The organism is Terrabacter sp. P2_E3 (assembly GCF_056403915.1).
In genome coordinates this window covers 1-57,671 of record NZ_JBFUEN010000012.1, presented here as the reverse complement: position 1 = coordinate 57,671, position 57,671 = coordinate 1, and the positions used below count along the sequence as shown (strand labels likewise).

General features: G+C 68.9%; 49 protein-coding genes. 25 read left to right on the top strand and 24 right to left on the bottom strand.

Features of this window, described 5'->3' with window-relative positions; genetic code table 11:
• Positions 1-668: 668 nt before the first annotated feature.
• Positions 669-1,625 (bottom strand): Fic family protein, encoded by a 957-nt coding sequence (locus AC1DW8_RS16715; protein WP_478095240.1) that lies wholly within the window; start codon positions 1,623-1,625, stop codon positions 669-671.
• A gap of 53 nt (positions 1,626-1,678) precedes the next feature.
• On the opposite strand from AC1DW8_RS16715, the gene AC1DW8_RS16710 reads away from it, so the two are divergent.
• The 3 genes from AC1DW8_RS16710 to AC1DW8_RS16700 all read left to right on the top strand — a co-directional run bounded on the left by AC1DW8_RS16710 (position 1,679) and on the right by AC1DW8_RS16700 (position 4,513).
• Positions 1,679-2,608: a hypothetical protein gene (locus tag AC1DW8_RS16710; RefSeq protein WP_478095239.1), complete on the top strand. Its 930-nt coding sequence runs from the start codon at positions 1,679-1,681 to the stop codon at positions 2,606-2,608.
• Positions 2,609-2,770: 162 nt separating this feature from the next.
• Positions 2,771-3,919 (top strand): tryptophan--tRNA ligase, encoded by a 1,149-nt coding sequence (gene trpS, locus AC1DW8_RS16705; RefSeq protein WP_478095238.1) that lies wholly within the window; start codon positions 2,771-2,773, stop codon positions 3,917-3,919.
• A gap of 51 nt (positions 3,920-3,970) precedes the next feature.
• The gene (locus AC1DW8_RS16700; RefSeq protein ID WP_056826527.1) at positions 3,971-4,513 is read left to right on the top strand and encodes a nucleotidyltransferase domain-containing protein; all 543 of its coding nucleotides are present in this window, start codon (positions 3,971-3,973) and stop codon (positions 4,511-4,513) included.
• Here AC1DW8_RS16700 and AC1DW8_RS16695 read toward each other — a convergent pair.
• A complete protein-coding gene (locus AC1DW8_RS16695) occupies positions 4,477-5,340 on the bottom strand; it encodes a lysophospholipid acyltransferase family protein (RefSeq protein WP_478095237.1) in 864 nt (287 codons plus the stop codon). The genes AC1DW8_RS16700 and AC1DW8_RS16695 overlap by 37 nt on opposite strands.
• A gap of 189 nt (positions 5,341-5,529) precedes the next feature.
• Here AC1DW8_RS16695 and AC1DW8_RS16690 point away from each other — a divergent pair, with 189 nt between their 5' ends.
• Positions 5,530-6,573 (top strand): hypothetical protein, encoded by a 1,044-nt coding sequence (locus AC1DW8_RS16690; RefSeq protein WP_478095236.1) that lies wholly within the window; start codon positions 5,530-5,532, stop codon positions 6,571-6,573.
• A gap of 88 nt (positions 6,574-6,661) precedes the next feature.
• On the opposite strand, the gene AC1DW8_RS16685 is transcribed toward AC1DW8_RS16690, so the two are convergent.
• Positions 6,662-8,326, bottom strand: a complete 1,665-nt coding sequence (locus AC1DW8_RS16685) for an alkaline phosphatase D family protein (RefSeq protein WP_478095235.1) — start codon at positions 8,324-8,326, stop codon at positions 6,662-6,664.
• Between the two features lie 299 nt (positions 8,327-8,625).
• On the opposite strand from AC1DW8_RS16685, the gene acs reads away from it, so the two are divergent.
• Positions 8,626-10,611 (top strand): acetate--CoA ligase, encoded by a 1,986-nt coding sequence (gene acs, locus AC1DW8_RS16680; protein WP_056773887.1) that lies wholly within the window; start codon positions 8,626-8,628, stop codon positions 10,609-10,611.
• A 293-nt stretch (positions 10,612-10,904) separates the two neighbouring features.
• Complete coding sequence (locus AC1DW8_RS16675) at positions 10,905-12,113, top strand: acyltransferase (protein WP_478095234.1); 1,209 nt, start codon at positions 10,905-10,907, stop codon at positions 12,111-12,113.
• A 70-nt stretch (positions 12,114-12,183) separates the two neighbouring features.
• Here the strand turns inward: AC1DW8_RS16675 and AC1DW8_RS16670 are convergent, their stop codons facing one another.
• The gene (locus AC1DW8_RS16670; RefSeq protein ID WP_478095233.1) at positions 12,184-13,989 is read right to left on the bottom strand and encodes a CotH kinase family protein; all 1,806 of its coding nucleotides are present in this window, start codon (positions 13,987-13,989) and stop codon (positions 12,184-12,186) included.
• Positions 13,990-14,240: 251 nt separating this feature from the next.
• Here AC1DW8_RS16670 and AC1DW8_RS16665 point away from each other — a divergent pair, with 251 nt between their 5' ends.
• The 10 genes from AC1DW8_RS16665 (at position 14,241) to AC1DW8_RS16620 (ending at position 26,097) form a co-directional block, all read left to right on the top strand.
• Entirely contained in the window at positions 14,241-14,786 is a 546-nt protein-coding gene (locus AC1DW8_RS16665) for an NADPH-dependent FMN reductase (RefSeq protein WP_478095232.1), read from the top strand.
• 272 nt (positions 14,787-15,058) lie between these two features.
• Complete coding sequence (locus AC1DW8_RS16660; protein WP_478095231.1) at positions 15,059-16,114, top strand: trypsin-like peptidase domain-containing protein; 1,056 nt, start codon at positions 15,059-15,061, stop codon at positions 16,112-16,114.
• A 2-nt stretch (positions 16,115-16,116) separates the two neighbouring features.
• Positions 16,117-17,265 carry a hypothetical protein gene (locus AC1DW8_RS16655; protein ID WP_478095230.1) on the top strand — a complete coding sequence of 383 codons (1,149 nt, stop codon included), beginning with the start codon at positions 16,117-16,119 and terminating at the stop codon, positions 17,263-17,265.
• Positions 17,262-20,186 carry an AAA family ATPase gene (locus AC1DW8_RS16650; RefSeq protein ID WP_478095229.1) on the top strand — a complete coding sequence of 975 codons (2,925 nt, stop codon included), beginning with the start codon at positions 17,262-17,264 and terminating at the stop codon, positions 20,184-20,186. Before AC1DW8_RS16655 ends, AC1DW8_RS16650 begins: the two co-directional genes overlap by 4 nt.
• 38 nt (positions 20,187-20,224) lie before the next feature.
• The gene (locus AC1DW8_RS16645; protein WP_478095228.1) at positions 20,225-20,887 is read left to right on the top strand and encodes a hypothetical protein; all 663 of its coding nucleotides are present in this window, start codon (positions 20,225-20,227) and stop codon (positions 20,885-20,887) included.
• Between the two features lie 185 nt (positions 20,888-21,072).
• Positions 21,073-21,663, top strand: coding sequence for a hypothetical protein (locus tag AC1DW8_RS16640; protein WP_056773909.1), 591 nt, complete (start codon positions 21,073-21,075; stop codon positions 21,661-21,663).
• Between the two features lie 39 nt (positions 21,664-21,702).
• Positions 21,703-22,251, top strand: coding sequence for a hypothetical protein (locus AC1DW8_RS16635; RefSeq protein WP_478095227.1), 549 nt, complete (start codon positions 21,703-21,705; stop codon positions 22,249-22,251).
• Positions 22,252-22,393: 142 nt separating this feature from the next.
• Positions 22,394-24,163, top strand: coding sequence for a DEAD/DEAH box helicase (locus AC1DW8_RS16630; RefSeq protein ID WP_478095288.1), 1,770 nt, complete (start codon positions 22,394-22,396; stop codon positions 24,161-24,163).
• Positions 24,164-24,492: 329 nt separating this feature from the next.
• Complete coding sequence (locus tag AC1DW8_RS16625; RefSeq protein WP_478095226.1) at positions 24,493-25,299, top strand: helix-turn-helix transcriptional regulator; 807 nt, start codon at positions 24,493-24,495, stop codon at positions 25,297-25,299.
• A 60-nt stretch (positions 25,300-25,359) separates the two neighbouring features.
• The gene (locus tag AC1DW8_RS16620; RefSeq protein WP_478095225.1) at positions 25,360-26,097 is read left to right on the top strand and encodes an AAA family ATPase; all 738 of its coding nucleotides are present in this window, start codon (positions 25,360-25,362) and stop codon (positions 26,095-26,097) included.
• Here AC1DW8_RS16620 and AC1DW8_RS16615 read toward each other — a convergent pair.
• From AC1DW8_RS16615 to AC1DW8_RS16565, 11 genes are all read right to left on the bottom strand, one after another.
• Entirely contained in the window at positions 26,091-27,176 is a 1,086-nt protein-coding gene (locus tag AC1DW8_RS16615; RefSeq protein ID WP_478095224.1) for an acyltransferase family protein, read from the bottom strand. The genes AC1DW8_RS16620 and AC1DW8_RS16615 overlap by 7 nt on opposite strands.
• A gap of 135 nt (positions 27,177-27,311) precedes the next feature.
• Positions 27,312-28,577, bottom strand: coding sequence for a hypothetical protein (locus AC1DW8_RS16610; protein WP_478095223.1), 1,266 nt, complete (start codon positions 28,575-28,577; stop codon positions 27,312-27,314).
• 167 nt (positions 28,578-28,744) lie between these two features.
• Positions 28,745-29,665: a type II secretion system F family protein gene (locus tag AC1DW8_RS16605; RefSeq protein WP_056826541.1), complete on the bottom strand. Its 921-nt coding sequence runs from the start codon at positions 29,663-29,665 to the stop codon at positions 28,745-28,747.
• Position 29,666: 1 nt separating this feature from the next.
• On the bottom strand, positions 29,667-31,655 hold the full coding sequence (locus AC1DW8_RS16600; RefSeq protein WP_478095222.1) for a type II secretion system F family protein: 1,989 nt from the start codon (positions 31,653-31,655) through the stop codon (positions 29,667-29,669).
• A complete protein-coding gene (locus AC1DW8_RS16595; protein WP_478095221.1) occupies positions 31,652-33,049 on the bottom strand; it encodes a CpaF family protein in 1,398 nt (465 codons plus the stop codon). Before AC1DW8_RS16595 ends, AC1DW8_RS16600 begins: the two co-directional genes overlap by 4 nt.
• A complete protein-coding gene (locus AC1DW8_RS16590) occupies positions 33,046-34,218 on the bottom strand; it encodes a CpaE/TadZ family protein (RefSeq protein ID WP_056773926.1) in 1,173 nt (390 codons plus the stop codon). The genes AC1DW8_RS16595 and AC1DW8_RS16590 overlap by 4 nt, the downstream gene beginning before the upstream one ends.
• On the bottom strand, positions 34,215-35,012 hold the full coding sequence (gene cpaB, locus AC1DW8_RS16585) for a Flp pilus assembly protein CpaB (RefSeq protein WP_056773929.1): 798 nt from the start codon (positions 35,010-35,012) through the stop codon (positions 34,215-34,217). The genes AC1DW8_RS16590 and cpaB overlap by 4 nt, the downstream gene beginning before the upstream one ends.
• A 45-nt stretch (positions 35,013-35,057) precedes the next feature.
• A complete protein-coding gene (locus AC1DW8_RS16580) occupies positions 35,058-36,332 on the bottom strand; it encodes a Tad domain-containing protein (RefSeq protein ID WP_156415494.1) in 1,275 nt (424 codons plus the stop codon).
• Positions 36,320-36,712, bottom strand: coding sequence for a TadE/TadG family type IV pilus assembly protein (locus tag AC1DW8_RS16575; RefSeq protein WP_056773938.1), 393 nt, complete (start codon positions 36,710-36,712; stop codon positions 36,320-36,322). The genes AC1DW8_RS16580 and AC1DW8_RS16575 overlap by 13 nt, the downstream gene beginning before the upstream one ends.
• Positions 36,713-36,781: 69 nt before the next feature.
• Positions 36,782-36,952, bottom strand: a complete 171-nt coding sequence (locus AC1DW8_RS16570; protein WP_056773941.1) for a Flp family type IVb pilin — start codon at positions 36,950-36,952, stop codon at positions 36,782-36,784.
• Between the two features lie 124 nt (positions 36,953-37,076).
• Positions 37,077-37,247: a Flp family type IVb pilin gene (locus AC1DW8_RS16565; RefSeq protein ID WP_020145236.1), complete on the bottom strand. Its 171-nt coding sequence runs from the start codon at positions 37,245-37,247 to the stop codon at positions 37,077-37,079.
• Positions 37,248-37,493: 246 nt separating this feature from the next.
• Here AC1DW8_RS16565 and AC1DW8_RS16560 point away from each other — a divergent pair, with 246 nt between their 5' ends.
• Positions 37,494-38,663 (top strand): glycosyltransferase 87 family protein, encoded by a 1,170-nt coding sequence (locus AC1DW8_RS16560; protein WP_478095220.1) that lies wholly within the window; start codon positions 37,494-37,496, stop codon positions 38,661-38,663.
• Between the two features lie 92 nt (positions 38,664-38,755).
• Positions 38,756-40,054: a hypothetical protein gene (locus AC1DW8_RS16555; protein ID WP_478095219.1), complete on the top strand. Its 1,299-nt coding sequence runs from the start codon at positions 38,756-38,758 to the stop codon at positions 40,052-40,054.
• On the opposite strand, the gene AC1DW8_RS16550 is transcribed toward AC1DW8_RS16555, so the two are convergent.
• Complete coding sequence (locus AC1DW8_RS16550) at positions 40,051-41,178, bottom strand: acyltransferase family protein (RefSeq protein WP_478095218.1); 1,128 nt, start codon at positions 41,176-41,178, stop codon at positions 40,051-40,053. The two genes, AC1DW8_RS16555 and AC1DW8_RS16550, sit on opposite strands and share 4 nt — an antisense overlap.
• Positions 41,179-41,461: 283 nt before the next feature.
• On the opposite strand from AC1DW8_RS16550, the gene AC1DW8_RS16545 reads away from it, so the two are divergent.
• Positions 41,462-42,751: a hypothetical protein gene (locus AC1DW8_RS16545; RefSeq protein WP_478095217.1), complete on the top strand. Its 1,290-nt coding sequence runs from the start codon at positions 41,462-41,464 to the stop codon at positions 42,749-42,751.
• A gap of 12 nt (positions 42,752-42,763) precedes the next feature.
• Here the strand turns inward: AC1DW8_RS16545 and AC1DW8_RS16540 are convergent, their stop codons facing one another.
• From AC1DW8_RS16540 to AC1DW8_RS16525, 4 genes are all read right to left on the bottom strand, one after another.
• Positions 42,764-43,357, bottom strand: a complete 594-nt coding sequence (locus AC1DW8_RS16540; protein ID WP_478095216.1) for a class I SAM-dependent methyltransferase — start codon at positions 43,355-43,357, stop codon at positions 42,764-42,766.
• Entirely contained in the window at positions 43,354-44,274 is a 921-nt protein-coding gene (locus AC1DW8_RS16535; RefSeq protein WP_478095215.1) for a glycosyltransferase, read from the bottom strand. Before AC1DW8_RS16535 ends, AC1DW8_RS16540 begins: the two co-directional genes overlap by 4 nt.
• Complete coding sequence (locus AC1DW8_RS16530; RefSeq protein WP_200959133.1) at positions 44,271-44,759, bottom strand: GtrA family protein; 489 nt, start codon at positions 44,757-44,759, stop codon at positions 44,271-44,273. The genes AC1DW8_RS16535 and AC1DW8_RS16530 overlap by 4 nt, the downstream gene beginning before the upstream one ends.
• A gap of 343 nt (positions 44,760-45,102) precedes the next feature.
• Positions 45,103-46,185: an acyltransferase family protein gene (locus AC1DW8_RS16525; RefSeq protein ID WP_478095214.1), complete on the bottom strand. Its 1,083-nt coding sequence runs from the start codon at positions 46,183-46,185 to the stop codon at positions 45,103-45,105.
• Between the two features lie 409 nt (positions 46,186-46,594).
• On the opposite strand from AC1DW8_RS16525, the gene AC1DW8_RS16520 reads away from it, so the two are divergent.
• On the top strand, positions 46,595-48,082 hold the full coding sequence (locus AC1DW8_RS16520; protein ID WP_478095213.1) for a hypothetical protein: 1,488 nt from the start codon (positions 46,595-46,597) through the stop codon (positions 48,080-48,082).
• A 194-nt stretch (positions 48,083-48,276) separates the two neighbouring features.
• Here the strand turns inward: AC1DW8_RS16520 and AC1DW8_RS16515 are convergent, their stop codons facing one another.
• The 4 genes from AC1DW8_RS16515 to AC1DW8_RS16500 all read right to left on the bottom strand — a co-directional run bounded on the left by AC1DW8_RS16515 (position 48,277) and on the right by AC1DW8_RS16500 (position 51,604).
• Entirely contained in the window at positions 48,277-49,299 is a 1,023-nt protein-coding gene (locus AC1DW8_RS16515; RefSeq protein WP_478095212.1) for an NAD-dependent epimerase/dehydratase family protein, read from the bottom strand.
• Positions 49,296-50,051, bottom strand: a complete 756-nt coding sequence (locus tag AC1DW8_RS16510) for a glycosyltransferase family 2 protein (protein WP_478095211.1) — start codon at positions 50,049-50,051, stop codon at positions 49,296-49,298. The genes AC1DW8_RS16515 and AC1DW8_RS16510 overlap by 4 nt, the downstream gene beginning before the upstream one ends.
• Positions 50,048-51,229 carry a nucleotide sugar dehydrogenase gene (locus AC1DW8_RS16505; RefSeq protein ID WP_056773976.1) on the bottom strand — a complete coding sequence of 394 codons (1,182 nt, stop codon included), beginning with the start codon at positions 51,227-51,229 and terminating at the stop codon, positions 50,048-50,050. Before AC1DW8_RS16505 ends, AC1DW8_RS16510 begins: the two co-directional genes overlap by 4 nt.
• Before the next feature lie 132 nt (positions 51,230-51,361).
• Positions 51,362-51,604 (bottom strand): hypothetical protein, encoded by a 243-nt coding sequence (locus tag AC1DW8_RS16500; protein WP_056773980.1) that lies wholly within the window; start codon positions 51,602-51,604, stop codon positions 51,362-51,364.
• A gap of 332 nt (positions 51,605-51,936) precedes the next feature.
• Between AC1DW8_RS16500 and nhaA the strand changes: the two genes are divergently transcribed.
• From nhaA to AC1DW8_RS16475, 5 genes are all read left to right on the top strand, one after another.
• Positions 51,937-53,310, top strand: coding sequence for a Na+/H+ antiporter NhaA (gene nhaA / locus AC1DW8_RS16495; RefSeq protein WP_478095210.1), 1,374 nt, complete (start codon positions 51,937-51,939; stop codon positions 53,308-53,310).
• Positions 53,311-53,409: 99 nt separating this feature from the next.
• Positions 53,410-53,961, top strand: a complete 552-nt coding sequence (locus AC1DW8_RS16490) for a phage holin family protein (RefSeq protein WP_056773985.1) — start codon at positions 53,410-53,412, stop codon at positions 53,959-53,961.
• A 22-nt stretch (positions 53,962-53,983) separates the two neighbouring features.
• A complete protein-coding gene (locus AC1DW8_RS16485; protein WP_478095209.1) occupies positions 53,984-54,895 on the top strand; it encodes an alpha/beta fold hydrolase in 912 nt (303 codons plus the stop codon).
• Between the two features lies 1 nt (position 54,896).
• Positions 54,897-55,724: a serine hydrolase gene (locus AC1DW8_RS16480; protein ID WP_478095208.1), complete on the top strand. Its 828-nt coding sequence runs from the start codon at positions 54,897-54,899 to the stop codon at positions 55,722-55,724.
• Positions 55,725-56,040: 316 nt separating this feature from the next.
• Positions 56,041-57,671: hypothetical protein (locus tag AC1DW8_RS16475; RefSeq protein WP_478095207.1), on the top strand; the 1,631-nt coding region annotated here is incomplete at its 3' end.

Here is a 57,671-nt window from a genome sequence, read left to right as displayed (position 1 = left end):
AGCGGCATGCGCAAGCCGGTGGATACCCGGCCCCGCGCCCGAGGGGATGTGGACAAGCCGACCCAGCCGCACGCACCCGAACGCAACCGGCCCGGAAAATAGTGGTGGCCTCCGTCCGGGGGAAGACGAAGGCCACCTCACGAGACTGGCACCGGGGGGGAGGGGCCAGATCGCGTCGGTGCTCGACCCATGAGGGGAGCACCACCAACAATGCTGGACGCTAGTCCTTCGGATTGCAAACCGAGAAGTCACGACACGCGGTGATTTCTCGCGATTTGTCACGACACGACAGAAACGTTCAACTCCGAGGGCGCCGACAGATCTTCCCACACAAGGCGGAGGCCCCCCGACCAACGGTCGGAGGGCCTCCAGAGAAGCTCCGGGCTACCAGGCGTGCATTCTCGATAGTGTCGCCCCGGTTGTGCGCCCGGGGGTGGACTGTTCCAAGGGAACTGCTCTCGCGTGGGTACTCGGCCTCTTCTCGAGACATCTGTTCTGCGTGGATCCGGATCTACGCCTCTCGGCGATGTGGTTCCTGACTCCGTTCTACTCCACGCCGTCGGCGTGGCGACACCCCCCTCGTCGCCGCGGCGGCAAGAAACTGTCCACCCCGGTGGACATCCCGCACGAATCGCCGCTCCCGGCCTGTCAGCCAGGGCTCAGATGACTCAGGTGAGTCGTCCCGCCCGCACCGCGTCGCTGATCCGCTCCCCCTCCGCGGCCCCGCGGACCATCGCTTCCCCTGCCTGGGCGAGCCAGAGGCCGACGCCTGCGGCGCCACCCTGGGCGTAGGCCGTGAGCGCACCGAGGTAGGCCGGCCCACCGTTCGCCACGTGGCCGGCTTCGGGGACGGCGACTCCGGTCGGGTCGAGCCCCAGGGCCTGGACGAGCGCGCGCTCCATGGCCCGGGCCACGAGCCCGTTGCCGTGGACGAAGGGGCGGATCGCGGCGATCTCGGCGTGCACGAGGGCCGCCACGACGGACGCCGGGACGCGGTTGCTGCCGGCCGCGGCGACGACGACGTCGGAGAGCGAGGCGAGGCGTGCGGCGACGACGGTCGGTGGCGGGGCCGGCCCGAGGTCGACGAGCTCGGTGCATCCCTCGTCACCGATGCGCGGACGGCCGAGGGCGTCACCGCTCACGACCGGCGACGCGGCGGCGACGTGGAGCCGAGCCAGCGCCTGGAGGGGCGCGGTACGCACGAGCGCGACGACGCGCTCGCTCTCTGCCGTGGCCGAGACGGCGCCCTTGAGGGTGCGCAGACCGGGGTCGAGGTCGTCGGGCCAGTCACGCGCGCCGCTCATCAGCTCGCGCACGACCTCGACGGGGAACTCGGCACCGTCGAGGGCCGCACTCGCCTGGGCACCCCGAACCCGGGACTCGGCCGATGCCTCCGGGATGCGTCGGCGCAGGGCCTCGTGGAAGCGGAGCCTCGTGTAGGCGTCCCGGGCTGCGTCGGCGCGGGCGCGCACGTCGGGCAGGTCGGTCAGCGCCGCGAGCTGGTCGAGCAGCACGCTCTGCTGGGAGGACGGGCTGGAGGTCGTGCTCGAGGGGGTCGCGCCCGGGCTCGGGCGGCTCGATGTGGGGAGGCTCGAGGTCGGGCGGCTCGGGATCGGGTCTGGCACGCCTGTCAGCCTAGATCTGTCGAGGGGCCGACCCTGCCTGTCACGATGAGACGGTGGCCACTCCCCCCGTCATCGACTGGCTGCTCGCCGGCGACGTGGCCGTGGCCTACGTCACGACGCGCGACCTGCTCGGGCGCGAGGACCCGGGCCTCCAGGCCCGCATCGCCACGGAGGGTGTCGGCGCAGCGCTGCTCGCCGCGCGGGCACCCGACGGGCACTGGGGTCGAGGGTTCTACCGGCCGAAGTGGACGTCGAGCCACTACACGCTGCTCCAGCTCGGGCAGATCGGCCTGGCCCCGCAGAACGCGGCAGCCCGGGAGACGGTGGGGCTCATCCTCGACGGCTGCAAGGCCGACGACGGCGGCGTCAGCCCGTCCCCGCCCGCCAAGCCGAGCGATGCCTGCATCAACGGCATGGCGCTGGGCTACGCGAGCTGGTTCGGCGCGTCCGAGGACGAGCTGCGCAGCGTCGTCGACCTGCTGCTGCGCGAGGTCGTGGCGGACGGGGGCTTCAACTGTCGGCACAACCGTCCTGGGGTTCGAGTCACGCACTCGTCCGTGCACACGACCGTGTGCGTCATCGAGGGCATCACCGCCTACCTCAGCGCCGGGGCCGCCTACCGCGCCGACGAGCTGGAGCGGGCCCGGTCGTCGGCCGCCGAGTTCCTCCTGCGTCACCGGCTCCTGCGCAGCGAGCGCACCGGCGAGGTGATCCGTGCCGAGTTCACGGGTCTGCACTACCCGGCCCGGTGGCACTACGACATCCTTCGTGGCCTGGATTCCCTTGCAGCTGCAGGCATCCCGCGCGACGGGCGGATGGACGAGGCGCTGTCGATCATCCGTGCTCGGCGCAGGGCCGACGGCCGCTGGACACCGAGCCGCGCCTACCCCGGCCTGACCCACGTGCCCAACGAGCGGGTGGGTGCGCCGAGCCCGTGGGTCACGCTGATCGCCGAGCGCGTGCTCCTCGCGTATCCTGACTGACATGAGTTCGACCGTCGCACCGACCCGCGCGTGGTGGCTGCCCAGCTGAGGCGGCCCGTCGAACCAACCCGAGATCCGGAGCCGCCCACGGGCGGCTCCTCGCATGTCCACGACGTGCGGCGAGGTCTCTCCCGTGGGCCACCCACCACACCAGGAGAGACCATGACCAGCACCATCACCAGCAGCACGACCCGCCCCGCACCGCTCGCCCCCGGCGACGCCGACGAGAGGGCGACGTATGCCGTGGCCCTGGAGCGCAGCGCCGTCCTCGACGCGCTCATCGACGAGCACGCCACCGATGCCGCCAAGGACGCCGAGGACGCCGCACGTTTCCGGATGCTGACCGGTGACCGCCCCACCGGCCCGCTCCACATCGGCCACTACCTCGCCAGCCTGCGTAACCGGGTCCGGCTGCAGGAGAAGGGGGTCGAGACGTTCGTCGTCATCGCCGACTACCAGGTCATCACCGACCGCGACTCGGTCGGCGAGATCGGTGCCAACGTCCAGGGGCTCGTGCTCGACTACCTCGCCGCCGGCCTCGACCCGGCTCGGACGACGATCTTCACCCACAGCGCGGTGCCGGCCCTCAACCAGCTCATGCTGCCGTTCCTGTCCCTCGTCACCGACGCGGAGCTGCGCCGCAACCCGACGGTCAAGGACGAGCTCGCCCTGTCCGACGGACGGCCGCTGTCGGGCCTGCTGCTCACCTACCCGGTGCACCAGGCAGCCGACATCCTCTTCTGCCACAGCCGGATCGTGCCGGTCGGCCGGGACCAGCTGCCGCACCTCGAGCAGACCCGAGCCATCGCGCGCCGTTTCAACCAGAGGTATGCCGCGGGGCACAGCGTCTTCGCCGAGCCCGAGGCCCTGCTCAGCGAGGTCCCACTGCTGCTCGGGACGGACGGCACGAAGATGAGCAAGAGCAAGGGCAACGTCATCAACCTGCGCGACAGCGCCGACGAGACGGCCGCCCGGGTGCGGGCCGCACGGACCGACTCGGAGCGACGGATCACGTTCGACCCCAAGGGCCGTCCTGCCGTGGCGAACCTGCTGACGATCGCGGGACTGTTCCTCGACGAGGCACCGGAGGCGGTGGCCGAGCGGGTCGGCGACGGCGGCGCCCAAGCCCTCAAGCGCGTCGTCACCGATGCGGTCAACGAGTCCCTTGCCGGGCACCGGGCGCGGCGGGCCGACCTCGCCCGCGACCCGGCATACGTCACCTCGGTGCTCCACGAGGGGAACGCGCGCGCCAACGAGGTGGCCGAGCGGACGCTGGCGACCGTGCGGGCGGTGATGGGGATGAGCTACTGAGACCCGCAAAACCACATCGCGTGCCCGGCCCCGACGGCCCTAGCCTGAGCCATGGAGAACGACACGCAGCCGGGCGATCTCGCCGGCGCGACACCGCAGGAGCAGCTCGCGGCGATCGCCGATGTGGGCCGGCTCCTCGACGGTGCCGGTGTGCAGCACTGGCTCTTCGGGGGTTGGGGTGTCGACTTCTGGGTGGGCCGCGTCACGCGTCCACATGATGACGTCGACCTGGCCGTCCGGCGCGACGACGGCCCCGCGCTGCACGCTGCCCTCGTCGGAAACGGTTGGCTGCACACGCCGTTCGAGGACGAGGTCGTGGGCACGCGCTACGTGCGTGCCGGGGTGCTGCTCGAGCTGACCTTCGTGGTCGACGAGGGCGGGAGGGTCGTCATCCCGTTCGAGCCCGAGGCCGCCGTGTGGTCCGAGCAGCCGTTCGGGGACGCACGGCAGACACTCGACGGGGTCACGGCGCGGGTCCCGGCTCTCGAGATCATGGTTCGCGACAAGAGGCGGCCCCGCGTCGACGACGAGCAGGACGAGGCCAAGGACCGAGCGGACTACGAGGCGCTCTCACGGATCGACGGGGGCGCCTGAGCGCCACCCGTCGTGACTCGACTGCGCCGGATGCGACGCAGGCGGGCGCGCTTGCGGGAGCGCTGGATCCGCGCCTCGGCTGCGAGGTCTGCCTGGCGCATACCCTCCTCGTCGAGGCGCAGACCCTCCTCGGAACCCGGCGCCGTGCCCCCGCGGGAGGCGGGGATCCACCAGCGGTCGGCGTCGTCCTTCGGCTGGTCGGGATAGGCGTCCATCGCCTCCGCGAGCACGACCTGCAGGCGGTCCCGCAGCTGCTCCGAGACGGCATACGGCTCGGCGTCGGGCGCGGGACTCAGCGGCTCGCCCACGACGATCGTGACGGCCGTGCCCCGGCGGAGGCTGAACCGACCACCCACGGTGAGGATCCGCTGGCTGCCCCAGACGGCCACCGGGATGAGCGGCACCTGGCACCACGTCGCGACCGCGGCCGCGCCGGGACGAAACGGCCGCAGCTGCCACGAGTGCGAGATCGTCGCCTCGGGGAAGAGACCGACGACCTCACCGGCCCGGGCCCTCGCGACGGCGTGGCGCAGCGCGACCTCACCGTGTGCGCGATCGACGGCCACGTGCCCCATCGCCCGCATCGCGGCGCCGACGACCGGTGGTGTGAAGACGCCCTGCTTGGCGAGGAAGCGGACGAAGCGACCCCGCTGTCGTCCGACGAGGCCGACGAACAGGAAGTCGAGGAAGCCCACGTGGTTGGCGGCGAGCACCGCGCCACCCTCGCGCGGCAGGTGCTCGGCGCCCCGTACGTCGATGCGCAGCCCGAGCGCCGCGAAGACGCCGAGGGCAGCGCGGATGACGAGGCGATAGGTCCGGTCGGTCACACCCCATCTTCGTCGCAGGACCGCCGATCGGATGGGCAGCGACACGTCGGCGGCGCCGCGTTCGGGCGCGGCAGCCGAGCCCTCGGGCCGGTCGCAGCGGACCGGCGTATCACCCGGTCGCGCCGGGCCGTCTGTCCCGATGGAAGGCGGCACCGGCCGCCTCCGCGGGGACCATCTGGGAGGACGGACATGGCACAGGCGTCGGTGGGACTGGCGGTGACGCCTGCGGCGCAGCGCGGGTCGTCGTGGCGCCCGGCCCTGCTCTGGGTGCAGGACCACGTGACCGGGCGCGACCGTGAGCTCGCCCGGTTGGACTGGCAGATCGAGAGCGTCCGGGCGCGCTTGGCGGGACAGCCCTTGCGGGCCTCCGAGGCGTGGGAGGGCCGGGACGACGCCCGCGACCGCCCGGACCCGCAGGACGAGGTGCTCCTGCTCCTCGACAAGGCAGCCATCGCGCGCGAGCAGCACGACGCCGGCAAGGGGTGGGCCCTGGTCAGCCGGGCCGAGGAGCTCGAGGTGTCGTTCCTCGGGCGTCACCAGCTCGAGGCCGCCCGGCACAGCCTCCGGTGCGAGATCGCGCTCGACGAGGAGGCCGGCTGGTGGCGTGAGGCCGCGCTCGACCTGTTGCGCCGGATGTCGGCCGGACCTACGGGCCCTACGGGCACCGCGGGCTCCACGGGCACGGCGGCGACGGGTGCCAATGACCCGGGTGAGGAGCCTCCCGCCCGCCGGTCGACACCGTCGGACCTTCGGGCGGACCGGGAGTACCTGCGCGAGGCGCGGCGGATCCGCAACGACCTCAACAGCAGCCGCTACACCGCGATGGAGGCCAACACGGCCCAGCGCATCTGGCTGTCGGTGATCCTCCTCGGGCTGCTCGCCGTCGCTGGCTGGCTCATCTGGGCCCACCTGAGCACGCGGTCGCCCGCGCTCGACACGCCGTGGCTCGCCTCGTCGGCGGCCGTCGCCGGGACCATCGGCGCCGTGACGAGCGCGATGCAGCGCCTGTGCGCCCGCCCGCTGGCCCAGCCTCCGTCGCACCTCGGGTCGCTGACCACCGCCGTCGTGCATGCCCTGATCGGCTCGGTGGCGGCGCTGACCTTCTACTTCGCGGCGGCCGGTGGCCTCATCACCATCCCCGGTGCGCACGCCGACCTGCTCATCGTGCTCGGCGCCTTCGGGTCCGGGTTCGCCGAGCGGCTCGTCGTCTACGTGCCGCGGAACAAGTCCTGAGCGGGTGCGGTCCCGGCACGGGCCGGGACCGCTCCCGACCTGGGTGAGGCGCCGGGTGTGGCGAGGGGCCACCTGACGGGGTGGGCGCTCAGGCGCTGCCGTGGGTCTCCTCGCGGATCGTGTCGGCGACGATCTGCTCGTCGCTCGGGGTCGAGCGCCGCAGGGTCGTCGTCGGCAGCGGGTGGTCGGCGGTCTGCCGCAAGCCGCGGATGCCGTCGTCGATGACGAACTCCGCGCGGGTGAACGCCTCCGCGCCGGGTGTCGTCACGACCGGCACGCACCGGAAGCGCGCCGTCAGCTCGGACGGGGTGATCGTCGTCGAGACGTAGCCGCGCAGGTTGGTCCAGAAGCGCAGGTTGGGGTTCCACGTGGCCCACGGGTGCTGGCCGGTCGGGCTGTCGTAGCCGTTGCCGCCCGACGTGATAGAGCTCGTGATGAGCTCCGATCCGACGACCTCGCCGGGCTGGTCCCAGTCGAGGTAGAGGTCCGAGGCCCAGTGGGCATGCACGTCGCCGGTCAGCACGACGGGGTTGCGCACGCCGGCATCGACCCAGCCCTGGGTGACCCGCCGACGCGACGCGCGGTAGCCGTCCCACGCGTCCATCGACACGGTCGTCCGCGCCGTCGCGTCGTTGTCGCGCTGCCCGAAGAAGACCTGCTGGCCGAGCAGGTCCCACCGCGCCTCCGACTGCCGGAAGCCGTCGAGCAGCCACTGCTCCTGCTCCATCCCGGGCAGCGAGCGCGTCGGGTCGTCCGCCGCGGGACAGTCCTTGTAGCCGTCGCCACAGGCCTGGTCGGAGCGGTACTGGCGCGTGTCGAGCATGTGGAAGTTCGCGAGCCGACCCCACCGGACGCGGCGGTAGAGGTCGAGGTTCGGGCCGTCCGGCACCGACGAGCGGCGCAGCGGCATGTTCTCGTAGTACGCGCGGTAGGCCGCGGCCCGGCGCTGGAGGAACGTCGGCGTCTCGGCGACCTTCTCGGGGACGTCCCCGGCGTAGTTGTTGTCGACCTCGTGGTCGTCCCAGACGGCGAGCCACGGCGCAGCGGCGTGCGCAGCCTGGAGGTCGGGGTCGCTCTTGTACTGCGCGTAGCGCTGCCGGTAGCCGGCGAGCGTCGTCGTCTCCGGGCCGGCATGGTTGCGGCCGACGCCGTTGCCGCCGCCCTCGTACTGGTAGTCGCCGAGGTGCAGGATGACGTCCGGCCGCTCCTCCGCGAGGCGCCCGTAGGCCGTGAAGTAGCCCGCGGGGAAGTTTGAGCACGAGACGAACGCCATGGCGAGCGCCGACGGGGTCTCCCACGGGTTCGGCGCGGTGACCGCCCGACCGGGCTCGGAGAGGTGCTTGCCCAGACGGAAGCGGTAGAAGTACTCCCGGCCCGGTCGGAGGCCGTGGACCTCGACGTGCACGGAGTGGGCCCAACCGGGCTGTGCCGCAACCGATCCCGCCTTGACGACGTCGGCGAATCGGTCGTCCGACGCGACCTGCCAGTTCAGTTGGTAGGTCGCGGACGGCATACCACCGAGTCCGTCGGCGGCGAGCGGGTCGAGGGCGAGGCGCGTCCAGAGGACGAAGCCGTCGGGCTCGGGGTCGCCGCTGGCGACGCCGAGGGTGAAGGGGTTGGCGGCCGGGACGACGGCCGCCGCGCTGGGACGGCTGTCGAGGACGACGCCGGCCCCGGCGAGGGCGACGGTCCCGGTGGCGAGGCCACCACGGAGAAGGGTTCGGCGAGAGGGCAGCTGGTGAGTCGTGTCCATGTCGTCCACATTTGTGACTCCGCGGCCGGCGCAGCCCACCACGCGGAGAACCTCAGGTGAAGCGTTGGGGCCGGATGGCGTATGCCGTGGTCCCCCCGCGGGTGCCCATGGGCCCGACCGCTCGTCCTCGGACTCGGACCGCTCGACGGGCTACTCGTCGGTAGCGATGAGACCCGGCTCACTCCGCCCTTGAAGCGCGAACTAGCCTGCGTTTGAGTTGTGCATCAACCACGTCGACCCCGCCGACACGCGCGCGGGCGGCGCGACCGCACCATCGTCGATGCGAAAGGGTGACACCAGTGAGCGAAGAGCCGCTCGAGAACCTCGTCCATGAGGGACTGACCTTCCCGCCGCCGCCCGAGTTCGCCGCGCAGGCGAACGGCACGGCCGACCTCTACGACCAGGCGGCCGATGACCACGACGGCTTCTGGGCCGAGCAGGCCCGCACCTACCTGACGTGGAGCACGCCGTTCACGCAGTCGCTCGACTGGAGCAACCCGCCCTTCGCGAAGTGGTTCGCCGACGGCGAGCTCAACGCGTGCGTCAACGCCGTCGACCGCCACGTCGAGGCGGGGCGGGGCGACAAGGTCGCGATCCACTTCGTCGGTGAGCCCGAGGGCGACACCCGCGACATCACGTACGCCGACCTCCACGCCGAGGTGCAGCGCGCGGCCAACGCCCTCGCCGACCTCGGCGTCGGCAAGGGCGACACCGTCGCGATCTACCTGCCGATGATCCCCGAGGCCGCGGTCGCGATGCTCGCCTGTGCCCGACTCGGCGCCCCGCACTCCGTCGTCTTCGGCGGCTTCTCGGCCGAGGCCCTGCACTCGCGCATCGACGACGCCAAGGCGAAGGTCGTCATCACGTCCGACGGCGGCTACCGCCGCGGCGCCCCGTCGGCCCTCAAGCCCGCGGTCGACGCGGCTCTCGACCACGACGACACGTCGGTCGAGCACGTGCTCGTCGTCAAGCGCACCGGCCAGGACACCGCGTGGAACGACCGCGACGTCTGGTGGCACGAGGCCCTCGAGAAGGCCGCGCCGACCCATGAGGCGCAGCCCTTCGAGGCCGAGCACCCGCTCTTCATCCTCTACACGTCGGGCACGACCGGGAAGCCGAAGGGCATCTTCCACACGACCGGCGGCTACCTGACGCAGGCGGCCTACACGAACGCCGTCGTCCACGACGTCCACCGCGACACCGACGTCTACTGGTGCACCGCCGACATCGGCTGGGTCACCGGTCACTCCTACATCGTCTACGGGCCGCTGACCAACGGCGTGACGCAGGTGATGTACGAAGGCACCCCTGACACCCCGCACCAGGGGCGCTGGTGGGAGATCGTGCAGGACTACAAGGTCACGATCCTCTACACGGCTCCGACGGCCGTGCGCACCTTCATGAAGTGGGGCGCCGACATCCCGGCGAAGTTCGACATGAGCTCGCTGCGGCTGCTCGGGTCCGTCGGCGAGCCGATCAACCCCGAGGCGTGGCTCTGGTACCACAAGCACATCGGCGGCGGCCGCGCCCCGATCGTCGACACGTGGTGGCAGACCGAGACCGGCGCCATCATGATCAGCCCGCTGCCCGGCGTCACGACCCTCGAGCCCGGCTCGGCGCAGAAGCCGATCCCCGGCATCAGCGCCGAGATCCTCGACGACGAGGGCAAGCCGTTCACGACGCCCGAGCAGGTCGGCTACCTCGTGCTGACGAAGCCGTGGCCGTCGATGCTGCGCGGCATCTGGGGCGACCCGGAGCGCTACAAGGAGACGTACTGGTCGCGGTTCGGCGAGAAGTACTACTTCGCCGGCGACGGCGCGAAGTACGACGCCGACGGCAACATCTGGCTGCTCGGCCGCGTCGACGACGTCATGAACGTCTCCGGCCACCGCCTCTCGACGGCCGAGATCGAGTCGGCCCTCGTGTCGCACCCGAAGGTCGCCGAGGCCGCGGTGGTCGGCGCCAACGACGAGACGACGGGCCAGGCCGTGTGCGCGTTCGTCATCCTGCGCCAGGAGTTCGTCGAGGAGGCCGACGAGGTGGGCGAGGGCAAGGACCTCGTCCAGGAGCTGCGCAACCACGTGGCCAAGGAGATCGGCCCGATCGCGAAGCCGCGCTCGATCATGATCGTCAGCGAGCTGCCCAAGACCCGCTCCGGCAAGATCATGCGGCGCCTCCTGCGTGACGTGGCCGAGGGTCGCGAGGTCGGCGACGTCACGACGCTCGCCGACAGCTCGGTGATGGAGCTGATCAAGACCGGTATGTCGACGGTCTCCTCCGACTAACCCATCGATCACCGGCGCCCAACCCCGATGCCGATGCCGCCCACTCCCGCGCACCTGCGGGAGTGGGCGGCGTCGGCGTGAAGAGGCCCGAGAGGCCGTGTGCCTGTACCCTGCGGTGGCGTGGCCCCCCGGCTGTACCCGGCGCGCCACACCAGGGCCCGGTCGTCCGCCGCTGCGCCGGGTTCGAGCCCCCACCCCCACACAGCACCTCGTCCATGGAGTCCCGTGCGCCCCACTCACCCACAGCCCGTCCCCCGTGCATGCCGCGCACACGTCGACCTGCGGACGTGCTGATGAGCACCTCTGCACACGGGGGCCGGCCCGAGCTCGTCGACCCGGCGCGCCCAGACGTCGCCTTCCTCGTCGGAGATTCGGGTCAGAGCGTTCACGCGGTCGTCGAGGATGCACGCACCAGCGTCCAGACGCACGCGACGCAGGCGCGTCCCCGACCGGACCTGGCGTGGATCTCATGGCTGCGGTTCGTGGCCATCGCCGCAGTGGTCACGATCCACACTGTTGGCTACAACGCGCTGGAGCCCGGGGCCCGGGGCACGCTGCGTGGCACCACGGCCATCTACCTCGACGTCCTGGGGGTCTTCGCGGTCCCGGTGTTCGTCATGCTGAGCGGCGCCCTGCTGCTCGACCCTGCCCGCTACCAGGGGCCGCGTGAGTTCCTCCGCAAGCGCGCCCTCCGGCTCCTGCCGGCCATCGTCTTCTGGCACGCCTGGTACTTCCTCGTGCGCGTGCTCCTCCTCGACCAGGACCTGGGGCTGAGCGACGCCGCGGCCCAGGCACTGAGCGGCAAGCTCTACGGCGCCCTCTACTTCTTCTGGATCGTGCTCGGCCTGGCGGTGCTCACACCGTTCCTCATTCCCTTCGTGGCACAGGCGACGCGCCGCCAGATGCTGGTCGTGGGCACGCTCGGGTGCCTGATGACAGCCGTGAGCCAGGCGACGGCGCAGTGGCGCGACACCCCCGACGTGTTCGTCGAGACGGCCTGGACGTGGTGGGTCCCCTACCTCGGCTACTTCCTCCTCGGCTGGGCGCTGCGCGGCGTCGTCCTGCGAGGCCGAGCGCTGGCCGGGTCGCTCGTCGTGGTTGTCGCGCTGGGAGCACTCATGCCGTGGCAGTGGCGCAACCCCGACGCACCGGAGTGGCTCGAGACGATGAGCCCGGCCTGGTACTACAGCATCACGGCGATGGTCTACTCGGCAGCGCTGTTTCTCCTCTTCCAAGGAGTGATCCGGCGCGACGGACCGCTGCACCGCCTCGCCTCGCCCCGGATGAGCTCGCTGGCGCGAACCCTCGGTGACGCGACGATGGGAGTCTTCGCGCTCCACCTCACGATCCTGTTGTGGGTCTTCGAGTGGCCCGTCATCGGTGGCGAGCACACGGCGGGGAGCACGGTGGTCCTGCTCATGCGCATCGCGGCCGTGCTCGCGTTGACGTACGTCATCGTCCTCCTCCTGCGACGCGTGCCGGGAGTCAAGCGCCTGCTCTGACGCGGTTCCGCCTCCCGCCCGAAGCCGGACCCTGGACGCCCAGGGTCCGGACGTCCGGTCGTGGTGACCGTCACTTCCTGACGATGCGGATCTGCAGCGCCTCGATGCGCAGCGAGCGCCCGGTCGTGCCCGCCGTCGCGCCGTTGGACACCCAGCCCATCCAGCCGATGTTCTGCACGTGGACGCGATAGCTGATGGTGTAGCGCGTCGCGAGGTTGCCCGTGAGCTTCAGCTGGATCGCCTCCATGCGGAGCGACCGCCCCACCGTGCCGATGACGGCGCCGGGAGCCTGGTAGCCCATCCAGCCGATGTTCTGCACGTGGGCGTTGCCGACGACGGACCCGGTCGTCGTCGTGTTGGTGTCGGTGATCTTGATCGCCTCGGCGCGCAGGGACCGACCCGTCGTCCCGGTCATCTGACCGGTCGACACGGTGGGCTGCCAGCCGATGTTCTGCACGTGGGCGGAGTAGCGCAGGACCGGCACGTTCGCACCGTAGGCATGGGCGAGGTACGAGGCGCGCTGCGCGGCCCACGAGCGGAGCAGCGCCACCTCGGCGGCCCAGGTCGACGTGATCGGCGAGTGCCCGCCGTTGAAGGCGATCACCGAGGTCTGGCCGAGGATGTTGGGCCAGACGACGAAGTTGTGGGCGGCCGACTGCAGCAGCTGCGTCTGGTAACCGTCGATCGTGGAGGGCACGTCGTTGACGAAGGGCTTCAGCGTCGCGTACGTCGCGTTGGCCTGCGCCGCGAACGCCTGGTTGCGGAAGAGCTGCGTCCACCAGTCGAAGGGGCCGTTGCCCTTGATCGTCAGGAGCTCGTTCTTGACGTAGTCCTCGGTGGGGTTGCCGCCGCGGTTGGTGGTGGCGTAGTTGCCGAGGGAGATGTCGTAGTCCCAGACCGGTCCGGCGTGCAGCTTGTCGGTCGGGCCGTCCTTGTAGAAGAAGACGCTGGACAACGCGACGTCAGGGTTCTCGACGAACTCCGAGACGAAGTAGTACTTGACGAACGAGTCGACGTCGATGAGGGCGCTGATCTTGGTCCAGTCCGGATTCCGTGCGTAGAGGAGCCCCTCGAGCGTGTTGATCGTGCTCTGGACGTCGTCCCACCCGGCTTGGGTGTCGGCATCGAGCACCACTCCCGGGTCGTTCTTGAACCCGACATAGGAGTCCTTGAGCGTGAAGATCGACCTGCTCCTGGCCGTCGTGAAGTGGATCGGTTCGGCGGCGCCGAAGTGGCTGTCCATCTCGACGAGGACGCCCTGGGGGCTCGTCAGCGCGACGTGGCTGTCCGGCTTGGTCGGGTCGAACTTCGTGACGGTCACCTTGTCGGTCAGCAGGTAGCTGCCGAGATCCTGGCCATTGACGACGAGGTCGACGAACCGCGACTCCGGGGTGGCGACCATGCCGAACTGGCGGGCGAGCTCGAGCGTCGCCTTGTTGCGCATGAGTGACGGGTCGGCCCGGTTGGCGATGAGGATCCACGTCTTGCCCGGCAGCATGCCCAGGATCGCGGTCTTCTTGTCGAACTTCAGCTGGTAGGACTTCTTGTCGAGGGTCCAGGTGAAGTTGCCGTGGCCCTTGATGGTCGGGCAGCCGACGCCGAGGGGGGCGACGTCCGTGGGCAGTGTCGTGCACGCGAGCGTCTGGGTGGTCGTGCCATCGGCGACGTCGACCTGGCTGGCGACGGGAACGTCCTTGTTGGCATGGATGAAACTCAGAGAGTCCTTCGCGGGCAGGTCGGTCAGCGTCACGTAGACGGTCGGCAGGTCCGTGACCGTCGCGGGTGGCGTGGGCACGGCCGCGGTCGCGGCCACGGCGGGCCCCACCAGGGCCAGCGTCGCGAAGAGCGACAGGCTCGCAACTCGAAGGTTTCTCATAAGCAAAGAATGCAGCTACTAAAGGCGTGCGAGATCGGTTTGGGAATTGTCGACCTTTAGTCGCAAGTGCAATTCATGACAATGCGTTTCTTTTCTCATTTGTTTATCTCAAGTCTGAAATATCGTGCATTCCCGGCGTTAAATCGCCGCACCCCGACCGACAGGACCACCGACCGGACCTGTGGCATGGGTCACAGCCGCAGCACCGGGGCGTCAGGAATGCCCGACGACCCGTGATAGTTGGTTGAACCGTGAAGCAACTTCGTATCGTCGTGTCCTCCACCCGCCCCGGCCGCATCGGCCCGAAGGTCGCCGAGTGGGTGGCCGCCCAGGCACCCGCAAGCGAGTGGGAGGTCGAGCTGCTCGACCTGTCGTCGCTGCCCTTCTTCGACGAGGAGGACATGCCGCGCAACGGCAACTATGCCAAGCCGCACACGAAGGACTGGGCCTCCAAGGTCTTCGAGTCCGACGCGGTCGTCGTCGTGACGCCGCAGTACAACCGCAGCTTCCCGGCGCCGATCAAGAACGCCATCGACTACCTCTTCGCCGAGTGGGACGCCAAGCCCATCGCCCTCGTGGGCTACGGCTGGAGCGGCGCGAGTGACGCCACCGCCGACCTCACGAAGGTCCTCCAGCACGTCAAGGCCGACGTCGTCGGCTCGACCGGCCTCGTCTTCACCCAGGACGTCTCCCCCGCCGGTGAGCTCGACGTCACCGACGAGCGTCGCGCCGAGCTCGGCGCGCTCCTCGACGCGCTGGCCGCCAAGGTCGACGAGCCCGTCGGCGCCACCGCCTGACCCCAGCACACGCACTCCCGAGGGGGCCGCCCACCACGGGCGGCCCCCGTCGTCGCTCCCCGATGGCGTATGCCGTCACTCCGCCGGGCTCCCCCGCCGCCGGGGCGTCTGCCGGAGTATCAGACACGCCCCCACGCGCTCCGTCTGACAGGTACGCCGTTCGGTCGATTCGCCTGAAGTGAGGCGTGCCCGGTGCTTGACTGGATGGGCGCCACGGATGGGAGGGCGGTTGTGATGGGCACACAGCTGCGCGGGCCGGCAGAGGTCGCGCCATGACCCATGTCCTCGACGCGCTCCCGCTCGACTTCACCGACCCGAAGGTGCAGCAGCTGGAGACCGCGCTGATCCAGACCTTCCCGACGGCGGGTGACCTGCGCATGGTCCTGCGCAAGTCCGGCATCTCCGAGGCGTACGTCAACCTCCTGCAACCGACGGCCGCCGCATGGCAGGAGGTGCTCGACGTCGCCCGCAAGCAGGACCGCCTCAGGGTCCTCGTCGCAGTGGTGATCCGCGAGCCGAACTCGGCCGCGATCCGGCCCATGCTCGAGGCGCTCCTCGCCGACGCGCTGGCAGCGACACCGAGCGCCGAGGCACCTCCTCCCGACGAGCCGATCGCCTGGAAGAGCGACCCCACCCCCGACGGGCTCGAGCGCCAGATCGGGGCCCAGTCGACCCTGCTCGACGTGTCGTTCCTCCAGCGTGGCATCGAGATCAGCCCGTCGGTCGTCAAGCTCGTCGTCACGCTGAACGACGAGATGCGTTACAACGGAACGGGATTCCGCATCTCCGACGACCTGCTCCTCACCAACCACCACGTCCTCTTCGACGACCAGGGTCCGGCCACGACCGTCGAGGCGTGGTACGGCTACGAGCGGTCGTTCGCAGGGGCGACCCGGGAGCCACAGGTCATCGCCTGCGACCAGGGCACGATCGTGGGGCGCAAGGACCACGACTGGGCAGTCGTCAAGGTCGCGAGTCCCCTTCCGGCACAAGCACGCCCGATCGAGATCGCGGGGGCACCGACGCCGGCGGTGGCGGACCGGGTCTACATCATCCAGCACCCCGACGGGCGGGTGAAGCAGATCGGGATGGTGCACAACACCGTGGTCAAGGTCGACGACGACCGGATCGGCTACCTCACCGACACCGAGGGCGGCTCGTCGGGCTCGCCGGTCTTCGACGAGCAGTGGCGCCTCGTCGGGCTGCACCACCGGTGGGAGACGGACGTCGTGGGCGGTCGACGGCGCATCTACAACCAGGGAGTCCGCATCGAGCGCGTCGTCGAGGGCCTGGCGGCCGCAGGCGTCGTCCTGGAGGGGGCGGCCTGATCATGGGCTACCTCGACCACCGGTTCGACCCCGGCACCCCGGCCGGGCAGTACGTCGTGGAGCGACTCGGGTCCCGCTACTTCGAGAAGCAGCCGATCCAGGAGCTGGCCCTGGCGGCCGGCGTGCAGCGCGACCAGATCTTCTGGGAGCAGAAGGCGTCGCAGCTGTGGATCGACGTGCTCGAGACGGCGTGGAAGCAGCAACGGCTGCGTCTGCTCTTCATCGCCATCTCCCAGGACGCCGGCGCCGACCGGATCTTCCAGGACCTCGCGGCGGAGCCGACCGATCACGAGGTCGTCGAGATCCCGCCCCAGTCGGGTCAGTCGCAGCCGGTGGTGGCCGGAGCCGTGGCCGCCGTGGCCGAGGCGGTCGGGGCGATGTTCACCGCCGCGGTCCTCTGGGACGACGTGCCGCTCATCGACCGCACCGACCTGCGCGGCCACGTGCAGCGGATGCTCGGACCCGGCGGTAGGCGGGCGCTGCTCGTCAGAGGCCCCAGCGGTGCCGGCAAGACCCACACCCGCCAGTTCATCCGCTACGTATCCGAGAACGCCGTGCCACCGAACGGCACGAAGGCGAAGGTCAGCCCCGTCGACGCCGCCCGCCGCGCCGGCACCCCGATCGACGTCCGTGAGCTGGCCGACACGGTCGCGCGCTTCGTCGTCGGCGAGCCCGCGCCGAACTTCGACCCGACCGCCCAGCCGCAGACCGTCGTGTGGCTCTTCAAGGACTGGCTCGTGGCGGAGGTGGCCGCCAAGGGCGACATCCAGGACTGCTGGCTCGTCTTCGACGGCTTCGACCGGACGACCGCCACGGCCGCGGCGCTGCAGCTCGTCATGGAGCTGGCGCAGTCGGCCGCGGTCCGTGACCTCGGGCCGGTGCGCGTCATCGTGCTCGGCTACGACGACCCCCTCTCCGAGCCGGACCAGGCCCTCGTCGAGCCCCTCCGCCACCCCGGCGACGATGACGTCAAGGCGTTCATCCGCGCGTACGCGACACGGGCGCAAGGCATCTCACCCGGCGCTGACGCAGTCGACGCCGTCTTCGACGAGCTGGTCAGCGACGGCGGTCCCATCGCCGACCGCCGGCTGGTCGAGCTCGGTCCGAGCGCGTACGCCCTCTGTCTCGACGTGTTCGGGGTGCTCCCGTGAGCGGGTCCCCGTCCGGGCGGACCCCCGTCGTCACGGCCGAGGACGTCCGGGCCCGGCTGGCCCAGCGGGCATCGGCACGGTCGGCACCGTCAGCCCCGAGGCCCCAGCCCACCGCGCCGGAGGCCTCGGGGGCAGCCGTCGCGCCCTCGTCGACGAGGGACGTCGAGCCTGCCTCGACGGGCCCCACCAGTGACGCAGCCGCCCCGGACCCCGCTCGGCAGCGCCTGCGCGAGCGGGTCGCCTTGCTCGACTACTTCACCGTCGACGCCCTCGAAGGCCGTACGACGCGAGAGACCCAGCGACACCAGGAGATCGACGGCTTCATCGGCACCGACTGCGAGCTCGTCACCACCAGGTCAGGAGGGGGCGCGTGGCGCCTGCGGCCCGAGGTGCGCGCCGACGTCCTGAGGTCGCTCGGCCCCGGCCGGGCAGTCGCGCTGACGACCGGGCGGTGGGCCGTCGCCCCTGCACCCGACGACGTGACCCACCGGATGGCGGTCCGTCTGATCCAGGGGGACACGACGCTCCGCGCGCTCGCGCCGGCCGAGCTGACCGGCATACTCAAGGCCGCCGTCTGGCTGGAGGGTCTCGGGCTCGACGTGCCGGCCGCCGCGGACGTGCAGTCGGCCCTCGACCTCGCCAACGTCCTCACCCCGCTGCGGGCGGTGTCCACGCCGGACTTCGTTGGACGCGAGGTCGAGCTGGCCCAGCTCGAGGCCCACGTCATGGGTGGACCCGGAGGCCTCCCCCTCGCCCTCCACGGCCCCGGCGGCGTCGGCAAGTCGACCCTCCTCGCGACCTTCGTGCTCGACCACATCGAGGGGACAGCCGCGCGCCCGCCGATGCCCTTCGCATACCTCAGCTTCGAGCGGGCCGAGCTCGACCCGGAGTTCCCGATCGGGCTCATCGCCGAGGTGTGCCGTCAGCTCGCTCTCCAGTCGACTGACCTCGCCGGGCCGCTCGGCGAGCTGCGCCGGGAGATCGTCGCCGTCGTCGAGGCTGAGGCGGCGCTGCAGCGCGAGACGTCGAGCTCTCGGGGGCTCGGCACCAAGGACGCCGTGCGTCGGCACGTCGACGAGGACTCGTTCCTCATGGAGCTGAGCCAGCGGCTGCGGCGCGCCTGGGGCAGCAAGCCGGTGCTCGTCGTCCTCGACACGTTCGAGGTCGCGCAGCGGCGGCGCCGCTCGACCCTGGGCCGTCTCAACCGCACGCTGCAGAGCCTCCAGCGTCAGCTGCCGTCGCTGCGGGTCGTCGTCGCGGGTCGGGCCGAGGTGACCGAGCTGCAGGTCGAGAACCGACCGCTTGAGGGGCTCGACGACACCCAGGCGAGGCAGTTCCTGCGCCGCGCGGTCGCCGACCTCGCGGTGACCGACGCGCTCGTGGACTCCGTCGTCGAGCAGGTCTCGGGCAACCCGCTGAGCCTGCGGCTCGCCGCCGACCTCATGCGCCGCGAGGGTCCCTCCGTGCTCGCCACGAAACGTGGTCGACGGCGTCTGCTCTTCGACCTCCGGGCGGAGCAGGTGCAGGGCGTGCTCTACCGCCGGATCCTCGACCACGTGGCCCGCCCGATCCGGCCGCTCGCCAACCCGGGGCTCGTCGTCCGGCAGATCACGCGTGAGGTCATCAGCGACGTCCTGGCGGTGCCGTGCGGTCTCGGCGAGCTCGCGCCGGAGCGGGCGGCCGAGCTCTTCGAGATGCTGCGCGGAGAGGTCTCGCTCGTCACCGAGTCGCGGTCCGGCGTCCTCGTGCACCGCGCCGACGTCCGCCAGGAGATGCTGCCGCTGCTCGACGCGGAGAGCCCGGAGCGGGTCGCCGAGATCCACCGCCGCGCCATCGCCTTCTACGGTGCCCGCTCCGGCACCGACGACCGCATCGAGGGGCTCTACCACCGGCTCATGCTCGGCCAGGCGTCGTCGACGCTCGATGCCCACTGGGACCGCGGCGCCGGGCCGTTCCTCGAGCCAGCGATGAGCGAGCTGCCGCCGTCCTCGCGGGTCTACCTCGCCGGCAAGCTGCGGCTCGAGGTCGACGCCGCCGACCTCGCCGAGGCCGACTACACCGCCTGGGCGCGGCAGGCCACGAAGCAGGCCAGGTCGCTGCTCGACTCCGGTCGCCCGGCCGCCGCGTGGGACCTCCTCGCCGCCGACGACCGCCAGCCGCGCCTCGTCGAGGTCAGCCGACTGCGCATCGAGGCGCTGGCCACCCTCGGTCGTCACGAGGAGGCGATGGCCGAGGTCGACGCGGCGGTGAGCGCCGCCGAGGAGCGTCCCCTGTCGCTCGACTACATCGAGCTGTGCATCGTCGGCGGCCGCGTCGCGGAGGACGCGGGCGACCTGGACCGTGCGGCCCGGCTCTTCGTCGACGCCCGGGAGAGCGCCACCGACTTCGGGGCGCGGTCCGCGGCGCTGACGGCCGGCGTCGGCGTCCTGCGGATGGTCCGGCGCCAGGGAGGCCTCGGGTCGCAGTCGGCGACCCGCCGTCTGCGCGGTGAGCTCATCGCCGAGGCGGCCGGGCTCACCGAGCAGGACAAGGCGAGCCACCCCGGTCTCGTGCGCGAGCTCGCGGCAGAGCTCGGGGACGCCGTGCCGAGCCTGCTCGCCGACGCCTCCCTCCACGTCGGGGTCACCTCGGCCGGCGACGACGCCTCGGGCCACGACGCGAGCACCCTCGACGTCATCCAGGCCAACATCCGCCGGACGATCGAGAGCGACCCGACCATCGGGCCGACCGACCGAGCCCTCGACGAGGACGAGGAGGAGACCGCACCCGACGTCGGCGACCTGTCGTCGGCGGTGCAGGGCCACGCCCTCGCCGAGGCCGTCAAGGCTCTGCCCGACGACCTCGACCTGCGCGAGTCGGTGAAGAAGTACTGGCAGGGCGAGGCCGACCGTCCGTCGTTCGACTACAACGCCGACAGCTGACCGCTGACGGGCGACCGCATCACGCGAGAGGGGACGTCATGCCCACGAAGCCGAAGGCCGATCCGCCGGACCCGAAGCCCGATCCCGCGCCGGGTCCGGCACAGCCCGGGCCGGCGGAGCCGGACCCTGCGCCGGCGCCCGCGCCGGCGCCCGCGCCGCCGACCAGTGCCTCCGCGAGCGGTGCGAGCTGGCGCTGGCTCTTCTGGGCCGCCATCGCGATCGTCTTCGCCTACGTCGTGTTCGTCCTGCTCGCCTTCGTCCGCGCCGACGACAAGCTGCCCGAGACGGACTGGAGCCGGTCGGTCTACGTGCTGCTCGGTGTCGAGGCCCTCGCGTTCACGGCCGTCGGCTGGCTCTTCGGCCGCGAGGTGCACCGCGGTGAGGCGCAGGAGGCGCAGAAGCACGCCGACGAGGCTAAGCACGTCGCGACGCTTGAGAAGGACCGCGCCGACACCGCGAAGGACGCCGCAGCACAGGAACGTTCGCGGGCCGACGCCGCCCAGACCAAGGGCCGGATCCTCGCGAAGGCGGTCCACTCCCTCACGGAGCCGGACGCGACCGGCGGCGGTCCCGGCGGCGGTCCCGGCGGCGGGGACGAGAGGTCGCCTGCCGGCGGTCGCACCCGCGGCATCGACGGCCCGGCCGCCGGCTCGACGCAGGCACTCCGCAACATCGCCGACGACCTCTTCCCGTCGGACTGACGCCGGGTTTGTCGACGCGATGGCGTATGCCGCCCTCCCGCCGTCGGGCGCGTGAGGCCGGCTTTCGCGACCGTTTCGCCGACGAGCCGTCCGATCCGGTGATACAAAGCGGGCATACAGGGCATACGTGTCGTTCCTGAAACAGCCCGGGACGCGGCCGCCCCCCGCCACCACCCGGAGGATGCATGTCGCACGACGACGCCAACGCGTCTCACAGCCCGAGCCGACGCACGGTCGTCAAGGGTGCCGCCTGGACGATGCCCGCGGTGCTCGTCGCCGCGCCGGCACCGGTGGTGGCGGCGTCCGTGGCCCCGCTCACCTTCAGCGGATCCGCCTGCAAGCTCCCGGGCGGCTCGTCGGACACGTACAAGGGCTACGTCTTCGAGCTCGTCGCCACGAGTGCCGGCGGTTCCGACAACACGGTCACGGTCATCACCGGGGTGACCGTCGACGGGATCGCTGAGCCGCACTACGCCGTGTCGGTCAAGAGCGGCTCCTGCACGTGCTCCTCGTGCGGCAGCGCCCCGACGAACCACCAGTGGTGCACCCAGAGCGGCGCCGGCACGCAGCGGGTGCTGCTCTACACCGACGGAGCGGCGAGCGGCACGAGCTCCAACAGCGAGGTCTGCGTCACCTACACCCGCTACCGCTGCGACTGCTCGCCCGTGGTCGGCTCTCAGCCGGTCACGATCTGCAGCGGCCGGCGCTCGACGCCGCCGATCACGGGCGGCGGCGGCGCCTGCCGGATCTCCGACGTCTTCCCCCTGCCCGCCTGACCCACTCACGGACACCGGCCGGACCGCCGACGACGGCCCGTGCCGGCTGCTCTGCGACTGGCGGCTCTGTGTGTCGTGGCCGGGTCGCTCGGGGCGTGCGGCTCTGCCACCCCGCCACCCGCCTCGCGACCGCTCACGACGGGAGCGGGCGTCGTCGTCGAACCGCCCGCGACCGCTCCGTCCACGACACCCTCCGCGACACCCTCCGCGACACCCTCGGTCGCCGTCCCGGCCGACCTCACGATCCGACGGAAGACCTGGGGCGGCCTGTGCCCGGGCGGTCCCTGCGGCTCCAGCCTCGTCGTCACCGCGTCCGGTGCATGGGTCCTGAGCTCCGAGAGCGCCACGAGGACCGACACCCTCCCCCGGGCCGGCGTCGCGGCCCTGGCCCTGGCCGCGCGCTCCAGCCATCTCGACGCCGCCACCGGCACCCCGGACTGCGCCGCGAACCACGACGGCACGTCGGTCGCCTACTCCTGGACCATCGACGGCGTCACCCGATCGGCCTCCTCGTGCGACCACCCGATCGACCGCAGCGACCCTCTCGCGGTTCAGGTCGAGCGGGTGGCGCGGAGCATCAAGGCCTGACCAGATCGGTCAGCCGAGGGCGTCATCGCGACCGCTCCGCGGTGGGCTGGTTTCGGCGAGCGCTCGGACGCACTACCGTCGAGTGGTGAGCGAGCCGAGTGTCGAGTCCCCCGTCAACGAGTCCCCCGAGGACGGGCCGCAGATCGCGGACGCCGCTCCCGAGCCCGAGCGCGTCTCGTTTGCCGACCTCGGTCTCGACGACAAGGTGCTCAAGGCGCTGCGCGACGTCGGCTACGAGTACCCCTCGCCGATCCAGGAGGCGACGATCCCGGCCTTGCTCGACGGGCGTCACGTCGTCGGGCTCGCCCAGACCGGCACGGGCAAGACGGCGGCCTTCGCTCTCCCCATCCTCAGCCGGCTCGACCTCAAGCAGAAGAGCCCGCAGGCGCTGATCCTCGCGCCGACGCGTGAGCTCGCCCTGCAGGTCTGCGAGGCCTTCGAGCGGTATGCCGCCCACCTCAGGGGCGTGCACGTGCTGCCCGTCTACGGCGGGCAGGCCTACGGCGTCCAGCTGAGCGCGCTGCGCCGCGGCGTCCACATCGTCGTCGGCACCCCCGGCCGCATCATGGACCACCTCGAGAAGGGCACGCTCGACCTGAGCGAGCTGCGCTTCCTCGTGCTCGACGAGGCCGACGAGATGCTCAAGATGGGCTTCGCCGACGACGTCGAGACGATCCTCGCCGACACCCCGGACGACAAGCACGTCGCGCTCTTCTCCGCGACGATGCCCGCGCAGATCCGGCGCATCTCGAAGAAGTACCTCCAGGACCCGGTCGAGATCACCGTGAAGACGACGACGTCGACGGCGCCGAACATCACGCAGCGCTACCTCACGGTGAGCTACCCGCAGAAGGTCGACGCCCTGACCCGCATCCTCGAGGTCGAGAACTTCGAGGGGATGATCGTCTTCGTCCGCACCAAGAACGAGACCGAGACGCTCGCGGAGAAGCTCCGGGCCCGAGGCTTCTCGGCGATGGCGATCAACGGCGACATCGCCCAGAACCAGCGCGAGCGCACCGTCGACCAGCTGAAGTCCGGCAAGCTCGACATCCTCGTCGCCACCGACGTCGCGGCCCGCGGGCTCGACGTCGAGCGCATCAGCCACGTCGTCAACTACGACATCCCGACCGACACCGAGTCCTACGTGCACCGCATCGGGCGCACCGGCCGGGCCGGCCGCAGCGGTGACGCCATCTCGTTCGTCACCCCGCGCGAGCGCCACCTGCTCAAGGCCATCGAGAAGGCGACCCGCCAGTCGCTCACCCCGATGAACCTGCCCACGGTCGACGACATCAACGCGACCCGTCTCACCCGGTTCGACGACGCCATCACCGAGGCCCTCTCGACCGACAAGGTCGACTTCTTCCGCGACGTCATCGCCCACTACGTCAACGAGCACAACGTCCCCGAAGCGGACGTCGCCGCGGCCCTGGCCGTCGTGCTCCAGGGTGACGAGCCGATGCTTCTCGACCCGGAGCCGGTCCGTGCTGCGCGGACGTTCGACGACCGTGGCCCGCGCGACCGTCGTGACGACCGCGGTGACCGCGGAGGTCGGCCAGGTCGCAACGACCGGAGCGACCGCGGAGACCGGGGCGACCGGGGACCGAGGCGCGGCACGTCCGGCCCGATGGCGACGTACCGGATCGCGGTCGGCCGACGACACAAGGTCGAGCCGCGCCAGATCGTCGGCGCCCTCGCCAACGAGGGTGGTCTGGGGCGCCAGGACTTCGGGCACATCGACATCCGCGCCGACCACTCCCTCGTCGAGCTGCCGGCGACGCTGCCGCCCGGCACGTGGGACAAGCTGCGCTCGACGCGCATCTCGGGTCAGCTCATCGAGCTGAGCGAGTCGCAGGAGCGCGGCAGCCGTCCGGCGCAGTCCAAGCCGTACCGCAAGGGCCCGCGCGACTGACTCGCCCTTCCGGCCGCGTCGGCCCTCGGCGTCACCGTCCGGCCGTTGACAGCGGAGCGCTCGGTCGACGGGGCTCCCGACGGCGCACGGTGCGCTCCCCCCTGTGCAGCACACCCTGCCGTTCCGTCAGCCCGCGCCAGGCCCCCGGCTCCCTGAACGCCGACGAACCTCCACGAACTCGTCCAACCCCCACCCTCGTCGTGCCATTCTGAAGGCCGGAGCGGATCACTGTCGAGTGTCGTTTCAGACACCTTGACGGCGACCGCGCTCGGCTCTTCGCAGGGCTTCGGCTGACGGCGGCGGCACTCGCCCTCGTTGGAGGAGGAGACGTGGTGCTCAGTCGACAGGTGGCGTCCGCCGGCGTGGCGCGAGACCTCGCTGTGGCTGCCGCGCGCGGCGAGCCCTTGTTGCCGTTGCTGCCCGCCGTCGTCGAGGTCCTCCGAGCCGACACGGGCGTGGGGCTCACCCGCCTACGTCGGACCGGCCAGGGCATCGACGTGTCGGTGGATGTCGCCGGTTCGGCCCCGATCACGCCGGCCATGGGTCGCCTCGCCGCCGAGGTCGCCGACCGGCACCCGGCGATCCCCGTGCTGTCGACCGCCGGAGCGGTCCGGGTCAGCGACCTCGTCCCGATCAGGGACTTCTGGCACACGGACGTCTACGAGCGGATGCACGGACACGTCGGCGGGCGATACCCGGTGGCGATCATGCTCCACAGCTCCGCGACCGACGTCGTGTTCCTCGGCGCCCACCGCGGCACCGTCGACTTCAGCACGGAGGACCTCCTGCTGCTCGAGGCGATCCAGCGCCCACTCGTGGCGGCGCTGGCGTTCCGGGCCGCGCTCGACGAAGCCATCGCGGTGCTCAGCGACGACGGGATGGCGCTGAGCTGCGGCTCCCTCAGCGAGGACCTGGCGCCGATCGCCGCCCTCTGCGCCGCCTACCGCCCCACCCAGCGCGAGGCGGAGGTGCTGAGCCTCGCTGCCGCCGGGTGGACCAACCTGCGCATCGCCCGCCGGCTCGGCATCACCGAGCGCACGGTGCGCAAGCACCTCAGCTCCGTCTACGAGCAGTCGGGTCGCCGCGGCAGAGCCTCCGCCGCGGCATGGTGGGCGGCCCAGCAGGACCACGGCTGAGCGATGGCGTATGCCGTCCGCTCCGGCCCGCGCCCCCCGACCTTCTCGTAGGGTCGGCACATGGGGGACGACTGGACCGCACCACTGCCGGTGCGGCGCGTGCGACGGTCGACCGACGCCACGCTCACGGCCAACCAGTGGCCGGCGACCCTCGCCCCAGTCGCGCACGTCCTCGACGGAGGCCTCGACCTCGCGCCCGCGACGATCGTCGTCGGTGAGAACGGCACCGGGAAGTCCACGTTCGTCGAGGCGGTCGCGGTGGCATACGGCCTCGCTCCCGAAGGCGGCTCGACAGGCGCCCTGCACGCCACGCGTCCGACGGAGTCGCCTCTGTCACAGTCGATCTCACTGGAGCGGGGTGCGGGCGCCTCGAGGTGGGGCTACTTCCTGCGCGCCGAGACGATGCACGGCCTGTTCACCTACCTCGAGGACAACCCGTCGCGTCGCCCCGAGCCGCGCTTCCACGAGCTGAGCCACGGAGAGTCGTTCCTCGCGATGCTCAACTCGGACCGCTTCACCGGTGAGGGCTTCTTCGTCATGAACGAGCCCGAGGCCGGACTGTCGTTCCACGCACAGCTCGCGCTCGTCGGGGCCCTGATCCAGCTCGTCTCGCAGCCCGGCGTGCAGCTCCTCATAGCGACCCACTCGCCCGTCGTGGCGAGCCTGCCCGGTGCGCTGATCCTCGAGTTCGACGAGGACGGCATCCACGAGCGGGCCTGGGACGACCTCGACGTCGTCGACCACCACCGCCGCTTCCTCGAAGCGCCCGAGCGCTACCTGCGACACCTCCGCTACTGAGCCGGCGCGACCGTCTCGAGGGGGACGACGGGAGTGGGCCGCCCACCAACGGGGACCAAGCGACGCAGTCGCATCGACGGCCGCTCGACGAGCAGCCACGACGCCCATGCGACAGGCACGGTGATGGCGACGGACAACACCGCGAACCAGACCGAGCCGACTGATGCTGCGACCCCAGCGATGATCATCAGCTGCTGGAGCGGATAGGCGAAGAGATACAGCCCGTATGAGATGTCGTGACGCGTGCCGACGCGTAGCGGCAGACGCGCACCGAGCCAGAGCAGGGCAAACGCGAGCGGCAAGGGGGCGACAGCGAGGTAGAGCGTGTGGTTGGACGCCAAGCACCCAGTCACGACGCCCGCGGCGGCAACCGACATCCATGGCGACGACGGCAGCCGCTCGCGGATGAACCACAGCAGCACCCCCGCCGCGAAGAAGGCCCAGAGGCGGGCCAGGTCGGGGTCGAAACGTGGCGCGACTCCCGCGCCGAACTGCATCGTCGTCAGCACGGACAAACCGATCAGAATGCGGGATGCAGTGCGCGCCCCGAAGCCAGGCAAAGCCACGAGGAGTCCGAAGAAGAGGTATGCGCCGGCCTCGAAAGTGAGCGTCCAGAGCGGCCCGTTCCACAGACCCGCGTAGGGGACGCCGTGCGGGCTGCCGCCGATGCCGAGGATCGGCGTGACGAGCATGGAGTTCCATGTGACGTACTTGCCCGCCTCGTCCCATGCATACGGGGAGCTCGTGATCTTTGCGGAGACGGGCGCCACGACCAGAGCGGTGAACAGGAGAACCGCCCAGTAGGCGGGCACGATCCGTAGGGCTCTTCGCCAGAGATATGGCCGCATGCCCATCCTCGTGCGACTTCCGGTGATGAGGAAGCCCGAGATGGCGAAGAATCCGTCCACCGCGAAGCCACCGGCATACGGCATCGGTCCACCCGGACCGTGGACCAGCGAGTAGGAGTGCTCCAGGATCACGATCGATGCGAGAACGAGGCGCAGGGCGTTGAGGGCGTTGTCACCCCCAGTGAGACCCACGTGCAGTCGCTCGGCTCTCCCGCTCCCCCTAACTGGCATGGGGCCAGCGTGCACGAGCCACGACAACGTGACAGATGAACGCGAAATCCTTTGGTATCAAGGAGATTCGATAACATCCCAAATGGTCACGAATGGGACCCGCTCAGGGTCGACGCGCGATCTGTCGACCGCGCCTCATTCTTCCAGGAGGACGTAGTCGGCCGTCTGGCTCACAAGGTGCCAGACGCCGGAGGCACGCATGGCTGGAACGACGGAGGCGTCTGATGGCAGGACGGCATGGGTGCAGCCGACCTGGGCGGCATAGTCCTGCCAACCCGGCTCGGCGGCGACGAAGCCGAGGTAGGTCCTGATGCGCTCCACGGTGTAGAGCTCGACGCGGGTGTCCATCGTGGGACGCAGTCCGGGATGGCGGAGCATGAGCCACCCGCCGTCAGCCTGGTCGTTGCACACGACAGTGCCGGCAGGGAGCCGGTCGAGCGCGGCGTCCAGCCCGTTCGGTCCGATCCCGGGCGAAGCCGCAGCCACCGGGGCGAGGACGGCCGCCAGCACGAGGCTCAGGCCGCTCGAGAGCAGCACCGCGAGCCGCTCACTGCGCGGGACGGCGGAGCCGTTCTGTCGGGCCAGTCGTTGGAGTGCCAGGGCGGCCAACGGCGCCAGCACGACCGCGGCAAGCCCGGTGGTTCGGGACCACGTGACTGCGAGCACCAGGCCCAGGACAGCAAGCAGCGCGACCGTCCACTCCCCACGGCCGCGGACGACCTGGTCCACGACCACCACGGCTACGAGCAGCAACGCCGCGAGCATCCCCGGGCTAGTCAGGCCCGGGGCCTGCCACTCGTTGATCAGCCCGGTCACACCACTCACCTGGAAGGGCGAGATGAAGAGTCGAGGTCCCACAGGCGTCAAGGCACCGACGGCCACTGAGAGCACCGGCACCGCGGCGAGCCGCGCCGCCTCGCCAAGGGAGAGGCGTCGCTCGAGGAACATCCCGACCACGCCAACGCCACCGAGGACGGGACCGATGAACCACATGCCGTGGCTGCACGCCCAGAGCCAGGTGAGCGGTACGAGCCACCAGCGAGCACGTCCGTCCTCGCGGGTCAGGAGCCACGCGCTCGTCGTGACCGCTGCCAGAGCGAACGTGACGAGCTGGGGTCTGGGCGAGAGGCTCCCGCTCAGGGCGACGAAGGTCACCGCCAGAACGAGAGCCGAGACGAGGGCTGACGAACGGCGCCGGCACGCGGCATACACAGCGACGCCGACGAGCAGCGAGCCGAGGCAGAGCAGCCATGCGATGCCAGGGAGGCCGTATGCCGCGTGCGCCCCGTGCATGAGCACCTCGGGCAGCCACTGGTTGAGGATCCACACCTTCTCGGTCGCGGCGCCGAAGGGGTCATCGAGGACGAACTGCCTTGTCTGCGTGAGGTGCTCGCCAGCCACGATGTGCCAGTACGCGTCTGGGTCCTTGAGCGGTCCGAGCGGTTTGAGGGCGAACAGTGCAAGGACCAGGGCGGGCAGGAGCCAGCCGAGCCGAGCCGCCGGTGAGCTCGGCCCGTGATCTTGGGCCGCACCGGGCCTCGGGTCCGTGACAACGGCCACGGTGTCGGTCAGCCGCCGCTGAAGGCCTGCATCATGCGGATGCCGCCTGGGCCGATGATGACGATGAAGAGCGCCGGCAAGATGCAGAACATCAGCGGGAAGAGGATCTTGATGGTGACCTTCTGGGCCTTCTCCTCCGCCTTCTGGCGACGGACGAGGCGCATGTTGACGGTCTGCTCGCGCAGGACGCCCGCGATAGGCAGACCGAGACGGTCAGCCTGGACCAGGGCGGTAATGAAGTTCTTCACCTCGGGCAGGGTGACCCGGTCGCCCATCGAGCTGAAGGCCTCGCCGCGCGACTTGCCGATCTGGATCTCGGACAGGACGCGGGCGAACTCGCCGGAGATCGGGCCCTTGACGTTTCGCGCCACCTGGAGCAGCGCTGAGTCGAATCCCTGCCCGGCCTCGACGCAGACGCTGAGCATGTCGAGAGCGTCGGCCAGGCTCTTACTCGTCTCTTCCTGCCTGCGCAGGGCGACATTCTTGATGAGCAGGTCTGGAAGGAAGAAGAGGGCGGCACCGCCGATCACGGCGAAAAGGAGGGCATTGGGCAGCTGGAACTTGCCGTAGAAGGCCCCGAGGACGACACCGATCAGGAGGGCTGCGCCCTTGATGCCGAGGATGCGCTCGACGGTCCAGCCCGCGGGGTTGCCCGCTTGGTCAAGAAGCTTCGTGTATCGGTCGTCCGCGCCTCCCGGCGACAGCGCTCGGGCCAGACCCTTCGTGCGCTCGAGGATGGGTGCCACCAGCCGGTCCTTGGCCGCAAGGTCGGTCGTGACGACCTCACGACGGTCGACCGAGGCGTCGATAAGCATGAGGGACTTGGCCACACCACGTGGCTCACCACTGCTGAAGCTGACGCTCAGCACTGCCACGAGGACACCGACTGCGAAGAGGCCCGCGGCGACGTAGACAGGGTTCAGGTTCACGTCACACCTCGATCTTCACGACTTGACGCATCCAGACGATGCCGACACCAAGGGAGATGAGTCCACCGACACACATGAAGAGACCCACGGTCGTCGTCCACAGGAGGCTGACGTACTCGTAGTTGACGCGCGTCATGTAGATGAAGATGAAGATGGGCAGCGCCACGAGGATGTAGGCCGATAGCCGACCCTCGGCGGAGAGGGTAGCTACCTGCCGGTGGAGCGACTCCCGCTCCCGGAGCGTGCCCGCGGTCGTGCGGAGCGTGTCGGCGAGGTTGCCGCCGACCTCGCGCTGGATGCGGATCGCCATGACCGTCCAGTGCATCGAGGTGCTCTCCATGCGGTCGGCCACCCGCTCGAGGGCATCCGAGATGTCGGTGCCGATGCGCGTCTCTGCGAGGGCTCGGCTGAACTCCTTGCCCGCAGGCTCGGCGGCATCCCGGGCCACGGCGTCGAGGGCCTGCGGGAGTCCGAAACCACTGCGGAGGCTCGTCGAGATCAGGAGAAGGATCTGCGGCAGCTGGGCCTCGAACTTGCGGGCCCGTCGAGAGGCGGCGAAGCGCAGCCCGATTGGCATGATCAGCACGCCGAGGACCGCGCCGAAGATGAGGCCGACGACCTTCGCCTGCCCTGCGAGGACCAGGCCCAGAGCCATGGCGACAATGACGGCAACGACGCGGAGCACGAGCCACTCCCCTGCACGGAAGGGCAGGTCGGCTCGCTCGATGAGAGCCATCGTCTTGCTCGTCGACTTGCGGTCCTTCATGACGCGGTCGCCCATGTCGAGCAGCTGCGCCGTGATGGTGCTCTGCGCGGCCTTCATCTCCTGGCGCGAGAGCGTCACCGTGTCGCCGACGACGTAGGAGTCGATCGAGGCGACGCGGCGCTCGCGCTTGGTCTGGAGCGTCGGCATGAGCGATGTTGAGAGCACGACGAAGAGGGCCAGCGCGAGCAGGCCACCCGCGATGAAGGGCGTACGGTCCGTGATCGGGACCGGTCCCAGGCTGAGGCCCGCGGCCTGGGGCGCGGGGGCCGCGACCGGCGCGGGTGGCGACCCAGAAGGCCTCGGCGCCGTCGCCGGCGCCGCGAAAGTGACCTCCCGCGCGAAACCGAAGACGGTGCTGCCGGCGACGCCGGAGATCTCGTAACGGTGAAGACCGTTGAGCGGCTTGGGGATTGCTGACGAGAACTGGACCTGGCGGTTGAGGGCCTGCGCCGACGCCGCGAACGCAGCACTCACGCCGGCCGTGTTGTCGGCGGCCACGACGGTCCCGCCGTTGGTGTCGGCGAACGCCTGAAGAGCCTTCGTCGCCTCGGGGTCGTTCGTGTTGAAACGCACGACGTCGACGCGGATGCCACCGGCCTTGAGCTTCGCGACCGCGTTCTTGAGGGCGAGAGCCTTGTTGTCGGCCACGGTGTCGGCACCATCGCTGAGGAGGACGATGCTCCGGTCTCCCGTCCCGCTCAGCGCGGCTGCGGCACTCTGCATGGCGGCATACAGGCTCGTGTCGCCGCGCGAGTCGAGGCCATTGATGACCCGCTGGGCTGCAGTTCGGTCGACGGTCGGCGCCAGATCGACGCCCGCGGTGTTGGCAAAGGAGGCGATCCCGACCTTGACGTCAGTCGGCACCGTCTTGAGGTAGGTCGCCGACGCCTTGCGCACCGTCGACATGCCCTGGGCACCCATCGAGCCGCTCGTGTCGATGACGAGCATCGCCCGCCGGTCGAGCTTGGCGGCCTGCTTGACGGTCGCGGGGAACGGCTCGTCGTCGACCTTCAACTTCAGTGTCTTGGGGTCGAGCTGCACGTCCTCCTTGCTGCGCAGCGTGATGACGCCGGTGACGGTCGAGCCCGAGCCCGACGAGGTCGCCTTGACATTGCTGAGCCCCACGGAGACGTCGTCGGCCCTCGCGATCCCGGCAGGCAGGACCACCAGACCGACCACGAGGGCGGTCAAACCGGTGACGAGACGACGGGTCGAAGGGCTCACAGCGCCGACCGTGAGAAGAGGTTGACGGGCAGCTCGACACCCACGTCGGCGAGGTCTGAGGTGAACTTCGGGCGGATACCCGTCGGCATGAGGCCGCCGAGGAAGCGTCCGTTCTCGTCACGGCCGGCGCCGTAGTTGAAGGTGAAGATGTCCTGGAGCGTGATGACGTCCGACTCCATACCGACGACCTCGGAGATCGCGACGATGCGGCGCGTGCCGTCCTTGAGGCGCGACTGCTGAACGATGAGGTCGACGGCGCCGGCCACCTGCTCGCGGATGGCGCGGACGGGGAGCTCGACGCCGGCCATGAGCACCATCGTCTCGAGACGAGCGAGGCTGTCTCGGGGCGTGTTGGCGTGGACCGTGGTGATGGATCCGTCGTGACCGGTGTTCATGGCCTGGAGCATGTCGAGGGCCGCGCCGTCTCGGATCTCGCCGACGATGATGCGGTCGGGACGCATACGCAGCGTGTTCTTGACGAGCTCGCGGATGGAGACCAGACCGCGACCCTCGATGTTGGCCGGACGGGCCTCCAGTCGAAGCACGTGCTGCTGCTGGAGCTGGAGCTCGGCGGCGTCCTCGATGGTGACGATCCGCTCGTCGTGGGGCAAGAAGGAGCTGATCACGTTGAGGGTCGTCGTCTTGCCCGAGCCGGTGCCGCCGCTGATGATGATGTTGCGTCGGCCCTTGACGCAGGCGCTGAGGAAGTCCCGGACGTTCTCTGTGAACGTGCCGAACGAGATGAGGTCGCGGTCGGTGAACGGGTCGGCCGAGAACTTACGGATCGTCAGCATGGACCCGTCGAGCGCGATGGGCGGCACGACGGCGTTGACACGCGAACCGTCAGGCAGACGGGCGTCGACCATGGGACTCGACTCGTCGACACGACGACCGACGCGGCCGACGATCTTGTCGATGGTGCGACGCAGGTGGCTCTCGTCGGAGAAGCGTGCGTCGACGGGGAAGATCTTGCCGGCGCGCTCGATGTAGATGTCCTCTGCCCCGTTGACCATGATCTCGGAGACCTCTGCGTCACGCAGGTAAGGCTCGAGAGGACCGTGACCGAGGATGTCGTCGGAGACGTCCTGGGCGATCCGTGTGCGGTCGGCGTGCGAGAGCGGCGTCTGCTCGGAGTCGATGACCTCCTGCAGCGTGGTGCGCACCTGTGACGCGAGCTCGCTCTCGCTGAGGTTGGGGTCGTAGAGCCGTGGGCCGAGCGAGGCGACAAGGGCTTGGTGCACGCGCTCCTTGACGCCGGCAAAGGGGTCGACGCCGCGGCGGCGCACGGGTGCAGCGCCGTTCGTGATGCGGACCTGTCCGTTGGTGCTCGGCGCGGGCTCGTTGATCTGCGTCGACTGGCGGGCCCGCTCGAGGCGGTCGGCGAGGTTGCTCATCTCTTGCTCCCGAAGAGTCCGAAGCTGCGCTTGGCGCCGTTCTGCAGGTCCTCGCCGAACCGGCGGCGGATCTCGTGGTCGGCGAGGTCGCGGATCGCGAGTGACACGGGGTTGCGCGGGTCGTCGAGGACGAGCGCGACGCCGCGGTTGACCGAGGCCGGCACCGTGAGGCTGTTGGGCACGTTCGCCGAGATGGGCGCCTTGAGGGCGGCCTCGACGTCGTCGGGCTTGAGGCCGACCTTGGCGTCGGAGCGGTTGAGCACGATCGTGCGTGCCTCCCGCGAAGCGCCGAGCGTGTCGAGGGTGTTGATCGCGATGCGCAGGTTCTTGACCGCGGGGATGTCCAGCGTCGCGATGAGGACCGTGAGGTCGCTGACGTCGAAGGCCGCGAGGACGTGCTCGGTGAACGACGGCGGCGTGTCGACGAGGACATAGTCGTACTGTCCGCGCGCGACGCGGAGAAGTTCGATGATGACGTGTGATGGGACGCGGTCTGCGTCGGCCGGGTCTGCCGGCGCCGCTATGACGTCGAGTCCGCTCTCCTCGTGACGTGTGACCACCGACTGGACGCCCTGGTCGTCGAGGTGCCCGCTCATGGCGACGACGTCTCGCACCGAGCCATGCGGCTGGAGCTGGAGGCTGATCGCGACGTCGCCGAACATTAGGTCGAGGTCGACCAGAAGCGTTTTGGCTCCGACGGAGGCGAGATAGACGGCGAGGTTGGTCGACATCGTCGTCTTGCCGACGCCGCCCTTGGCGCTGAAGACGGTGATGATCTTGCCGTCACGCCCTCCGACTGTGGTCCCGTGGCCGCTGAGCTGCTGCGTCAGCGCAACTGACCGGCGAACCGCGTCGGCGAGCGCCGTCTGGTCGTCGGCCTGGACGACCTCGCGGACGCCGCTGCGCAGGGCCTGCGCAAGCGCTGTCACGTCGAGGCGGTGCCGGAGCAGGATGACGCCTAGCTCTGGACGGTCGATGCGCTCGCGCTCCGCGAGCTCGCACGCCGAGTCGAGGTCGATGTCCGGGCCGATGACGACGAGCGACTGGTTGCGGTCCTCCTCGAGGGCGCGGCTGACGCGCGGCGCCGAGTTGAGGTGGAGAGCGTCGCCGCCGAGGGCGAAGCGGTAGGTGTCGACCGCGGCAGGGTCGTAGTCCCAGAGGATCGTCATTGGCCACTCACCGCATCTCGCAGCTGGAGGTCGGTGACCTCGAGGGACGGGTCGACCTTCACGTCAGAGCCGCGCAGCGCGCCGTAGAGCTGCCGGTTGTTGATGCCGTGGATGAGGATCGGCGCATCCGCTGGCTTGATGGCCACAGTCACGAGGTAGTTGCCGCTTGCCCCGGCCGCCGTCGCCGGCTGGCCTTCGGCTGCCGGCTGCGCGGCCTGGCCTGAGAGCGGCGCGTCACCCATGGCGATGACGAGGACATCCGGGAGCAACAGGCTCGTCCCATGAATGTCGTTCTCGTTGAGGATCTTTGCCTCAGGAGTGTCCCGGAGATCCTTGATCTTGTAGCTCTGGTACAGCGCGATGTGAGACCCCGGTGTGACGAACTTGCCAACGCGGGCGGGGTCTGTGAGGGACAGCGAGACGGCAAGCATGCCGGTCGGGACCTCGATCGCCTTGGTGCCGGCAGGCGTCGTGCCGAAGCGGGCCGCGAGGAGGTACTCGCCCGCCGGGATGTCGGAGGTCGCAAGGAGGGCGTTGTTGTCCGCGTTGATCTCCTGAAGCGCTCCCACGGGGACGGCTTTGGCGCTCACAGAGGTCTGGGCGATGAGGCCAGTGCGCTGGGCGTCCTTGAGGGTCGTGCCGGCCGGGACCGGTTGCTGAGCCACCCAGACAGGTGCCGGCGAGGCCTCGGCGATGGCCCGAGCGTCGGCGTTGCGCGCGTACATAATGACGAGCGCACCGCCACCGATGGCGAGGGCCAGCGCCACGACGATGGCAAGAATGCGACGGTTCATGCGGAGATCCCCCCAGAGAAGAAGTTCATGGTGTTGCGGTGTGCGTCATCCAGCCGGCTTCACGATGGTGATGCCGTAGTTCGGGTTGGTCGTTGTGGGAGTCACGAAGTCGCCGGCCGGGATGAGGTCCTTGAGGAACCAGCCGGACAGGCATCGCTCCGAGTTGCTCGTGCCGCAGAGCGCATTCGGCGGCCTGATGCTGTTCTGGTCGCCCTTCGTCAGGCGCCAACCGCTGAGGTAGAAGGCCGCGAAGCCGGAGATGTGGTACCACGTGTTGCTGCCGCTACCGGCGTTGCACGGGTCGGTCGAGATCGGCTCACGACCCAGGTTGCTGGCCGCCTTGCAGTCGAAGACCGGCACGTAGATGACGGTGCCCCGCAGCGGGTTGAACACCGAGGTGTCGCAGCCGTCGGCGCCTGTGTCGCCATGGATCCACGTGGTGTCGCTGACGACACCGGTGCACGAGGTGATCATTCCGTCGAGCCACGCGAAACCGCCCGGAGCTGTACCTCCAGGGCTGGACGTGTCGCACGTCGTGTCGTTGCCCTTGGAGTAGATCGCGTTCTCGCTTGTCGGCCAGTCCGGTCGCGCGTCCGAGTTGGAATAGCCGGGCCACGTGCCGGATGGGCCGGATGGATAGTTGGTTGCACCGGGATAGCCAACCTGAGTGGCCCAGTCGCACTCCGACATCGCCAGTGGCAGAACGGTGAGCGAGGCCGGGCCGCCCGGACCCCAGGCAGCGCGGGAACAGGCGGTGTCCTTGGTTCCGCCGGTGACGGCCTGGGAGAAGATGCCCGGCAGGAGGGTGTTGTCAGAGGCACTCGACTTCGTCTGGACGTAGGTCTCGACGTATCCCAGATCCTTACCTACACCCGAGACGTAGTAGTCGCTCAGCGGAGGGCAGAGACCCAGATTGTTCAGTGCAGCAGTCTGTTGGGCTGCAGTAGCAGAGGACGAGGCGCATGCAGGCATGCCGGTGAAGGTGACACCTGTCGGGGGCCTCGCGCACTGGCCGTTCGTCCCGATCGCCGTGTTGAGCTGCGAGGCATTGTCAATCGCATTGGCGCTGGCGAGCGTGTTCAACGAGGTGACACTCGTCGTCGCGTTGCACGTCGTGGCGTCGTTGGCACACATCTGGGCGAGTGCCATGGATGTCGCGTCCGACCCGTTCTGAAGCTGGCGACGCTCGAACATGATGTTGCCGATGTCCGCGCTCAGGGCCAGAGCCGGCAGCGCGATGAACGTGACGACAAGAGCAGCCACCACCGCGGTGGCGCCCCGATCCCGTCGTCCGGCCCATATCCCGATCAGCCGCCGCATTTCATCACCGCCGTCGATGAGAGGACGTTGCCTGCGCCCCAGGTGCCGCCCATAATTTTGATGGCCGGCCCCATGACCAGCCACTGGAAGCTTGCCTGCGCGGTCACCGAGGCGTTGGTGGTGCCACACGTGACCATCCCGGGAAAGCTGAGGTCCGCCACGGGGATGCCGCCGACGGCGGCCTTGGCCCGGTCTTCGATCTGAGTGGTCGACAGCGTGCCTACCACGGCAGCGCGCACGCCCTCTCGAGCGGCGTTCGCTAGCTGGATCTGGTAGAAGTACGCCCGGCCGAAATCGACGATCCCGGCGATGATGAGAAACAGCACAGGGAGGACGATCGCGAACTCCACGGCCGATGCGCCGCGCTCAGTTCTGGCCATGCCAGATCGCCCTCCCCAAAGTTGTGCGGTTTCGTCCGTGGCCCCCCGGCGTGGACGTCGTACGAAGTGTCAGACCTGCGCTGCGACGTTGTTGAACGTCGTCGACAGGTTGTTGCCGAGCAGCGAGACGGCGGCGATGATCACGACGGCGATCAGGGCGACCATGAGGCCGTACTCGACGGCGGTCGCGCCGCGCTCGGAAGCGAGTCGGCTCTGGATCTTGGCAGCAAGCTTGATCATTCGATTCTCTCCCTGGTGATGAGGCACTACGCCCGAACTGTGTGAGTTGGAGCTCGTAGGACCCCTCCACGAGCGAGTCACGGGTGCGAAGCCGTACCCCCGGCCTCGCACCCGCGGTCGATGCTCAGACCTTGGCGGCCACGTTGTTGAACGTCGTCGACAGGTTGTTGCCGAGCAGGGAGACAGCAGCGATGATCACGACAGCGATCAGGGCAACCATCAGGCCGTACTCGACGGCGGTCGCGCCGCGCTCCTTGTTGAGCAGCGTCTGGACCTTGGCAGCAATCTTGGTCATGGTGAAGGGTTCCTCCCAGTGATGCAGGGCCACCCGAATGTGCCCCCCGCTGATCGGAAGAGTAGGCGGGCGCCGACAGCGTGTCTTGAAAATGCTTGAACTTCACAACACCTTCCCAATCTGCGCCTTTCGGACAGGGAGAGATGGCACGGTTGGAGACATCCTGCACCCGCCCGATCGGGGGTCCGAGAACCCCGTTCTGGACACGTGCAGTCGGATTTGATCGACCAGAAGTGGAGAGTATGTATGGCGGCCCAGGGCACGCTCATCGCAGCCAAACGCCGCCTGCGGCCACCGCCCGGTTCCGAGGTCGTCGTCGGCTGGATGGTCGTGGCCGCGGCCCTCTATATCCGCTGGAGCGCCTCTGCCACATGGAATTTCGTTGATCTCACCGACTTCTACTACGGCGGTGTGTCAGTTCTCGAGGGTGTCGACGTCTATGCGCCAAGACCAGGCGTCCTCGCCTTCAACTACCCTCCGTTCGCCGCCGTCGCGTTCGTGCCACTCGGCATCGTCGGGCTATCCGTGTCGAAGGTCGTCTTCACCATGGCGACCCTCGTCGCCTACGTCGTGAGCCTCGTTGCCATCCGGCGGGCCCTCGGTGCTCGCTGGACCACGACGATCCTGCTCGGGGCAGCAGGTCTGGCCCTCGAGCCTGTCGTCCGTACTCTGGTCCTCGGCCAGATCGGCATCATTCTCATGGGGCTCGTACTCGCTGATCTCTATCTCATGCCGGCGCGCTTCCGGGGTGTCCTGATCGGGCTCGCGGCAGGGATCAAGCTCACGCCCGCGGTCTTCGTCCTCTATCTCGTCCTTCGCCGCGACTGGCGTGGAACCGTCCTCGCGATCACCACTGGCACGGCAACTCTCGCCGTGGGCTGGCTTGCAGCGTCAGGCTCCTCGCAGAGGTACTGGTTGGGAGGCTTCGACAAGTTCGATCGTTTCGGCGATTTGGCCTTCTCCCCTGTGAACCAGTCCGTGCGGTCGTTCGTGTCGCGCGTGGCACCGGCAGCACCCGGGTGGGTCCTCTGGGTCGCGATCGCAGCGGCTGCCGCGGTGGCCTTCTCCGCCGCAGTCCTTCACCAGCGCCGCGGCTACTGGACCGGTGTGGCGCTCAGCCTGGCGGGCGCGACACTCTTACTCTCTCCCATCTCGTGGACCCATCACTGGGTCTGGGTAGTTCCGACACTCGGAGCCCTGGTCCACTCGCGTCGCCTCGTGGTCGCCGCGAGCATTGCACTCGCGTTCTACGTGGCCCCAATGTGGGCCGTACCAGAGACCGGACCTCTGACCGCCGGCCAGCTCCTTTTCGCCTACGCCTACCTCTATTGCGCGATTGGGCTATTGCTGGGTTCTGCCGCCATCGCCTTTGCGGACCTTCGACCGTCACTGTTGAGCCGAGTCGGGTCGCGATGACCAGGACATCCGCGGTTGAACGCCATGCAGGCACAGGCAAAGCCGCCCCCACGCCTACGCTCGTCGTTGTCGCCTTGGGTTTGGTCGGGTGCGTGATCGCATGGCTGTCCGTGGTCGGTTCCGATGCCCTGTGGCTGAGCGCTCTCGGTGACACGATCCGCGCCGATCGCCAGATTCCGGCAGGCGTGCCGTTCGCCGCTGCGCCCTCGCAGGGTTGGGTCAACACGACGGCACTCGGGCAGGTGCTCTTCTCGTTCATCCATGTCGCAGGCAGCCTCGGCGTCGTCGCGGCACAGGTCGTCGCAGTTGTGTGGACCCTCTGGATCCTCGTCTCGTCCGCCCGGCGTCGCGGTGCGCACGTGATCGGCCTCGTATCGATGCTGCTCCTTGTCCTGGTCGGTGGCGCCGCACCGTTGCTCATCGCGCGTGCACAACTGTTGTCGCTGGTGCCCTATGCCGCGTTGGTCGTCCTGCTGCGGTTGGAGCACGATCGCCCGTCGAGGCTCATCTGGGCGACCGTCCCACTCATCGCCCTGTGGGGAAACCTTCACGGCGCAGTACTGGTCGGCGTCGCGGTCCTCGGCTGCTACCTGGCCTTCTCGCGCCTCCGCTTCGATCCTTGGACGGCGGTCGGTGTGGGACTCGCCTCGCTCGCAGCTTCCTGTCTCAACCCCGGCCTACTCCAGGCTCCGCACTACTACCTCGGTGTCTTCGGCGGTGCCGCCACCAATGACGACTCCGGGATGTGGAGCCGGCTCAGCCTGTCCAACCCGTTCGACCTCATGCTGCTGGTGGCGGCGATCTGCTTGGCGTACATGACGTTTCGTCACCGTCGACCACTCTGGGAGTATGCCGCTTCGCTTGGCTTAGCTGGGGCGACCCTCGTCGCCGCACGCCACGGCATCTGGCTTCTGCTGTTCCTGGCCGTCCCCGCAGCCCTGGCGCTGATGACCCGGCACCGGCGCCCAGAGGAGGCACCGGCACGCAGGGCCAACTTGGCGCCCGCAGCGGCCTGCGTCGCCGGCATGATGGTGGTTGCCGGCCTGCTCGCGGCCCGAGCTCCGACCTTCCACGCTGCCGATGCAGAGGCGTCAAAGCTCGCTGCCGCCACGCGCGGGGGCGTGGTGCTCGTCTCCGAGCCACTCGCCGAGTCCATGGCCGCAGCGGGAGCCTTGGTGTGGGTGAGCAACCCGCTCGACGCGTTCGACCACGCCGACCAGACGGCATACCTCGCCTTCATGGACGGCGACGCGACAGGTGGAGCGCGCGGTTTCGCCCGGGCGGACGTCGTCGTCGCTCCACCCGCGTCACCACAGGCACGAGCGGCGGTGGCCAACGGCTTCACCGCCCGTCAGGTTGTCGGCGCGTACGTGCTTCTGCGTCGCGACTAGTTGGTCGCGATCACCGAAGGCCGGCTGACCAGCGGCACGGACTCCCCGACGCCTTCGGTCTCGGTGGCGCCGGAGGTGCGCACATCAGCCGCACCACGCAGTCGTCGCTCGAGGGGGCGCTCGACGACGACGTGGAGCACGAATGAGACGCCGACGACGGCGAGCATGACCAGCGCGCAGCCGAGCAGCGACCCGAACACTCCCGCGGAGACGAGCAGCGGCTGGGTGAACCCCATGACTAGCGGGTGCGCCATGTAGATGCAGAAGGACCACTGCCCGAGACTCACCAGAGTCCGGCTCTTCAGCGGTGACGGAGCACCGACGAGGTCAACATGGGCGTTGACCGCGATGAGCATCACGAGGCTCGGGACCATCGCGAGTGACAACGCCCACCGATCCTCGAAGCGGTAGCCGATGGCGACGGGGAGTACGAGCACGCTGAGGTAGGAGACGACGACGAAGACGCCGGCCCACCGCACTCGCAGCCGCGGCACCCAGCCACGCGTCATGGCCATGGCAGCCAGCGATCCCGCGACGAACTCGACCATCCGGAAAGCGGGAAGGTGAAAGAGCCACGCACCCAACTCGGGGTCGTGACGCTGCATCGTGACGCCAACGGCGAGCGCGACGGCGATGGACACTGCACCGACCACGAGCGGACGACGGACCCAGCGCCAGATCAACCGCACGAGCAACGGGAAGGTCGCGTAGAAGAAGAGCTCACACGACAGCGACCACGAGACTCCAGAGAAGGACCGCGCAACGGGATCGTCCGGCGACCATGCCTGCAGCAGGGCGAGATTCGCAGGGAGGGCACCCCAGTTTGGCGGCGGACTCCACGGCACCATCGCGAGTGCGATGAAGAGCAGATGCACGGGGTAGATGCGAGCGAACCGCCGTCGATAGAAGCGCGATGCGGTGGCGTCGATGTCCCACGAATACGTCAGCACGAATCCGCTCAGCACGAAGAAGAAGGTGACGCCGACGTAGCCGGCGGCCGCAAGACGTCCGACACCCCCCAGCCCGGGTGCAACCAATGACAGATGGAAGACCACGACAAGCAGGGCTGCGGCGAAGCGCAGACTCGTCAACGAGCGCAGGTGCGCACTTGGTCCAGCGTTCATGACTCCCCCAACCCGTGAGCGCCCGCCCACGACCACCGCGACCCTGGCCCCTCGCCCGCCGCCTCCCCGAGGCCGACCCTAGGGCTGTCGGGTCACCTTCCGAAGGGCATTTCCGAAAGGTCCGATTCGTCACTTCCTGGCTCGTTCGGGCCCCCGAGTCACCCAGCCGACTCACCAATCGTCCAAAGGAACGACGACGTCCGATTCGTCGCGATATCGTGACGCCGCGAGTGCCCCAACGGCGCTCCGGCCGCAGACCAGGCCACGAACGGGGACCCACCAGATGGCTCGACAGCAAGTCGGCGACCGGCTTCCGCGCTCCGCGAGCGAGTCAACCGGTCGCTCGGTCCCGTTCTCCGACGCAGCAGCAACGGCCTTCGTGGGCCGTTGGTGGCTCTGGCCGCTCGCCATCTACCTGACGACCCGCCTGATTAACGTGGCCATGATCGCGATAGCCAGCAACTCATCGCTCACGCTCGAGGAGTTCGTCGGGCTGGGTGGGCGCCACTTCGGCACCGACGCGGGCACGGCGCCGCCCGGCTACCTGACGGCAGTGACCCGATGGGACGGACAGTGGTATTGGGAGATAGCCGCACACGGCTACCCGTCGGAACTTCCGACCGATGCGTCTGGCAATGTCGAACAGAACCCGTGGGCGTTCTTCCCGCTGTATCCATTTGTCGTGCGCGGTGTCATGTTCGTGACTCGGCTCGACTTTCCCATCGCTTCGGTGGCTGTCTCGCTCACCGCGGGCGCCGTGGCGATGCTCCTGCTCTACCGACTCGTGGCTCGCCGACACGGCCGACTCGGGGGCATCATCGCTGTGCTGGCGATGAGCACCTTCATCTGCGCACCCGTGATGCAGATCAGCTACACGGAGGGTCTGGCCCTCACGTTCGTCCTCACGGTGATCACGTGCGTGACCCGCGAGCGCTTCTGGTGGGCGGCTCTCGCTCTCCTGCTTCTCGGGCTCACGCGCGGGGTTGCCGTGGCGTTTGCACCTGCCCTCGTGCTCTACGCGTACCTCCTCTGGCGGCAGGGGGCGCTGTCGCGGCGACGGGCTCTCCCACTCGCCCTTCTGGCGGTGTGGGCCGGGCTCGTCGGGGTCATCTGGCCGATCATCGTCGGTTTCGTCACGGGAGAACCCCGCGCCTACTTCCTGACGCAGCAGGCGTGGAACCCTGAGTTGAGGGCGACCCCGATCGCGCGCTTCCTGGAGCGGAACAGCGACGTGCCGGGTGGCTTCGTCACCGCCGCCGTCATCGCAGCTCTTTGGGCTCTGCTGCTGCTATGGCTCTTCACCGTTGGTCAGCAGGAGCCGATGCTGCGGGCATGGACGATCGCCTACATCGTCTACGTGCTGGCTGTCGTCGACTGGAACTGGAGCGCCGTCCGCTACTACCTGCTCGCGATCCCCGTCTTCTGGCCTCTGGTTCGCGCTGGCGTCCCTGAAGACCGGCCGCGCCAGCGAATCGCAGTTGCCATCGCGTTCGCCGTCATAGGCGTCGCGGCTCAGTGGTGGTGGATCCGCTACTGCCTCATCGTGTCTCGAGAGCTCGTGCAGGTGCCGTAGGGCCCAAGCCCGTCAGGCCCTCACGGCCCTGACGCAGAACTCGTTGTAGATGAAGAACTTGCCGGCGCGCCGCGGGAACGGGAAGCTCCACGACCGCTCGGGCTTCAGCCCCACGGCTCTGGCCAGGTCGACGAGCTCAGACCCGCTGGCGAACCACACGTGTGTCGGGTCCGAGGCATAGCCCCGTTCCTGCGGACAGATGAAGAAGACGGTGCCGCCCGGCCTCAGATACGGAAGGTACTTCCGAAGCAGGCCCTCGGCGTCAGACCGTTCCATGTGCTCTACGACGTGCGCGAGCAGGATGGAGTCGTAGCCCTCGAGCGAGGCCTTGTCGCTCGCCATGAACGCGTCGACGGTCATGGCATCGAAGCCCAGCCCCCGCGCATACGCCACAGCGGCCTCGTTGTGGTCGACCCCGACCGAGCCCGGGCCGAGCGTGCGGAGATTCCTACCGATGCCACATCCGACCTCAAGGGTGCGACCGAGGCGCTGGCGTCGCAGGTGGAGCTGGTAAGGCAGTTGCACGGGGATGACACGCTTCCACCACACCCGCTGCGCATGCTCGAGCCGGTCTGCGTAGTCACGCGCTGCGGTGTCTCCGCTCATTCGGCGCCCAGGCCCGCGACCGGGACGGAAGCCGGCTGGGGCGACACCTGTAGCTCGATCGGAGCCAGGGGCGTACGCAACTCACGGGCCAGCGAGAAGTAGGCGAGCCTTCGGGCGTACGCAAGAGCTTTCGCCTTCGCGCGCCCTCGAGCGAGATCCGTCCGAGACAGCAGGTCGGGACACGAGGCGGCGAGGTCACGGTGGAAGGCCACGACCTGACGGTACTGGTTGCGGGCCAACGCGTGGCTCCACTGGCTGTCGCTCAGCCGGAACGACGCGAGCGGCTCCTCCAAACCCACGAAGGTGCCTCGCATGAGCACCTTGGAGTACGTGTGCTGGTCGAGGACGTACGAGTGGGTGCCGTCCCAGCCCCCGACCGCTTCGAGGCTGGACCGGCACAGGAGGACGCAGGCAGGTTCCCCGAACGTGTTGGTGCCCGACTGCACGGCCTGTCGCACTGCTGCCCGTCCGGAGAGCTCGCCCAGCATCCTGGGCAGCCCCCAGGACCGCAGCACCATGTCACCCCTGGCCGTGACGACGTCCCGCCGGGAAGCGACCATGACCGCGCGGGGGTGTGACTGCATCGCGGCCACCTGCCGCTCGAGGCACTCCGGCGCGAGGAGGTCGTCACCGCAGACGAGCTTCAGGTATCTGCCGGTTGCCGCTCGGGTGGCGTTGTCCCAGTTGTCATGCGGATGGTCCGTGCGCGGCATCTGCAGGAGATGGACGCGGGGGTCGGACGCGAAAGGATGGAGCAACTCCCACGTGCCGTCGGTGCTCGAGTGGTCACTGACGATGAGCTCGAAGTCGGCGAACGTCTGCGACAGGATCGAGCGCATCGTATCGCGGACGAACGCGGCGTTGTTGTACGTCGGGACGACGACGGAGACCAGGGGCCGTGGCAGCTCCGCACTCACGCTGCGACCTCGTTGCGGTGGAAGCTGAAGCGGCTGTGACCCAACCAGCTGACGAACGCGTTGAGCGTCGTGATGCCGGCCTGGGCGACGAGAACCGGCAGCCCCGCGACCTCGACGGCGAGGGGCAGCAGGACTGCATTGATGCCGAGTGCCACGAGGTAGACCGACTCGAAGCGCCAGAGGTCGCGCAGCACCGACCCCGACACCTGGAAGACGAGACGTCGGTGCGTCATGAACGCGAAGAGGACCGTTGTGATGTGCGCGAGGACGAGCGTCCACATGTAGCCGAAACGCACACCGACGAGGTACTGGTAGGCCACGAAGCACCCGAAGCCAAAGGCGGTGTTGAGCGCGCCGGTAAGGACGAACTTCACGCGCTTGTCGGCGAGAGCCCGCCGGCCAAGAGCCGCCAGCCGGTCGACCGGCCTCATGGCAGCAGGTCGCACGACAAGGACCTCCACCCCGCTGTCCGCCTGTGCCGTCATGTGCCCTCCCCAGAGCCGGAGACGCTCCCCTAGTCGGCGTCCACCGCCGCCCAGCATGCCTTGCCGTGTCCGCTACGTCCGCGAAATCAGAAACTTCTGTCGCGGCGGCCCACTCAGCGGCGACCGATACCGGGAACAGAACTGTTCGTGACACGCCGACCAGGTCTGGCCCATCTTTATGCGGGGGTCTTGGAGTAGGCCGGATGCCGGAACTGCCGACCGCTCCGACCTGCGAGCCGAGGAGCGCGCATCTCGGTTGGCGGGCCAATGGCCGAGAAATCACGGTCGGCTGAGCGTCCGGACCTACTAGAGGAGAACCAGGCGGAGATGCGTGACTCCATGATCAATCTGGACCGAGGACACGAGCCCGCCCGCGGAGCGATTGACGGACCCCCTGCAAGCTCGACATCGGCGCTGTCCGTCGCAACCCCAGGGCGGGTTTTTCGACGAGCCGCCAAGATAGCCATGCCAAGGTTGCCGAGAGACCGACAGCGCAGATGGCGAGTAGCGGCACACCAACCTGACTTACACCTACGGCGACGAGAAGTTGCTGCACCGGGAAGGCGTACACGTACATCCCGTACGAGACGTCGTTGACCGATCCGAACCTGATCGGCAGATCGCATGCCAACCACAAAAGGAGATAGGCCAGCGCCAATGGGGCGATCGCCAGATACCAAGAGGCGCCCGCGAAGTAGACCAACGGCACAGCGAGCATGCAGAGGGCTGCGATTCGACCAGAGAATGGAACGCGGTCACCTGCGAGTCGAAGTAGCGCGCCTGCGGCAAAGAAGGAGCCAAGACGGACCGGCGCGACACCAAGGGTTTCGATACCGAAGCCAAATCGGAGTACGGCCATCGCGGTCAGCCCGGCCAGCACCAAAGCCATCGCACGAGCTCTGAACCACGCCAAGGCCAGAACCATCCCGACGATCACATAGCAGCCAAACTCGTAACCAAGGGTCCACAGCGAGCCGTTCCACTGGTCCGGCATCGGCGCTGAGGCGAGCGTATCCCCGATGGCCCAACCGCCATGGTTGAGCGCCAGATTACGAATGACGTAGGCCACACCATCCCCAATGTCGAACGACTTCCCCGTAGATAGCGTTGACAACGGTGCAATCACGAACGCTGTCACGATCAGGCAGACCCACAGGCCGGGGAAGATGCGAAGTGCCCGTCGCCACACAAACGATCCGAACGTCAATCGGAGTCGGCTCTGAGTGATGAGGTACCCCGAGACCGCAAAGAAGCCATCAACCGCGAAGCTTGGGACGTAGGTCATAGTTCGCCCAACGGCAAGATCCCACGAGTGACCAAGGATGACCAGAGTTGCTAGCCCGAGCCGGACCGCATTAAGTGCGTTGTCCCGGGACTCCAGACCTAACCAACCCGCCGTCCCCCCAGGTGCCCCTGTCGATCGCATTGCCACAGGATGCCGCGCGATTGCACTTCCGTCCGTGGAACGGAGAAACACGGGTGGCCGACCAACACAGATAGACCAACCTCTGGGCGGCGATGACGGTTCAGAACGCCAGTCGGCGTGCGACTGCCTCGTTGCGGAGCCCATTTCAAGAGAGCGAGCCCGAAGGCGTGCATGGCGGGGTCGAGCGGCGCGACCCGAGCCACCAGGATTGGCAGCGCGAGTGCACTGAGGATGCGCGCCCTCACTACGCCGCACTGACAGACTCACGCGAGCCGACCTCTATCACTGACGGTCACGCGCAGCATCCGCGAACAAGTGCTGCCCTTGTGCGGCAGGTGAGCCTTCACCACCTTCGCGGTGTGGATCTTGTATTTTCTGCGAAGCAGAACGCCAACCCAGGAACGGAAACATGAGCAACGCACCAGCGTTCCCAGCGGTCGAGCGGCGCGACCAGCTCTTGGTCATCGGCATCATCGCCTTTGGAACGGCGATCCGGATACCCCAGCTGGGGCACCTTCTCTACGAGTCACATTCGTTCCGACAGACACAGACCGCGATGGTCGTCCGCGAGTACGGCCGGCACGGCGTCGACCTACTCACCACTCCCCTGCCCGTGTTCGGCCCAGGGGCAGACGTCCCCTTCGAGCTCCCGTTGTTCCAGGCCGTGGCCGCGCTCCTCACACACACCGGCCTGACCGTAGACATGTCCACCCGACTGGTGGGACTGATGTCGTTTCAGCTCGCGGCGCTGCTGCTGTGGGTCTTGGTTCGTCGCTGGCACTCCACACGAGCAGCCCATGTCGCCCTCGCGCTCATGCAGGTGTTGCCGTTTGCCCTTGCCTGGGGGGCGGCCGCGCTGATCGAGTTCAGCGCAGTTGCGTTCGGGCTCGGCATGGTGCTGGCCGTCGACACCTACCTGCGCCGGGGTGGCCCTGTCCCCCTACTCTCGGGCTCTGCGGCCGCGTGGGCCTGCGCGCTCGTCAAGGTCACGACCTTGGTGCCTTGGTCTCTGCTCCTAGTCGGTGCCACGCTCGCCGTCGTGCGTACTCGTCAGGGCGTCACCCGGGCTGCCACTGCTGCCATCATCGGCCCGGGTCTCGGCCTGTGCCTCGCGGTCGGGTGGAGCCGGTACGCGGACGCGGTCAAGACCTACAACCCGGCAACCCGGTGGCTCACAAGCGGAGAACTCGTCGAGTGGAACTTCGGCACCGTCGCCAGCCGACTGTCTCTAACCGCAAACCGAGAGCTTGCATCCCACGCTTTCCTCGAGGTCGGCGGACCTCTGGGACTGGGAGTCGCGATCGCTCTGGTCGGCCTACTCTTCGGCGTGGGCTCTGCCTGGCACCGGGCGGGCCTGCTTCTCACGGTCGCCAGCGGACCAGCCATCCTTTTCAACCTCTACATCGTCCACTCCTATTACTGGGTGGCAGTCTTTCCAGCACTTGTCGCTCTCATGGCCCTTGGGCTAGAAGCGGTCGCCGAACGCCTTCGTTACAACAGTGCGAGTCCGAATCGAGCCGTGGCCCTCCTTGCCGCACTCCTTGCGCTAGGTGCTGCGGCGGTGAGCCCGGGTCCACAGGAGTTCGGCCAGTTCGCCCGAGCCAACGCGGTGCCTGAGCTAGCACAGGCCCTCGCCGCGCGCACCGCCCCCGACGCGAACGTCCTCGTCATCGGCTGCACCTGGGATCCCAGCCTGCTCTACGCGGCCGACCGGAAAGGGTTCATGGTCGTCGACACTTCGCAGGATGCCAAGCCGCCAGCTACGGAGATGCCGCGTTATGCCCTCCTCGTACGCTGTGACATCTCCCTGAACCCAGCGTCCTACCTGCCGCCCGGCTGGAGAGCGACGCCCACCGCCGATCCGGCGTTCTTCAGTCTCGAGCGCGCTACGTCCTGATGGGGCGCCGGTCCCCTAACTCATCCTGAGACCTATGCGCGATCAGGATCATTCCAGCGCCGACACACATCGACGCAGATCAGATGTCACCTATCCGTGCAGCAGACCCCAATCTGCTCGTCGGACAGTTCAGCGTCTGAGAAGCGGGCCTCGCAGGTGGCCTTGAGGTAGTCGGAGTCCGTTGTGCCGTCCTGTTAGAGGATCCCAGACGCCACGGCCGAGCGGATCCATGGAATGGTCTCGTCGAGCATGTCGCTGAGGGTGGTCGTCGCCTCGAACCCCAGGACCTGCTTCGCCTTGTCGACGCAGGGCACACGCTTCTGGACGTCGTGCTCGAACGCCACGTCATGCACCAGCGTCATCGGTCGCTCACCGTTCACCTTGGTCCAAATCTCCTGGGCCAGCTCGGTCACAGTTGTCCCGGCCGCGGTCGAGAGGTTGAAGTCCTCGTTGGTCGCCTTAGGGTCGCCGACCGCTGCGACGATGCCACGCGCGAGGTCGCCGCCGTAGGTGTAGTGCCGAACCTGCCTGCCGTCGCCGAGGATGTGGAGGGGGTCCTGCCCCTTGATGACCTTCTGCACGAGGTCAGGGACGACGTGGCTCATGGCCAGCGGGACGTTGCCCGACCACACCTCGAGGTCAGCGAGGGCACGGCGCTCACCGATGCCGACGCAGTTGAAGGGCCGCAGGATGGTGAAGGGCAGCTCGTACTGGTCCCAGGCGGCCTGCGCAAAGTACTCGACGGCGAGCTTCTGGAAGCCGTAGCTCGACCGCGGGGGCGGGACGAGTCGCTGGTCGCCCTCAGCCGAGGGCCAACGGTCCGTCGACTCGAAGACCATCGACGACGACAGGTAGGTGACCTTTTGCAGCGGCGCGCCCTCACGTCGGACGGAGATGGCCGCGTCGCACGTCGACGCGATGATCCGTTCGTTCTGGGCGAGGAGGTCGTAGGCGTACTTGTGGAAGTACGTGATGCCGCCGATGAGGGCCGCTCCCGCGATGACGTGGTCTACGTCGCCCATGAGTCGACGCATCAGGTCCGTGTCCTGCACGTCTCCTTCGACGAAGGAGTAGCGCTCGTGGTCGTCGTAGGAGTGTCGGACCGGACCGTACTTCGAGTAGTTGTCGATACCCACGACGTCCCAGCCCTGCTTGAGCAGCTCCTGCACGACGTAGCCGCCGATGAAGCCGGCGGACCCCGTGACCAAAACCTTCATCGTGAACCTCTCACGTTGGAGCTGACCCGAGCGCGCACGCTCTCCTGCGGGACAGCCGGACCGAAGGCAAAGGCATACCAGTAGAGGTACTTCGGCAGCCAAGCCCGGATCTTGAAGTTCGACGCCCCGACCTCCCGGTCCAGCCAGATCGTCGGGATCTCCGCCACCGGCCGTCGTGCCCGACGAGCCTTGGACACCAGCTCGATCGCGATCTCGAAGCCTGATCGTGAGTCGATCCCGACTTCCCGGACGAAGGCCGTGTCGTATGCCTTGAAGGCGTTCGTCACGTCGCGCGTGCCGACGCGTGCCAGCAGGTTGAGACTCCGCCCTGCGGTCTCCGACATGAGCCGCTTGCCGACAGGTCCGCCCCTCTGTGCTCCACCCGGCATGTAGCGCGATGCGGACGCGACGACGAAGCCCCGCTCCACGAGGCGCACCAGGTCGTCGATGACGCGGACGTCGTCAGAGCCGTCAGCCATGGTCACGACCACGCATGGCGCCTGCGCCTGGTCGACGCCGTAGCGGATGGCGTTGGCGGGTCCACGGCCGTAGTCCTGCACGACGACCCGGGCATGCGGCATACGGCTGACTTCTTCGCGGGCCGCCGCGATGGTCGTGTCGGACTCGGAGTCGACCACGACGAGGATCTCGTGGGACAGCGAGACTGTGTCGTCGATACGTCGGAGGGCCGTGACGATGGACTCGTGTTCGTTGTAGGCAGGCAGGACGATCGTGGCTCGAGGAGCCGTCATACGAGGGTTCCGTTCCCCTGCAGGTCCCAGACATCGACGACAGGCTTGTCGGTGAAGAGCGCCTTGTACTCCGGGTGGGGAGCGCCGATTACGAGGATGTCGGCCTGGTCGAGGACGACGTCGAGCGGGCTGAGCGCCAGATCGCTCGTGACGTACGGGTCGCTCGTGAGCACTCGCTTGGCCCTGAAGCGCAGGGTGCGCTTGAGCTTGTAGGACAGGCTCGAACGTGAGTCGTCGGACCCTGCCTTGAAAGCCATTCCGAGGATGCCGACGGTCATGTTCTCGAGGTCGAACCGCGCGGCAAGTCGGTCCACCACGTAGAGGGGCATGCCCTCGTTCACGAGCATGGCCGAATGGCCGAGCGCAAAGGTGTTCTTGGCAAAGGCGGACAGCTGCATGGCGTCCTTGAAGAGACACGGACCAGCGGCAAATCCCGGGCCGGGGAGATCAGCAGCGCGGGGATAGTCGAACGTGATGGCCTCGCGAATCCGTGCGAAGTCGAGACCGGCGTCGTTGGCCATCTCCCAGAACTGGTTGGCTGCCGCGAACTTGATATAGCGCCAGGTGTTGGTGAAGAGCTTGGCGAGCTCGGCCTCCTCCGGCGTCACGATCATGCACTGGACGTCGAGGTGGTCGAAGACGGCAGTGGCTCGCTCAGCGCCCTCGAGCGACATGGCGCCCACGATCTGCGGCAGGGTGCGCAGCTCGCGGAGCGCATGCCCCTCGAGGATGCGCTCGGGGCAGAAGACGACCGGCGCCTTCACGCCGCGTTCCTCGAGCATGCGACCGACCGACCTCGTCACCCCCGGATAGATCGTGCTGCGCAGCATGACGAGCTGATCGTCGTTCAGGTAGGGCAGGCACTCCTCGATGGCACCGACGACCGCGTTGGGGTCGGGGTTGAGGTGGTCGTCGACCGGCGTGCCGATCACGACGACGACGACGTCCACGTCGGCGATGGCGCGAGCATTCGTCGTCGCAGAGAACCGGCCGGCGGCGCGAACCGCGAGGAGGGTGTCGTCAGCGCCCTCCTCCTGGAAGGGCATGACTCCCGAGTTGACCCGGGCGACCGCCTCGGCGTCAGTGTCCAGCGCCACGACGTCACAGTCCGCGGCCGCGAGCACCAGCCCCAAGGGCAGACCCACATGGCCGCAACCCCCAACGATGCAGATACGCATTCGTCCCCCTGAATCTCCCTGTAGAGGGATATTCAGCCCCTCAGCGGTGGAGTATTTCCCAGAGGTACTGCGGCGCGCAGGAGAATGCGGAGAATCGTGACGGCACAGAGGCGCGAACCGTCACGCGGACGCTCAGTGCGCTGCCTTGCGCCGCCGGAAGAGCGTGGTCACCCGAGAGCCACGGTGGGCGGCGGCCATCGACCGCGCAGCCTCGTCCTCACGCAGCTGCTGGAGCAGCGTCTTGGGCTTCGGCGGCGGCCAGTCCTGGGCGCGCGGGTCCTTGGTGTCCATGTAGTACTCGGTCCACCCGTAGTCGTCGCGGTAGCGCAACGTGCCATCGCCGACGTAGTACCAACCCGCTGGCTTGTCGTTCATCGTCAAACCCCCATAACACTCACCCATGTGGGAGCCCCCCTCCCGAGCCATAATCTACGGCTGCCAACCGGCCGAATCCACCGATGTCTAATTAGTCCGATTTGACCGTGGCGCAGCGCGTTCCGTCCTGCGGCGCCGGCCGCCCGGCCACCTTCGGACCTCTGCATGCCACGCCGCCACCTCCGGCTCCCGGACGCCTCCCGTAAGGCCTCCCGGGCCGGCGGTCGCCGCCTCGCTAGAATCGAGGCGGCTCACGGCGACGACGCGAGTGGCCATGGTGTGCCGGGAAGTCTGGTCGGCGTCCCATGACCCATCCCCCGAAGGGACCCCAGGTGAGCGACCACGACCCCACCACGACCCCGCCGACACCCCCTCGAGACAGCGCCGGCAACCGGCTGCTCGGCCGAGGCAGCTGGCGTGAGGCCCGCTACGTCGCCGACCTCCTGCGCGCGGAGACGGTCGGCGGCGCGATCCTCCTCGCCGCAGCCGTGGCCGCCCTCGTCTGGGCGAACTCGCCGTGGCGCGACGGTTACGCCGCCCTGCGTGACACCGTCATCGGCCCGCATGCGCTGCACCTTGACCTGTCGCTGGGGACGTGGGCGGCCGACGGGCTGCTCGCCGTCTTCTTCCTCGTCGCCGGCATCGAGCTCAAGCGCGAGTTCGTCGCGGGCGATCTGTCGGACCGACGCAAGGCGGCACTGCCCATCGCAGCCGCGGTCTGCGGCGTCGCGCTGCCCGCGATCCTGTTCGTCGTCACGGCCACGCTGATGAGCCGGGGCGACAGCGCGAGCGAGCTCAGCGGCATACTCCGTGGCTGGGCCGTCCCGACGGCCACCGACATCGCCTTCGCGCTGGCGGTGCTCGCCGTCATCGGCACGCACCTGCCGAGCGCGCTGCGCTCGTTCCTGCTGACCCTCGCCGTCGTCGACGACCTCATCGCGATCACGATCATCGCCGTCTTCTACACCGACACGGTCAGCTTCCTCTGGCTGCTCGCCGCGATCATCCCCCTGGCCGCGTGGCGCCTGCTCCTCAAGCGCAAGATCACCAACCCGCTCATCCTCGCGATCCCGGCCCTGCTCGCCTGGGTCTTCGTCCACTCCAGCGGCGTCCACGCCACCGTGGCCGGCGTCCTGCTCGGGCTCCTCGTCCCGGTCAACCGCGAGGTGGAGGACGACCCCGACCGCCACTCGCTCGCGGAGCGCATCGAGCACAAGATCCGTCCGTTCTCCGCGGGCTTCGCGGTGCCCGTCTTCGCGTTCTTCGCTGCCGGGGTCACGGTCGTCGGCGGCGGGTTCGGCTCCGCACTCGGTGACGCAGCCGCAGTCGGCGTTGTCGTCGGGCTCGTCGTCGGCAAGACGGTCGGCGTCCTCGGCGGCACCTGGGCGGTCGCCCGCTTCACCCGAGCCGAGCTCGACGAAGACCTGGCCTGGACCGACGTCCTCGGGCTGTCAGTGCTCTCGGGCGTCGGGTTCACGGTCAGCCTGCTCGTCGGGGAGCTCGCATTCGGCAACGGCTCGGAGCGCGACGACCACGTCAAGCTCGCCGTCCTCTGCGGCAGCGTCATCGCCGCGCTGCTCTCGAGCGTCGTGCTCCGGGTGCGCAACCGGCACTACCGGCTCGTGGAGGCCCGGGAGACCGCGGACCGTGACCACGACGGCGTGCCGGACGTCTACGAGACCGAGGGACGACTAGATCGGGCGTGATGGTGCCTGCCGTGCACGTTCGGGTAGGGACTGCGCAGTAGGGTTGCATCTGGTAGGCGCGACCGCGCAGTCACCGACGATCACCGAGGAAGTGAGCCGATGAGCACGGATCCCCGGCAGGAGCGGACACTCGGCCAGCTGGTCGCGTCCGCGACACAGGACATCTCGACGCTGGTCCGTAGCGAGATCGCCCTGGCCAAGGCTGAGGTCTCGGTGCAGGTCAAGAAGGCCGGAGTTGGCGGCGGCCTGCTCGCCGGAGCGGCCGTCATCGTCTTCTACTCGGTCTACTTCCTCTTCACGACGCTCGCCGAAGGCATCCAGGCCCTGGGACTGCCGCGCTGGGCGAGTTTCCTCATCGTCACCGTCTTCATGCTTCTCGTCGCGGCCGTCCTCGGCCTGCTCGGCGTGAGGAAGATGAAGACGGTCGAACCCACCCCGGCGAAGACCATCGCCGAGGCTCAGGAGACGGTCGAGGCGATCAAGTCGGCGGTAGAGCACCCGGGCACGACGGTGCCGGCCCCGCGCCCCGAGTGGGACCGCCCCGGCCTCCCGGCCACCGTGCCGGCCGACACCACTGCTCCCATCACTCCCGCCGCGCCGCCGAGCAACGGGAGCGCGCCGACCACGCCTGACCCGTCTCGCGACGCCTGACCCGGGACCACCAGCCACACCCATGTCCGTCGACGCTGCCTTCGTCAACATCGACGGTCCGTGGGAGCACCGCTACGTCTCCGCGAACGGCGCCCGCTTCCACGTCGCCGAGCTGGGCGACGGCCCGCTGGTGCTGATGCTGCACGGCTTCCCGCAGTTCTGGTACGTGTGGCGCGACCAGATGGTCGCCCTGGCCGACGCCGGCTACCGCGTCGCCGCCATGGACCTCCGTGGCTACGGCGGATCCGACAAGCCCCCGCGGGGCTATGACACCTACATGGCGACCCTCGACGCCGCCAGCGTCATCCGCGCCCTCGGGGAGAAGGACGCCGTCGTCATGGGTCAGGGCCTCGGCGGCTGGATCGCGTGGTGCATGCCGATCCTGCGACCCGACGTCACCCGCGCCATCGCGTCGCTGTCGATGCCACACCCGCGGATCCTGCGGCACGCGATGTGGTCCAACGCCAAGCAGCGTCGGGCCTCGTCGTGGATCGCCGGCCTGCAGAAGCCGTTCGTGCCGGAGCGCGAGATGGCGAAGTCGCACGACTACGTCGAGGACCTCCTCCGCTCGTGGTCCTCACCCTTCGGCAGCTTCCCGACGCCCGAGGACGTCTCGCGCTACGGCGACGCCATGATGATCCCGTTCGTGGCCCACTCCGCCGCCGAGCACTACCGCTGGCTCGGCAGGTCGGCCGTGCGCCCCGACGGGCCGCTCTTCATGCGCCGCATCCGGCACGCGATCCGAGTGCCGGTGCTCCAGCTCCAGGGCAGCGACGACGGCTGCGTCATCGCCGCCGCCACCCACGGGTCGGGCGCCTTCGTGCCCGGCGACTACCGCCATGTCAAGGTCCCCGGCGCCGGCCACTTCCTCACCGAGGAAGCCCCCGACGAGGTGAACGCCGCCCTCCTCACGTGGCTCGGAACCCTTGGCTGACATGGAGCTCGAGCTTCCCGACGCCGGCGGCGTCACGTGGTCGGTGTGCGTCCGTGACGGCTTGGGTACGCCGTTGGCTTCCGCTGCGGCCGACGTGCCGTTGCGCACGGCGTCCGTCGGCAAGGTCCTGCTCCTCGTGGAGACGGCCCGGCTCATCGCCGCCGGCGACCTCTCCCCCGACGAGCCACTCACCCGCTCGGTCGACCTCTGGGTCGGCGACTCCGGACTCTGGCACACGCTCTCGGTCGAGACGCTCCCCCTCATCGACGTCGCTGCCCTCGTCGGCGCCGTCTCCGACAACCTCGCGACCAATGTCCTGCTCCGGCGGGTCGGGCTCGCCGAGGTCGCGGCCCGCGCCACCTCCCTCGGCCTGCGTGCAACCGCCCTGCACGACCGCGTTCGAGACGTCCGTGGCGCCGACCACCCGGCCACCTTGTCGACAGGCAACGCAACCGAGCTGAGCCGGTTGATGGCCCGCCTCGCCTCCGGCACTGCCGCCGGCCCGGACGCGGACCGCCTGGTGCGCCAGTGGCTTTCGGCCAACGTCGACCAGTCGATGGTCGGCTCGGCGCTCGTCGAGCAAGGTGGCCTAGATCCGATCGCCCACCACTCCTCGCTGGGCCTGCCGACGACGTTCTGGAACAAGACCGGGACGGACGCCGGGGTGAGGGCCGACGTCGGAGCTGTGACGTCGGCCGACCGGACGATCACCTGGGCCGCGGTCGCCAACTGGGACCCCTCCCCCGGCACGACGCTCGACCACCTCACGGTCTGGGCCGTCCTGCGCGGGATGCGCCACATCGGCGAGCAGGTCCTCACACAGCTCTGACGGTTCCCGGTGGGCCATCGGTGCGTGAACCGAAGCAACCGAGAGCAGACCGCGTCGATCTGAGGCAGTTGTCCCTCACTGAACGTCAACGACGGCGTCGTTGCGCGTGGGTTTCGGAGCGACTTCGGGGGACTTTGTCTCCCCACCGTATGACAAACCAGCCTAATTCGGACACAGCGAATTCTTATGGGCCCCAAAGGAACCCGGAAATGGGGATTCCGCAGACACATCGGTCGGGGCCGACCTAGTTTGTGCCTCACGTCGAGTCGCGGGGGCGAAGGTGTCGACGCTCTAAAGGGGAGAGGGACCCACCACCATGGCAACACGCCGACTTCTTGCTGCCCTAGCGGCAGCAATCACACTCACGGCCGCAGGCGCTCAAGCCGCACTGGCCGACGATGTCACCAACACTCTCGACGCGACGGTCGACTCCACTGCGGAGGTCATGACGCTCAACGCTGGCGGTGCCACTGGAAGCACGACGCTCGTTGTCAACCCGACCAACGGGGATGGCAAGAACGGCTGCAACCTGACGTCCTCGAGCACACTCGTGTTGTCGGTGAGCTCGAGCAGCGCAGCAGTGGCGGCGGTCTCGCCGTCCAGCGTGACCTTTGACAGTTGCGGTGCAGTACGGGTTCTCACCATTACACCCAAGATCGTCGGATCCACCACGGTTTCCTTGGGCCTCACGTCAAACAACACCGACGGAACCTTCAACTTGGTTCCCGCCACCTTCACCGTGAATGTCGCACCCGCGGCACCCTCCAACACGGCTCCCGTCGTCGCGGTCACGGGCGTCTCGGCCGGAGCCGACTACGAGTTCGGCAGCGTGCCCGTAGCTGCATGCTCGTTCACCGACCAGGAAGATCCGTCTCGAAGCTTCGCGGCGGACCTTTCGCCGATCTCCGGGCCCAACGCGAGCGAAGGCATCGGCAGCCAAACCGCCACCTGTAGCGCGTCCGACACCGGAGGCCTCGCTGCGACGGCCAGGTCGACCTACTCCATCGTTCCTGCCGCGACGACCACTACGGTGACTTGCTTGCCCGCGTCGGTCATCTACGACGGCACTGCGAAGAGCCCGTGCTCCGCGACGGTCACCGGGAACAGCCTCAGCGCGACCGTGCCGGTCACGTACTCGACTGACAACACCAGCGTTGGCACGGTCACGGCTTCGGCCACGTACGCCGGCACCGCGACCCAAAGGTCCAGCAACGGCAGTGCGACGTTCGCCATCACGAAGGCGTCGTCCACCACCTCCGTCACGTGCCCCAGCAGCACGCCGTGGACCGGTTCTCCCCTCACGCCGTGTTCCGTCGAGGTGACGGGGGCTGGCGGCCTTCACCTCACGCCTACGCCGTCCTACGCCGCCAACACGGCTGTCGGCACGGCGACAGCGACGTTCAGCTACGTCGGCGACACCAACCACACGGCCAGCAACGACTCCGCAGCCTTCGAGATCGTCCGCGCCGCGAGCCATGTTTCGATCACCTGCGAGCCGGCACAGGTCTACACCGGTCAACTCCTGTCGCCCTGCACGGCCACGGTGACATCCGCCGGTGGTTTCAGCCAGGACGTGCCAGTCTCCTACGGCAACAACACCGCGGCAGGCACGGCCTCTGCGTCGGCGTCGTTCTCCGGTGACGGGACTCACGCCCCGGCCAGTGGCTCGACGACATTCGCCATCGACAAGGCTAACTCCTCGGTGACGATCACGTGCGACCCTGCCACGTACAACGGCGCTGCACTGCAGCCGTGCACGGCGACCGTTCACGGCGCCGGCGTCGTCACCGGCACAGCCACCGCGCAGTACACCGACAACACCAACGCCGGGACCGGCAGCGTCCGGGCAAGCTACGCCGGCGACGCCAACCACTACGACAGCTCCAAGACCGCGTCCTTCACCATCGACAAGGCTGACTCCTTGGTGACAGTGACGTGCGCAGCAGG

Excerpts from the sequence above, each read along its gene's own strand:
- AC1DW8_RS16640 (WP_056773909.1), top strand. The coding sequence starts at position 21,073 with ATGTCGCACGACGACGCCAACGCGTCTCACAGCCCGAGCCGACGCACG.
- AC1DW8_RS16620 (WP_478095225.1), top strand. The coding sequence starts at position 25,360 with ATGGGGGACGACTGGACCGCACCACTGCCGGTGCGGCGCGTGCGACGG.
- AC1DW8_RS16540 (WP_478095216.1), bottom strand. The coding sequence starts at position 43,357 with ATGAGCGGAGACACCGCAGCGCGTGACTACGCAGACCGGCTCGAGCAT.
- AC1DW8_RS16480 (WP_478095208.1), top strand. The coding sequence starts at position 54,897 with ATGGAGCTCGAGCTTCCCGACGCCGGCGGCGTCACGTGGTCGGTGTGC.
- AC1DW8_RS16645 (WP_478095228.1), top strand. The coding sequence starts at position 20,225 with ATGCCCACGAAGCCGAAGGCCGATCCGCCGGACCCGAAGCCCGATCCC.
- AC1DW8_RS16545 (WP_478095217.1), top strand. The coding sequence starts at position 41,462 with ATGGCTCGACAGCAAGTCGGCGACCGGCTTCCGCGCTCCGCGAGCGAG.
- AC1DW8_RS16485 (WP_478095209.1), top strand. The coding sequence starts at position 53,984 with ATGTCCGTCGACGCTGCCTTCGTCAACATCGACGGTCCGTGGGAGCAC.
- AC1DW8_RS16560 (WP_478095220.1), top strand. The coding sequence starts at position 37,494 with ATGGCGGCCCAGGGCACGCTCATCGCAGCCAAACGCCGCCTGCGGCCA.
- AC1DW8_RS16615 (WP_478095224.1), bottom strand. The coding sequence starts at position 27,176 with ATGCCAGTTAGGGGGAGCGGGAGAGCCGAGCGACTGCACGTGGGTCTC.
- AC1DW8_RS16685 (WP_478095235.1), bottom strand. The coding sequence starts at position 8,326 with ATGGACACGACTCACCAGCTGCCCTCTCGCCGAACCCTTCTCCGTGGT.
- AC1DW8_RS16565 (WP_020145236.1), bottom strand. The coding sequence starts at position 37,247 with ATGACCAAGATTGCTGCCAAGGTCCAGACGCTGCTCAACAAGGAGCGC.
- AC1DW8_RS16580 (WP_156415494.1), bottom strand. The coding sequence starts at position 36,332 with ATGCGGCGGCTGATCGGGATATGGGCCGGACGACGGGATCGGGGCGCC.
- AC1DW8_RS16655 (WP_478095230.1), top strand. The coding sequence starts at position 16,117 with ATGGGCTACCTCGACCACCGGTTCGACCCCGGCACCCCGGCCGGGCAG.
- AC1DW8_RS16510 (WP_478095211.1), bottom strand. The coding sequence starts at position 50,051 with ATGACGGCTCCTCGAGCCACGATCGTCCTGCCTGCCTACAACGAACAC.
- AC1DW8_RS16570 (WP_056773941.1), bottom strand. The coding sequence starts at position 36,952 with ATGATCAAGCTTGCTGCCAAGATCCAGAGCCGACTCGCTTCCGAGCGC.
- AC1DW8_RS16660 (WP_478095231.1), top strand. The coding sequence starts at position 15,059 with ATGACCCATGTCCTCGACGCGCTCCCGCTCGACTTCACCGACCCGAAG.
- cpaB (WP_056773929.1), bottom strand. The coding sequence starts at position 35,012 with ATGAACCGTCGCATTCTTGCCATCGTCGTGGCGCTGGCCCTCGCCATC.
- AC1DW8_RS16590 (WP_056773926.1), bottom strand. The coding sequence starts at position 34,218 with ATGACGATCCTCTGGGACTACGACCCTGCCGCGGTCGACACCTACCGC.
- AC1DW8_RS16530 (WP_200959133.1), bottom strand. The coding sequence starts at position 44,759 with ATGACGGCACAGGCGGACAGCGGGGTGGAGGTCCTTGTCGTGCGACCT.
- AC1DW8_RS16700 (WP_056826527.1), top strand. The coding sequence starts at position 3,971 with ATGGAGAACGACACGCAGCCGGGCGATCTCGCCGGCGCGACACCGCAG.
- AC1DW8_RS16690 (WP_478095236.1), top strand. The coding sequence starts at position 5,530 with ATGGCACAGGCGTCGGTGGGACTGGCGGTGACGCCTGCGGCGCAGCGC.
- AC1DW8_RS16515 (WP_478095212.1), bottom strand. The coding sequence starts at position 49,299 with ATGAAGGTTTTGGTCACGGGGTCCGCCGGCTTCATCGGCGGCTACGTC.
- AC1DW8_RS16575 (WP_056773938.1), bottom strand. The coding sequence starts at position 36,712 with ATGGCCAGAACTGAGCGCGGCGCATCGGCCGTGGAGTTCGCGATCGTC.
- trpS (WP_478095238.1), top strand. The coding sequence starts at position 2,771 with ATGACCAGCACCATCACCAGCAGCACGACCCGCCCCGCACCGCTCGCC.
- AC1DW8_RS16520 (WP_478095213.1), top strand. The coding sequence starts at position 46,595 with ATGAGCAACGCACCAGCGTTCCCAGCGGTCGAGCGGCGCGACCAGCTC.
- AC1DW8_RS16670 (WP_478095233.1), bottom strand. The coding sequence starts at position 13,989 with ATGAGAAACCTTCGAGTTGCGAGCCTGTCGCTCTTCGCGACGCTGGCC.
- AC1DW8_RS16505 (WP_056773976.1), bottom strand. The coding sequence starts at position 51,229 with ATGCGTATCTGCATCGTTGGGGGTTGCGGCCATGTGGGTCTGCCCTTG.
- AC1DW8_RS16500 (WP_056773980.1), bottom strand. The coding sequence starts at position 51,604 with ATGAACGACAAGCCAGCGGGTTGGTACTACGTCGGCGATGGCACGTTG.
- AC1DW8_RS16550 (WP_478095218.1), bottom strand. The coding sequence starts at position 41,178 with ATGAACGCTGGACCAAGTGCGCACCTGCGCTCGTTGACGAGTCTGCGC.
- AC1DW8_RS16525 (WP_478095214.1), bottom strand. The coding sequence starts at position 46,185 with ATGCGATCGACAGGGGCACCTGGGGGGACGGCGGGTTGGTTAGGTCTG.
- AC1DW8_RS16675 (WP_478095234.1), top strand. The coding sequence starts at position 10,905 with ATGAGCACCTCTGCACACGGGGGCCGGCCCGAGCTCGTCGACCCGGCG.
- AC1DW8_RS16490 (WP_056773985.1), top strand. The coding sequence starts at position 53,410 with ATGAGCACGGATCCCCGGCAGGAGCGGACACTCGGCCAGCTGGTCGCG.
- AC1DW8_RS16595 (WP_478095221.1), bottom strand. The coding sequence starts at position 33,049 with ATGAGCAACCTCGCCGACCGCCTCGAGCGGGCCCGCCAGTCGACGCAG.